The organism is Denitratimonas tolerans (assembly GCF_037203605.1).
In the GTDB taxonomy this organism is placed as follows: Bacteria; Pseudomonadota; Gammaproteobacteria; order Xanthomonadales; family Xanthomonadaceae; genus Denitratimonas; species Denitratimonas tolerans.
The window spans coordinates 113,080-155,152 of the sequence record NZ_JBBDHC010000008.1; the positions used below are offsets into that span (position 1 = coordinate 113,080).

Genomic DNA, 42,073 nt, shown 5'->3' on the forward strand with positions numbered 1-42,073 from the left:
CATGCTGCCGCCCGCCTCCAACCGCCTGCCGCCACCGCGGATGGGACGCATTTTGGCGGTGCTGCTGGCGTGCCTCCTGGGCCTGAGCACGCATCCGTCACTGGCCCAGTCGGTCCGGATCGGCTATGTGGACATGCAGCGGCTGCTCGTCAGCGCACCGCAGATCATCGCGGCGCGCGGCAAGATGCAGAAGGAGTTCGATGCGCGCGACGCCGAGCTGCGCGTGGACGAAGCCCGGCTCGCCGAGCTGGAGCTGCGCGCCGGCAGCGCAGCCGCGCCGGAAGACCGCGACGGACTGAAGCGTCAGGCCGACGCGCTGCGCCGCTCGATCGAGCGCACCCGCGAGCGCCTGCGCGACGAGCTCAATGCCAGGGTGGACGAAGAAACCGAGCGCGCCTGGCCGCTGATCAACGACGCCATCGCCGAGCACGGGCGCGCGCAGGGCTACGACCTGATCGTGACCAGCCCGGTGGCCTACGTCAGCGGGCGCATCGACGTGACCGATGACGTCTTGGCCCTGCTGCGGCGCCAGCAGCAGGACGGAACCCGCTGACTTGGACACGCCGACCTTCACCCTGGGCGAGCTGGCGCAGCGCTTCGGGCTGGAGCTGCGCGGCGATGCGTCGCGCGCGATCACCGGCGTCGCCACCCTGGCGTCCGCCAATGCGAACCAGCTCGGATTCCTGGCCAATCCGCGCTACCGCCGCGAGCTGGCCGCCACGCGAGCTGGCGCGCTGGTGCTGCGCGCGGACGCGGCCGCCGGCTGGGCGGGCGATGCGCTGGTGGTGCGCGATCCCTACGCCAGCTTCGCCCGCATCGCGGCGCTGTTCGAGCCACGCGAACCATTCGCGCCCGGGGTCCACCCGAGCGCCGTCATAGCGCCCGATGCGGTAATCGATCCGGACGCACACGTTGGCGCACACGCAAGCGTCGGCGCGCGCAGCCGCGTGCTGCGCGGTGCCCGCATCGGGCCGGGCTGCGCGATCGGCGCGGATTGCGTGGTCGGTGAAGAGTGTGAACTGGTGGCGCGCGTCACCCTGGTCACGCGCGTGCGCCTCGGCGCACGGGTCCGCATCCACCCCGGCGCGGTGCTGGGGGCCGACGGCTTCGGACTGGCGATGCACGAGGGCCGCTGGATCAAGGTGCCGCAGCTGGGCGGTGTGCGCATCGGCGACGACTGCGAGATCGGTGCCAACACCACCATCGACCGCGGCGCGCTCGAGGACACCGTGCTGGAGGAAGACGTGCGTCTGGACAACCAGATCCAGATCGCCCACAACGTCATCATCGGTGCACACACTGCGATGGCGGGCTGCGTCGCGGTGGCGGGCTCATCCCGCATCGGCCGCTACTGCCTGATCGGCGGTGCCGCCGGCATCGCCGGCCATATCGAGATCGCCGACCGGGTGACCGTGCAGGCGATGAGCTTCGTCACCCGCTCCATCACCGCGCCAGGCGTGTACGGATCCGCCGTCCCCGCGCGCGACGCGCGGGCCTGGACCCGCACCCTGGCGCGGCTGAACCGGCTGGACAGGACGCCCGCGGGCTGATCCCGGAACTTGCCAGGGTTTCAGCCGCGAAACCGCCATGCGATCATGCCGCGCCGCTCGCCTCAGGCGCGCCTGATGTCGCACAGGAGTATTCAGCCGATGACAAAATCTTCCGCCGCCGTGGCGCTTCCCGTTGATGTGACCCGCATCCAGGCCCTGCTGCCGCACCGCTTCCCGTTCCTGCTGGTGGATCGCGTGGTGGCGCTGGTTCCGCATCAGCGCCTGACCGCGATCAAGAACGTCTCGATCAACGAGCCCTTCTTCCAGGGCCACTTTCCCGGCCATCCGGTGATGCCCGGGGTCCTGATCGTGGAAGCCATGGCGCAGGCCTGCGGCCTGCTCACGCGGCTCTCGGAAGATCCCGACAGCGGCAAGGAGCCGGCACCCTCGTACCTGGTCAAGGTCGACAAGGCGCGCTTCACGCGCATGGTCGGCCCCGGCGACCAGCTGGTGCTGGATGTGGAACAGAAGCGCATGCTGCGCCGTATGGGCCTGTACGAATGCCGCGCGCTGGTGGACGGCACCGAAGTAGCCTGCGCGGAAATCCTCTGCGCCGAACGGGACAAGTGAGCATGGCCGATGCGCGCATCCATCCGACGGCGCTGGTCGATTCCGCAGCCACGCTGGGCGCGGGCGTCGAGATCGGCCCGTTCTGCGTGATCGGGGCGGAAGTGAGCATCGGCGAAGGAACCCGGATCGGGCCGCACTGCACCGTACAGGGGCCCACCCGCATCGGCCGCACCAATGTCTTCCACGGCCACGCCGCGATCGGCGGCGAGCCGCAGGACAAGAAGTACCGCGGCGAGCGGGTCGAACTGGAGATCGGCGACGGCAACGTGGTGCGCGAGTTCGTCACCATCAACCGCGGCACCGGCGAGGGCGGCGGCATCACCCGCATCGGGAACCGCAACTGGATACTGGCCTACTGCCACATCGCGCACGACTGCCGCATCGGCAGCGACTGCGTGTTCTCCAACAACGCCACGCTCGCCGGCCATGTGACCATCGGCGACTTCGTGATCCTCTCCGGCTTCACCGGGGTACACCAGTTCTGTCGCATCGGCGCCCACGCCTTCATCGGCATGGGCGCCTTCGTCAACGGCGACGTGCCGCCCTTCCTGATGGTGGCGCAGGAGAAGTACGCCCGTCCGCGCGGCATCAATGCAGAAGGCCTCAAGCGCCGCGGCTTCGACGCCGAGCGCATCGCCGCGATCAAGCGCGCCTACCGCGCGCTCTACCTGGGCGAAGCGAAACTGGACGAGGCCAAGGGCGCGCTTGCGGAAATGGCCGGTTCGAGCGAAGACGTGCGCGCCATGCTGAGCTTCGTCGAGGGCGCGGAGCGTCCGCTGTTGCGTTGATGGGCGGGAATCGGGAATCGGGAATCGGGAATCGCGCGAACCGGCTTCGGATCGCGCTGTGCGCGGGTGAAGCTTCGGGTGACCTGCTGGGCGCGGGGCTGATCGCGCGACTGCGCGAGCGTTTTCCCGATGCGCAGTTTGCCGGCATCGGCGGGCCGAAGATGCGCGCCACAGGCTTCAAGGCCTGGCACGACTGCTCGGAACTGGCGGTCATGGGGCTGGCCGAGGTGCTGGCGCACCTGCCGCGCCTGCTGCGCCTGCGCCGGAATTTCCGCCGCCGCCTGCTGGCGTGGAAGCCCGATGTCTTCATCGGCATCGATGCGCCCGACTTCAACCTCGGCGTCGAGCGCTGGATGAAGGATCGTGGTTTTCGCACGGTTCACTACGTCAGCCCGTCGGTCTGGGCCTGGCGCGCGGGACGCGCGGCGAAGATCGGGCGCAGCGCGGATCGGGTGCTGTGCCTGTTCCCGATGGAACCGCCGATCTACGCGCGCCACGGCGTCGATGCGCGCTTCGTCGGCCACCCGATGGCCGATGCGATGGCGCTGGAGCCGGACCGCGCCGGCGCGCGCGCCGGGCTCGGCCTGGCGGCGGATGCGCCGGTACTCGCCGCGCTGCCCGGCAGCCGCAGGAGCGAGATCGAGCGCCTCCTGCCGGTCTTCCTCGATGCCCTGTCGCGCATTGCCGGGAGCGTGCCCGGCCTGGTCACGGTGATTCCCGCCGCCAACGCCGCCTGCCGCACACAGATCGAGGCGATGCTGGCGCAGCGGACGGCGCTGCCGACGGTGCACCTCGTCGACGGGCGCGCCGGCGAGATCATGGTCGCCTCCGACGTGGTGCTGCTGGCTTCCGGCACGGCCACGCTCGAAGCCCTGCTCGCCAAGCGTCCGATGGTGGTGGCCTATCGCATCGCCGGGCTGACCTACGCCATCGTCAAGGGCCTGGGCCTGCTCAAGACCGATCGCTACAGCCTGCCCAACGCGCTCGCCGGCGAGACCGTGGTGCCTGAACTGATGCAGGCCGACTGCACCCCGGAAAAAATCGCCGCCGCGGTGACCGACTGGTTCGCCCAGCCTCAGCGCATCGCCGCGCTGGAGCCACGATTTGCGCACATCCACGCCGAACTGCGCCGCGATGCCTCGGACGCGGCCGCGGCGGCGGTTGCGGATCTGCCCGGTCTTTCTCCCTCTCCCCTCGGGAAAGGGCCGGGGTGAGGGTCGAATGATGCCACGATCCTCCAGCGCCTCCCCATCCGATGAACCGCATGTCGCCGGCGTGGACGAGGCCGGCCGCGGCCCGCTTGCAGGCCCGCTGGTGGTGGCCGCGGTGATCCTGAATCCCGCGCGGGAAATCCCCGGCCTGGGCGACTCCAAGGCGCTGAGCGCAAAGCGCCGCGACGCCCTGTTCGACCTGATCCAGGAACGCGCGCTGGCCTTCTGCGTCCAGGTCATCGACGTCGAACGCATCGATGCGATCAACATCTTCCAGGCCACGATGGCCGGCATGCGCGAAAGCCTGTGCGGCCTGCCGATTCCGGCGGCCTTGGCGCGCATCGACGGCAACCGCCTGCCGCCCGACCTGCCCTGTCCCGCCGAGGCCTGGGTCGGCGGCGACGCGCGCGATGCCGCCATCGGTGCCGCATCGATCCTGGCCAAGGTCACCCGCGACCGCCTGCTTCTGGCACTGGACGCGCGCTTCCCGCAGTACGGCTTCGCCCGCCACAAGGGCTACGGCACCGCCGAGCACCTCGCCGCCCTGCGCGAACACGGCCCCTGCCCCGCCCACCGCCGCAGCTTCGCCCCGGTGCGGCTGTGCGCCGAGCGCGACCTGTTCGGTTGACATTTGACGTGGAGGGGGGAGTAATGATCCCTGCCACAGGGGTCAACGCGAACAATCGGCGAATGCCCGATTACCGCCTGAGGAGTTCTTTGATGAAACGATTTCATGTCGCTGCACTTGCCTTGCTCCTGGCGCTGCCGATCATCGCCCACGCCCAGATCCAGGTGCCGCCCGCCGATGAGCTTGGAGCCATCGCCTGGAACAGCATGGCGGCGCGCTCGGGCGAGCAGGCGCTTCCCGCCCTCCGCCGATCCTCGACGGAGCGGACGATCCACGCCCCGGCACCCGGCGGCACGCTTTCAATAACCTTCGATGCCCACGCAGGTGATGCCGTCTGGACTCTGCGCTCCTATTCGTGGCACCGAGACGCCTCTCTGAATGAAGAAATGGCGGCAACCGAACCGGGAAACACCACGTCCGACTCCGGTGAGCCTGAAAACCCGGATCCGCACCCGCCCACGCACCAGGCCACACAGGGCGACAAGATCACGAACGTGTTCCAGCTCGGGCAATGGCGTTACACCATCAAGTACAGCTACAGCGTGAGGGATGGCGTTCTGGGCTGGCATGTCGACAGCATCGAGTCGATTTACTCCCCCACACCCCCGCCGGGACCCATCTACCATCAGGAAAAATGAGTTCGCGGCACATCGTTGCACCATCACAGCGACGGGCAGCCAGGGGCTGCCCGTCGTGTTTGAGCGTGATGGATCCCGACCTGTCCGCCTCGACCGGCTGGCACGCTGTCCGGGCGCGCTGCAACGGCACAACCGCCCGGTGATTGCGGCACTGCACAATCGTCGCGGCGACTGATAGGATCGGGCCTCCTCTCCCGCACGGCCACGGCCCATGTGCTCGATCCTCGGCATCCTCGACCTCAAGTCCGATCCCGTCGCCCTGCGCGCGCAGGCGCTGGAGCAGTCGCGCACGATGCGCCACCGCGGACCGGACTGGTCGGGCATCTATGACGATGCGCGCGCCATCCTGGTGCACGAGCGCCTGGCCATCGTCGGGGTGGATTCAGGGGCGCAGCCGCTGCGCAGCCCGGACGGCTCGCTGGTGCTGGCGGTGAACGGGGAGATCTACAACCACCGCGCGCTGCGCCAGCAGCACGAGGCCGGCTACGCTTTCCAGACCCATTCGGACTGCGAAGTGATCCTGCCGCTGTATCTGGCCGGCAGCGATGCCGATTCGGTGTCGAACTGGCTGAACCGGCTGGAAGGCATGTTCGCCTTCGTGCTCTGGGATGCCGGGCGCGGCACCTGGCTGGTGGCGCGCGATCCCATCGGCATCATTCCGCTCTATTACGGGCACGATGTCCACGGCAACCTGCACGTGGCCTCCGAGCTCAAGGCGCTGGCCGGGATCTGCCGCGAGGCCAGGGAGTTTCCGCCCGGCCACTTCTGGCGCAGCGGTGACGCCGAACCGGTGCGCTACTACGCGCCGCGCTGGCGCGACTACGCCGCCGTGGCCGGTGCCGAATCCGACCGCGGCAAGCTGCGCCACGCGCTCGAATCGGCGGTGCGCAGCCACATGATGAGCGATGTGCCCTACGGCGTGCTGCTGTCCGGCGGCCTGGACTCCTCCCTGGTCGCCGCGATCGCCAAGAAGTACGCCGCCCGGCGCGTGGACGAGGACGGCCGCACCGAGGCATGGTGGCCGCAGCTGCACACTTTCGCCATCGGTCTGCGTGAATCGCCCGACCTGCGCCATGCGCGCGACGTGGCCGCGCACATCGGCACCGTGCACCACGAACTGCACTTCACCGTGCAGGAGGGCATCGACGCGCTCTCGGACGTGGTCTACCACCTGGAAACCTACGACGTCACCACGATCCGGGCCTCCACGCCGATGTACCTGATGGCGCGCCGCATCCGCGCCATGGGCATCAAGATGGTGCTTTCGGGCGAAGGTTCGGACGAAATCTTCGGCGGCTACCTCTACTTCCACAAGGCACCCAATGCCCGGGCCCTGCACGAGGAAACCGTGCGCAAGCTCGATGCCCTGCACCTCTTCGACTGCCTGCGCGCCAACAAGGCGATGGCGGCCTGGGGCGTGGAAGCGCGCGTGCCCTTCCTCGACCGCGGCTTCATCGACGTGGCGATGAGCCTGGATCCGGAGGTGAAGCTCTCGGGCAAGGCGCGCGGCCGCATGGAAAAGCAGTTCCTGCGCGAAGCCTTCGCCGGCTACCTGCCGGACAGCGTGCTGTGGCGGCAGAAGGAACAGTTCTCCGACGGCGTGGGCTATTCCTGGATCGACTCGCTCAAGGCCCATGCCGAGCAGCAGGTGGGCGAGGCGGACCTGGCGAACGCGCGCTTCCGCTTCCCCTGCAACACACCGCTCACCAGGGAAGCCTATTTTTACCGCACCCTGTTCGAGAAGCACTTCCCCCAGCCCTGGGCGGCGGAAACCGTGCCGGGCGGGCCGTCGGTGGCCTGTTCCACGGCGGCGGCGCTGGAGTGGGACGCCTCGCTGAAGAACGTGATCGACCCTTCCGGGCGCGCGGTGCAGTCGGTACACAACGAAGCCTATTGAGGCCGCACGCCGATACGCCGGCGCTGCCGGCGTATCGGATTCCGCGCATCGGGGCGGCGCGACGTCCCGTGCCGGCGATCAGCGCAGGAACAGGTAGTAGGCCGCGGCAGCCGCGGCGGCAAGCGCCACCAGCGCGACCGCGATCCAGCCTGCGCCGGAGCCGCCCTTCGCCTCCTCGGGCTCATGGCCCTTGGCCAGGGTGGAAGTCGCAGGAATCTCGGCACCCGGTGCCACCAGCAGGAAGCGGATGTTGTCCAGCCGCAGCTCCTCGCCCGGCTTCAAGAGGCCCTGCTGCACGCGCTGGCCGTTGATGAAGGTGCCGTTGGACGAACCCAGGTCTTCCACCATCAGGCCCGCCGGCGTCGGCTTCACCTGCGCGTGCCGACGCGAAATTTCCTCGCTCGCGATGGCGATGTCGCAGTCGGACTGGCGTCCGATGGTCTGCAGGGTCAATACCGGGTACACCTTCCCGAATGCGGCCCCGGACACGCCGCGCAGGACGAAACGCGGCACCGCCATGCGCACGCGCGTGGCTCCCGTCTCATCCACCGCTGCCGGCCGCGACGGGGCAGGCGCAGCGCCCGCCTTCTCGATCGCGACAAGACGCGCCTGGACCGTGCCGAAGCCGATCAGGTCACCGGCCTTCAGCGCCGCAGTGGCACCGGCCGCCAGGGTCTGGCCATTGAGTGCGACGATCCCGTCCAGGGCGTGCACGTGGAGCACGTCGCCGTCGCGCGTCAGCTCGGCGTGCCGGACGACGATATCGGGGGCGGCAAGGACCACCGACGCCTCGGGATCACTTCCCACCAGTTGGGAACCCTGCCCGACCAGAACCTGCGGATGCTCGCCACCCGGAAAGAAAAGTTTCATTCGCCCCTCACCTTGATCACGGAATTTCACGCACCACGCGAAAGCCGATGGTATTGAATCCGGTGTCCGCCGGAAAGGCGCGCGTCGTTCCATCCGACACCGACGACGCCCAGCTGCCGCCTGACACCAGGCGCTCGCGGCAGGCACCGCCCACGCAGTCGGAAGTCCATTCGCGCACGTTGCCGCGGGTATCGCGCAAGCCGTTGGCCGCCGGCGCGAAAGCCATCACCGGCGACGTTTCCGCATGGCCATCGTCACAGCCTAGCGCATCCCTGCCGCCGTGGATCGCGCGATAGGCGGCATCGCGCCCGTTGGCGGTGCAATCATCGGCGCTGCCCACGCCCACCGCCGCCAGCTCCGCGCTGGACGGCACGCGGTAGGCCCGCGCGCTCATCTGCGACAGCCAGCGCGCATAGTCATCGGCCATCGCCGCGGTGACGCACACCACCGGATGCGAGTCGTCCTGGGTGAAGCCCGGATCGAGGAAGGTGCGCTTGCGTGAGCCGCGGAACAGCGATTCGCGGTCGCGGCAGTTAGCCGGAAGGCTGCCAAAGCGGCCTTGGCCCACGCGCTCCCAGTAGTGACGGAACTCGCCCAGGGTGACCGGGCTGCGGCCGTAGGCCAGGGATCCGACCACAAGCATCTCCGGCCCGGCCCGCCCGTCCACGGTGTCGCGGAAGGCAAAGCCGTCACGACCGATCCGGCGCGCACGCGCCAGCCCTTGCTGCAGGGCCGACGAGTCGGGCGCAAGCGCCAGGCCGCGCTCGAAAACCAGCACGGCGCGCTCGCGGTCCCAGGCGGCAATCGCGACCTCGCCCTCCTTGAGGGTGCGATCCAGCCACGCCTCGCGCCGTTCCGCCACGCCTGTCGCCACGTCCTCCACCCCGAACTCCACCGCCAACTCGCCGGCACGCTGCAGGTAGCCCAGCCAGAGCGAGGGATCCTCATCACCGGCCTGCTCGTCGGCCAGCGCCAGGTAGCGCTGCGCGATGCGTTCGATGCCGGCGCGCGCCTCGCGGTTGCCCGGCTCCTGCGCCTGCACCTGGCGATAGCGTTGCAGCGCATTGTTGCCCGGCGGCGAGGTGTAGCGGCGCGCGGCGAAGTCGCGGCGCGCCTGCAGCAGCAGGGCACGTATCGGGTCTTCCACGCCCTGCGAGGACGCCAACACCGCAAGCTCGGCGGCTTCCTCGGCGCTCAGGCCGTCATCGCCGGCGTCCAGCCCGGCCTCCTGCACCAGCGCCGGTTCCGGTCCGGGCATCGCCGTCTCCGGCGCGACGGTGCTCCACGGCCGCCAGGCGAAGAGCGCCAGGATGCCGACCAGCCCGACAAGCGCGACGAACGGCCCGACCCAGCGCGGCCGGCCGGGCGCGCTCGCCTCGGCGTGCGCATCGGCCTGCAGCAGACCCGGTTGCCGCCACGAGGGTTCCGCGATCACGGCGTCGTCGGAAAAATCCGCCGGCACCGGATGCTCACCGCTCGCCTGCGCCCGCCGCGCCCCGCTGGTGGCGCGAAGCGAGGGCGCAATCCGGCGCAGCATGTCGATGAACTGGGTGCAGTCCTGGAAGCGCTCATCGGGGTTCTTCGCCAGGCAGTGGTCGACCAGCGGCTGCCAGACCAGATACCGGGCCGGCAGCGGAGGCACCTGCTCGTGCACGTGCGCGTAGGCCACCGCGAAGGCGTCGCTGCCTTCGAACGGCGGCTTGCCGGTCAACGCCTCGTAGCACACCACGCCCAGGCTGTAGATGTCCGAACGCGGATCGACCTCGGCACCGCGCGCCTGTTCCGGACTCATGTAGTGGCTGGTTCCCACCGACAGGCCCGAAGCGGTGATGCGCGATGACACCGACATGGCCCGCGCGATGCCGAAATCGGTGAGCCGCGGGTTGTCCTCGGCGTCGAACAGGATGTTGGCCGGCGTCACGTCGCGGTGCACGTAGCCGCGCGCGTGGGCATAGCCCAGCGCATCGGCCACCGCCGCGAGCACCCGCACCAGTTCGGCCTGGTCGATGCCGCGCTCCAGGCGCGCGGCGAAATCGCCGTTCTCCAACAGCTGCATCGAAAAATAGTGGCTGCCTTCCGGCGTCACACCGACTTCGTAGACCGGCACCACGTGCGGATGCTCCAGCGAGGCCAGCATGCGGGCCTCCTGCAGGAAGCGCTGCGCATTCACCGGCTCGGCCGCCAGCGCGGGATTGAGCACCTTCAGCGCGACCTCGCGGTCGAGCATCACCTGGCGCGCCCGGTAGACCGTCGCCATGCCGCCGCGCCCGATCTCGCAGATGACGCTGTAACCCGGAAAATCCAACGCCCTGCGCTCCCTGTCCTGGCACGCGGCCCACCGTCTGGCGGTGTGGCCCATGAACCCCACGAGTCGCGATTGTAGCGGGATGCGATGGATTCCCGACACGCGCCGCGCCGCGCACGGCAGCACCAGCGGGAACGCGACCGTCTCGCCGGACTTCGGCCCGCGTCTGTGCTAAAAAGGCGAACTGAAATGTCGCTGCCGAAAGACATCATGCCGCTGCGCGCCGTCCCTTGCCTGTTCCCCGCCGATGACGCGGACGACTTCCAGTTCTGCAGCACCTGCGCGTTTTCCAGCGCCTGCCGCGACCAGGGCTACGACAAGGCCGCGCTGCACGAGCTGGAGTGCCTGGTGGAACACATCGGCCCGTTCGAGGCCGGCGAATACCTGTTTCGCGAGGGTGAAACCTTCAATGCCATCGCTGCGGTGCGCACCGGCACGGTCAAGGCCTTCACCGTGGACGCCGCCGGGCGCGAACAGGTCCTTGGATTCTTCCTGCCGGGCGAGGTGATCGGCTTCAACGCCATCCACGATGCGCGCTTCCCCTGCAACGTGGTGGCGCTCGACACCGTGATGCTCTGCCGCTTCTCCTTTCCCTCGATATCCGCGCTCGCGGCGCGTACCAGCGCCCTGCAGGCGCAGCTCTTCCGCCTGCTCAGTCAGGACATCAAGAAGGCGGCACTGCTGGCGGGAGATTTCAGCGCCGACGAGCGCATGGCAGCGTTCCTGCTGGGCTTCTCGCACCACTACTCGGCGCGCGGCTATTCGGCCCACCGCTTCACCCTGGCGATGTCGCGCACCGATATCGCCAACTATCTGCGCCTGGCGGCGGAAACGGTGTCGCGGGTGATGCGCCGCTTCCAGGAGGATGGCCTGGTCAAGGTCAACCGGCGCGAGGTCGAACTGCTCGACCTGCCGCGCCTCGAGGCGCTGGCACAGCCGGTGCTGCGCGGCTGATCAGCCGAACCAGCCGAGCATGAATCCCAGCGGATGGTGCGCGCGCGCCACGCTGTACATGAATCCGAACGCCGCCAGCGCCGCAAGGTAGAAAGCGAACTTCGCGCGCCGTCCCCTGGCGCGGCGCAGCGCCAGCGTGCCCAGCACGACATAGACCAGCAGCATCGCCAGCTTCACCGCCAGCCAGGGCGTGGTGAAGGGGTTGAGGTGCAGCACCGCCAGCAGCATCAGCGCCGAAGTCAGCAGCGCGGTGTCGACGGTGTAGCTCAGGTAGCGCACCGGGGCCGACATGGCCCAGCGCTGGCCCAGCTGCACGAGCACGCCGCGCAGCGCGAACAGCCCGCCGCTGGCCAGCACGAAGCCGACGTGGGCCGCCTTGATCTGTGGGTAGTACTCGATCATTGCGTGGAAAGATCCGCGTCCGACGGGAAGCCGATCATTTTAACCGGGCCGGCCGTCGGCGCGCGGCCGCAGGTAGATCCAGCCATAGCGCAGCACCCAGGGCGCGAAGGCCACCAGCCAGCCGACCGCGGCCACGCGGAACCCGTCCCAGGGCGTGGGCAGGAGCTCCGCGAGCACCCGCGTCAGGGCCACGAGCTGGATGCAGACGAAGGCGAACATCGCCACCGGCACCAGCACCAGCGGGCGGCCCGAATGGCCCTGAGAAACGCGCGTGACCATCGCCACCAGCAGGCTGCCGAACACCCCGATGGTGAGCGCGTGCAGCGGGGCCTTGCCGAGGATCAGGGCACCGTCGAACTGCAGCCACAGGCTCTGCGCCAGATACAGCGCAAGCGCCACCGGCAGCCAGGCGTAGCCCAGGAACAGCACCCGCAGGATGCCCGGTGCCCTGCCACGCGGCCACCACTTCCACAGGCACAGCAGCGCCAGCGCCAGTAGCGGCGCGTCCACCAGCCACAACCACTGCGGCAGGCTGAAAATCTCCAGCAGCGCATGGCCGAGCCACAGCGGCCACTGCGCCGCCAGCAGCCACATCGGCCGCCAGGCGCGGTAGCCGGGCACCACGTTGCCGGCGAAAAACGGGAACATGCGGTGCGCGACCGTCGCATAGATCGGCAGGAGCAGGCCGAACGCGCCCAGCCTTATGGCCGCCTGACCGATCTGCCAGTTGAAGGTGTGCAGGTAAACGGCAAATCCCCACAGCGCGACAAAGCCCAGCAGCAGCGCGCTGTAGCAGCTCACCGCATGCCAGGTCTTGAAGCGGTTGGCCACCAGCACCCGGCCCAGCACGACCAGTCCGTAGCCCCAGCCCAGGATCGTGGCCACGACGCCCAGGTGCAGGGCGTGGGAGCTGCCGGAAAAAGCCGCGACCAGACACAGGATCTGCCCGAGCAGCATGCCCAGGCCCACCGGAACATAGTGCCGACGGGTCGGTTCGGCCTGCCCCATCCAGCGCGGGAACACCGTGATGAGGAAGCCGAACATGAAGCTCGGCAGCATCTGGTACTGCAGGATGAACCCGTGCAGCCAGCCGCCGATCACCTGATCCACCGGCGTCGGCACGGTGTGGAACAGCCACCAGGTCCACCAGATCATCGCGGCCAGCACATTGAGGGCACCGGCGAGGAACAGCAGGCGATGGGGCGCGGCGGTCAGCACGGCCGGCAGGGAGAAGGATTGCGAATGCGTGTCATTGTTCATTCGCGAATTCTGGTCCCTCGCCCGTGCGCCCGCAATGACCTGGATCAGCGACGGCTCGGTCGTCCCGCTGCCACGGCGCGCCTGCCATCGGACCTGCTGCCCGGCGGAGCCATTCCGGCCGTTCTCAGGCCAGCAGTTCGGCCAGACCGTCCAGCGCGGCCGCCACGGTCTGGCGTCGTACCGCCTCCCGGTCGCCATCGAAATGGAAGCGCCGGGCGCGCGGATAGCCACCGCGCCGCTTCCAGGCGATCCAGACCGTGCCGACCGGTTTCCCGGGCGTGCCGCCGCCCGGCCCGGCAATGCCGGTCACCGCCACCGCGAGCGTCGCACCGGAATGGATCAGCGCGCCGGACACCATTTCCAGCGCGGTTTCCTCGCTCACCGCGCCGTGGCGCATCAGCGTCTCCGGCCGCACCCCCAAAAGCCCCTGCTTGGCCTCGTAGCTGTAGGCCACCATGCCCGCCTCGAACCACTCGGAGCTGCCGGCCACGTCGGTCAGGATCTTGGCGATCCAGCCACCGCTGCAGCTTTCCGCCGTCACCATGGACTGGCGCGCCACCAGCGCCGCTGCGCCCAGCGCGCGCGCCTGCGCCAGCAGATCGGCATCGGAAGGAATCGTCGTGCTCATCGGCGCAGGGTAGTGACGGCCGCCGGGAAACGCCACGGCGCGCTCACGCGCTCCCGCCGACATCCAGACACAGGTATTTGATCTGGGTGTAATCATCGAGGCCGTACTTCGAGCCCTCGCGCCCCATGCCCGACTGCTTGATGCCGCCGAACGGTGCCACGGCGGTGGAAATCAGGCCGGTGTTGACGCCGACGATGCCGCATTCCAGCGCCTCCGCCACGCGGAAGGCCCGCGCCAGGTCGCGGGTGTAGAAGTAGCCTGCCAGACCGGCCTGATCGTCGTTGGCCAACGCGATGGCCTCGCGCTCGTCGCGGAACCGGAACAGCGGTGCCACCGGTCCGAAGGTTTCCTCGTGCGCGATGCGCATGGCCGGCGTCACGTCGAGCAGGACGGTCGGCTGGTAGAAGGTTCCGCCCAGGGCGTGGCGCGCGCCGCCGAGCGCCAGGCGCGCGCCGCGCGCGAGCGCATCGGCGACGTGCGCCTCCACCTTGGCGAGCGCGGCAGCGCTGATCAGCGGTCCCTGATCCGTCGGCCCGGCCAGCCCGTCGCCCACGCGCAGCGCGCGCACGGCGTCGACCAGCTTCAGGGCGAAGGACTCGTACACCGACTCGTGCACGAAAATCCGGTTGGCGCAGACGCAGGTCTGGCCCGAGTTGCGGTACTTGCTGGCGATCGCCCCTGCCACGGCGGCATCCAGATCGGCGTCCTCGAACACGATGAAGGGCGCGTTGCCGCCCAGCTCCAGCGAAACCCGCTTGAGGCCGTCCGCGCACTGCGCCATCAGCCGCCGGCCGACCGCGGTCGATCCGGTGAAGCTCAGCTTGCGCACCGCCGGATGGGTCGTCAGCTCGATGCCGATGGCGGCGGCATCGCGGCCGGTGACGATGTTGAGAACGCCCGGCGGCAGGCCGGCGCGCTCGGCCAGCACGCCGAGGGCGAGCGCCGAGAACGGCGTCTCCAGCGCCGGCTTGCAGACCACCGTGCAGCCGGCGGCCAGCGCCGGACCGAGCTTGCGCGCAAGCATCGCGGAAGGAAAGTTCCACGGCGTGATCGCCGCCACCACGCCAACGGGCTGACGCAGCACCAGCAGGCGCTTGCCCGCCGCGTGGCCGGGAATGACATCCCCGTAGAGACGGCGCGCCTCCTCGCCGAACCACTCGATGAAGCTCGCCGCATAGGCCACCTCGCCGCGCGCCTCCGCCAGCGGCTTGCCCTGCTCGGCGGTCATCAGCACGGCAAGGTCGTCCTGATGCGCCATCATCAGATCGAACAATCGCCGCAGCACCTGCGCGCGCTCGCCGGCGGTGCGCGCCGCCCAGGCCGGAAACGCGGCCTGCGCGGCCTCGATCGCGCGGCGCGTTTCGGCCGCGCCCATGTCCGGCACCGTCGCCAGCAGCGCCCCCGTGGCCGGATTGCGCACTTCGCAGGCCTGGTCGCCGTCGGCCTGAATCCAGCGTCCGCCGACCAGTGCGCGCTGGCGCAGCAGGTCGGGATCGCGCAGCGGCAGGGATGACGCGGGCACGACGTTCATGGATTGCTCCTGGCCGACAGCGCGGCAAACTTTGCCATCTCCCTACGGTAGCACCGTCGCCGCGCGGCGGATGGACAGCGCCCTCCCCCCGTGTCAGGGTCACGCCCACCGCCTGCGCCAGATGCCATGCCCGAAGGCCCCGAAATCCGCCGCGCCGCCGATCGCCTGGCCGCCGCCGTCGCGGGCCAGGAACTGCGCCGCGCGGAGTTCGCCTTCCCGCAGCTCAAGCGCTTCGAGCGCGAGCTGCCGGGTGGTCGCATCGCCTCCATCACGCCGCGCGGCAAAGCCCTGCTGACCGCGTTCGATTCGGGCTGGACGCTCTACACCCACAACCAGCTCTACGGCGTATGGAAGGTGGCGGCACCCGGCGAGCGCCCCGATACCGCGCGCAGCCTGCGGGTGGCGCTGGAAACCGCGCGCGCCGCGATCCTGCTCTACTCGGCCTCGGACATCGAAATGTGGCGCAGCGACGAGGTCGAAGCGCACCCTTTTTTGCAGAGCCTGGGGCCGGACGTGCTCGATCCCGCGCTCACCGTCGCCGAAGTGGCGACGCGCCTGGACTCCCCCGCGTTCCGCCGCCGCGCCTTGGGCGGGCTGCTGCTCGACCAGAGCTTCCTTGCCGGGCTGGGCAACTACCTGCGCGCCGAGGTGCTGTGGGAAGCGGGCCTGCATCCCGCCGTGCGCCCCGGCGATCTGCTCCCCGCGCGGCGTGAGCGGCTGGCGCAGGCGCTGCTCTCGATTCCGCGCCTGAGCTATTCCACCCGCGGCATCGAGCTCGCGCCCGGGATGCGGCCAGACCTCGTCGCGCACGAGGGCGAACGCTTCCGCTTCCATGCATTCAAGCGCGAGGGCCAGCCCTGCGCGCGCTGCGGCATGCCGATCCGGCGCGGCAGCGCCCATTCCCGCCCGATGTTCCTGTGCCCGAACTGCCAGCCCGCGCCGGCAAGCGGCGGAGGCGCATGACCGGGCGCACCGGCAACAGCCTCAGCCAACCGGATCCACCACCAACCTGACGGCGGAGGACAATGCATTGCGAACAGCTTTGGTGGTAGCGTGCATGAGGGCACTTTCCGCGCTCCCGTCTACTGATGGCGAACATCTCCAGTCCGGCCCATCGAAGCCTGGCGGGACGCAAGAAGTGCATTCGACCCTTCAACCCGACGCAGCTTCACGGCGCGGCGTGATTGATCATGCTGGCGGCAGCCAAACCATATCCATGATCGCAAAACATCCCCTCATCAGAACCGTCATCACTCACCGAAGGCAGAAACGATGAATCCATGTTTTCAGAACAGCATGCGGACCCGGTTTGCACGAAAATACCGGCTGGCAGCGCTCGCATTGATTCTGGCGTTCTCGGGAAACCCCCTTGCAAATGCACGGCAGTACGCCAGCGCCATAATCTCGGAATCGCATGCAACATCCTCATCGCACAGCATCGATTCCGACCCATCGACGTTTTCAGAGCTGGAGGCCGGAACGGGCATCATCATCGGCATCGGGAGCTACTCCGCTCATATCGAAATGAAATTCCCGGAGCCAGTTCCGGCAAACCAGACATCCTATGTCCGCATTGAAGCGCAAGACAATATCCTGCCGAGCCTGATGGGCGGGGAACTCGGCAATATTCTGGCAGGCATCAACGGGGTATCACTGACTGGAAACCAGGAATTTTCGGTGGAGGCGAAAAACGGGGCCGCCGTGGTGCTTTCGGGCAATTCCACCAACCCGATATCATTTTCAGGCGAGCGACTCAAGGTGGTCGTCGACGCCAACAACCACACGTATTTGGCCATTACACCAAACCAGTCCTACCAGAGCATCAGGATTTCGAATTTCGTGGGGAATCTGGTTGGCCTGGGAGTCACAAAGCGCTTGAAGGTGTGGGACCCCTATTATGTGGAACAAGGAAGCAGTGCCACTCCGCAATTCACTTCGTATGACTCTTCCGGAATCACCCTTGAACTGCTGGAAATGGGCGGCGGGGCGCACAATCTGGAAAGAGCGATCGATGGCAACCAGGATTCATACTCCACCCTGTCTCTGGGCGTCGTCGACACGGCTTCCAGCATCACGCAACGCGCTTATCTTGAAGGACTTTCCCAACCCGATGATGTGTTTGCCGTTCGCCTCTGGATCGATCCCGAGGTCATGCAGGTAACATTGGGGCAAGGCATTCGCATCCGCACCCAGAATGGCGCGAATGCCGTGACGAATGAGGTTTTACAGAGCCTCCTGACGCCGGCGGATATCGCAGCCATAATGAATGGCCAGCCGTTTACCGTGTATATCACGCCAAGTGCTCCTGTGGACAGGTTTGTCGTGACATTGAATGGCTTGCTCGGCGTGACGGCAAGCCAGGGCCTGGACATCCATGAGGTGTTTTCAATCCGGATTTTTGGCGATGATTACGAAGATGCCGGCAAGTCGACGCCCGGATATCCATGATGCGCCCAGGCCGTCCGGCATCATCACTGCCGGCGCGCAACCGACGGGCAGCGTGGAGCCTGGGCCGAATCCAGTGGATCCGATCAGCCATGCCGCGAATAATGTCCCGATCCGCCCGATGAAAACGCCGAAAAATCGAGGACTTGCAATCAGACTCGCAAGAATCCGGTCAAACATCAACCAGCGGCGCGAGCCCGGCCTTCAAGGGCGACGTGCGATCATGATCGGATGTTTCCGCAGCCTGCCGTTGATCCTGGAGGAACCTTCGATTTCCATGATTCAATTTCATCGTCTACGCCAGGGAACCACGAAAAACCGACGTCATTCCGGCCCTCGCCGGAATGACGCGAATCGGGAAGTTTTTCGAAGCTCCCGGTAGTCCGACCGTCCACCCGCCAGAGGAAGCCCGCCATGAGCAAGCCCAGCGACAGCGACAAAAAGTGCCCCGTCACCTACCTGACGACCCAGTTCGGTGCCCCCGTGCCGGACAACCAGAACAGCCTCACCGCCGGCCCGCGCGGGCCGCTGCTGGCGCAGGATGTCTGGCTGCACGAAAAGCTCGCCAATTTCGTGCGCGAAGTGATCCCGGAGCGGCGCATGCACGCCAAGGGCTCGGGCGCCTTCGGCACCTTCACCGTCACCCGCGACATCACCCGCTACACCCGCGCCGCGATCTTCTCGAAAGTCGGCAAGAAGACCGAGATGTTCGCCCGCTTCACCACCGTGGCCGGCGAGCGCGGCGCGGCCGATGCCGAGCGCGACATCCGCGGCTTCGCGCTGAAGTTCTACACCGAGGAAGGCAACTGGGACCTGGTCGGCAACAACACGCCGGTATTCTTCATCCGCGATCCGCGCAAGTTCCCCGACCTCAACAAGGCGGTCAAGCGCGACCCGCGCACCAACCTGCGCAGCGCCACCAACAACTGGGACTGGTGGACGCTGCTGCCCGAGGCGCTGCACCAGATCACCATCGTGATGAGCGACCGCGGCATTCCGGCCAGCTATCGCCACATGCACGGCTTCGGCTCGCACACCTACAGCTTCTGGAACGAAGCCGGCGAGCGCTACTGGGTGAAGTTCCACTTCCGCACCCGGCAGGGCATCAAGAACCTGACCGACGCCGAAGCGGGCGAAATCATCGGCAACGACCGCGAAAGCCACCAGCGCGACCTGTTCGACGCGATCGAGCGCGGCGACTTCCCGAAGTGGACACTGTACGTGCAGGTCATGCCGGAAGCCGAGGCCGAGCGGGTGCCCTATCACCCCTTCGACCTGACCAAGGTCTGGCCGCACGGCGACTATCCGCTGATCGAGGTGGGCGAGTTCGAGCTCAACCGCAATCCGGAAAACTTCTTCGCCGACGTGGAGCAGAGCGCGTTCGCGCCGAGCAATCTGGTGCCGGGCATCGGCGTCTCGCCCGACAAGATGCTGCAGGCGCGCCTGTTCAACTACGCCGACGCGCAGCGCTACCGTCTGGGCGTGAACTACCACCAGATTCCGGTCAACGCCGCGCGCTGCCCGGTCCACAGCAACCACCGCGACGGTGCCGGGCGCATGGACGGCAACTACGGTGGCCTGCCCCACTACGAGCCCAACAGCTTTCGGCAGTGGCAGGAGCAGCCGCAGTTCCGCGAACCACCGCTGCAGATCACCGGCGACGCCGACTGGTGGAATTTCCGCGACAACGACGACAACTACTACAAGCAGCCCGGCGACCTGTTCCGGCTGATGAGCCCGGCGCAGCAGCAGGTGTTGTTCGACAACACCGCGCGCAACATGGGCGACGCGCCGGACTTCATCAAGCGCCGCCACATCGAGAACTGCGCCAAGGCCGATCCGGCCTACGGCGCGGGCGTCGAAGCCGCGCTGCGCAAGCTCGGCGCATTCTCCGGGTAGGAAACCCCGGAACGCGTCGATCTTTGCCCGCCACTCCCGCTTTCGCGGGAGTGGCGGCCTTGTCCGGAGATTCCCGAAGCGCTGCGCCGCTCCGGCACGCCGCTACAATCCGGGTTGATCCGCCAACCCGGAACGCCGCATCGTGCCGCTGAGCCTCAACGAAATCCGCGCCCGCGCCCTGGCCTTTTCCGGCGAATGGGCGGAAGTCACCTCCGAGCGCGCCGAGGCGCAGAGCTTCTGGAACGAGTTTTTCAACGTGTTCGGCGTCAACCGCCGCCGCGTGGCCGTGTTCGAGCAGAAGGCGGCGCGCTTCACCGGCAGCACCCACGGCCGCATCGACGTGTTCTGGCCCGGCGTGATGCTGGCCGAACACAAGAGCGAAGGCCGCGACCTCGACGCCGCCTACGCGCAGGCCACCGATTATTTCGCCGGCCTGAAAGACGCCGAGCTGCCGCGCTTCGTGCTGGTGTCCGACTTCCGGCGCTTCCGCCTGCACGATCTGGAAACCGGCGAGCGCAGCGACTTCACCCTGCCCGAGCTGCACAGGCAGATCGGCCGCTTCGGCTTCATCAGCGGCTACCAGACCCGCAGCTATCAGGAAGAAGATCCCGTCAACGTGCAGGCTGCCGAGCGCATGGGCCGCCTGCACGATGCGCTGAAGGACGCCGGCTACCACGGCCACGCGCTGGAACTGCTGCTGGTGCGGCTGCTGTTCTGCCTGTTCGCCGACGACACCGGCATCTTCCCGCGCCAGAGCTTCCACGACCTCATCGTCCAGCGCACCAGCGAAGACGGTGCCGACCTCGGCATGTGGATCGGGCGCATCTTCCAGGTGCTCGATACCGCGCCGGAGCGCCGCCAGACCACGCTGGACGAACAGCTGGCCGAACTGCCCTGGGTCAACGGCAAGCTGTTCGAGGAAATCCTGCCGCTGGCGGATTTCAACGCGCAGATGCGCGCCCTGCTGCTGGATGCCAGCACGCTCGACTGGAGCCGGATCAGCCCGGCCATCTTCGGCTCGATGTTCCAGTCGGTGATGGACGACAAGGCCCGCCGCAACCTCGGCGCGCACTACACCAGCGAGAAGAACATCCTCAAACTGATCGGCCCGCTGTTCCTCGACGGCCTCAAGGCCGAGCTGGACCGCGCCGGCAACGACGAGAAGAAGCTGGCGCAGCTGCACCGCAGGCTGGCCGCGCTGACCTTCCTCGATCCCGCCTGCGGCTGCGGCAACTTCCTGGTGATCGCCTACCGCGAACTGCGCGCGCTGGAGCTGGAAATCCTGCGCCGCCAGTTCGCCACCCAGCGCTCCGTGCTGGCGCACGTGCAGGACCACGTGCTGGTGGACGTGGACCAGTTCCACGGCATCGAGATCGAGGAGTTCCCGGCCCAGATCGCGCAGGTGGCGATGTGGCTGATGGACCACCAGATGAACCTGCGCGTCTCCGAGCAATTCGGCGAGAACGTGGTGCGGCTGCCGCTGAAGAAGTCCGCCACCATCGTCCACGGCAACGCGCTGCGAATCGACTGGAACGACGTGGTGTCGGCGGAGAAGCTGAGCTTTATTCTGGGGAATCCGCCATTCATCGGCTCGAAGTTGATGACGCCGGAGCAGCGCGAGGATCTGCTGGCCGTTGCCGGTGGACTCAAGGGCGCGGGCGTGCTGGATTTTGTCAGCGCCTGGTATCTCAAGGCGGTCGACTACATCCGGCAGACCGAAGCCCTGGCCCGTCATTCCCGCGAAAGCGGGAATCGCTCTTCGCCTGCTGGGCCCGACACCGGAATCCGCTGCGCCTTCGTCTCCACCAACTCCATCACCCAGGGCGAGCAGGTGGGCATCCTCTGGGGCGAAATGTTGGCGCGCGGCATGCGCATCTTTTTTGCCCATCGCACCTTCCGCTGGAACAACGAGGCGCGCGGCGTGGCCGCGGTGCATTGCGTGATCGTGGGCTTTGCCGGCAGCGAGATTTCGCCGAAGCGGTTGTTCGACTATCAGGAGATTGCCGGCGAGCCACATGAAGTGCCGGCGGGCAACATCAATCCGTATCTGGTGGATGCGGCGGATGTTCTGTTGCCCAATCGCAGCAAACCGCTCTGCAACGTGCCGTCGATCGGCATTGGCAACAAGCCGATCGACGGCGGCAACTACCTGTTCACCACCGAGGAGCGTGATGCGTTCATCGCCAGTGAGCCAGCATCAGCGGCATGGTTTCGGCGCTGGCTGGGATCGGATGAGTTCATCAACGGTTGGGAACGCTGGTGCCTGTGGCTCGGGGATTGCCCACCAGCCGAGCTGCGGCAAATGCCGGAGGCGTTAAAGCGTATCGAGGCAGTGCGGGAACTGCGAAAGGCCAGCAAGAGCCCACCAACGCAAAAGTTGGCGGACACGCCGACGCGATTCCACGTGGAGAATATTCCGGACGACAACTACCTGGTGATTCCGGAAGTGTCGTCCGAGCGGCGCGCATTCATTCCAATCGGCTTCATGACGCCGGACACGTTGTGCAGCAATCTTGTGAAAATCGTTCCGAACGCGACGCTGTTCCACTTCGGCATCGTCACGTCCACCATGCACATGGCGTGGGTACGCACCGTCTGCGGTCGCCTCAAAAGCGACTACCGCTACTCCGCCGGCATCGTCTACAACAACTTCCCCTGGCCCGAACTGCCGGCCGCAACCGACCAGAGCGATGGGACAGACATTCGTCTGTCAGGAGCGGCCCGCCTGCGCGGGAATGACGGGCAAGGGGCGCGCGGGCATGACGAGCAAGGGCAAAAGCACCGCGCCGCCATCGAGGCCGCCGCGCAGGCCGTGCTCGACGCCCGCGCCCAGTTTCCCGATGCCACCCTCGCCGACCTCTACGACCCGCTGACCATGCCGCCGGCGCTGGTGAAAGCCCACGCCGCGCTCGACAAGGCCGTGGACGCCGCCTACCTCGCCGCCGAAAAAGCCGCCGGCCGCAAACCGCCCAGGCTCACCACCGACGCCGAACGCGTCGCCTTCCTGTTCGAGCGCTACCAGCAGCTCACCTCCCTGCTGCCCGAGCCTTCCGCCAAGCCCGCGCGCGCCCGCAAGCCCCCGCGCGCCCCTGCACCCGCGTAGCGCCCCCGTCGGGCGTGCTCACCGCGTCGAGCAGGCCCGAGGCAAGCGTATTGCGTGGTCTGGATGCCGCCGTTGCGGAAGCTGCGCACCCGGCGAACCCGGCCGCAGGCATCGTAGTCGTACTCCACCGCCTCGCCGTTCACGCCCACGATCCGACCCGGCTGGCCGCGGCCGTTGTGCTGGCTGTAGGTCACCGCGTGGCCGAGTTCGGCGGAGTGATTGTGCTCTCGAAGCTTTTGGCAGAATCTACCGCGGCCCACAAAAAAGCATCCCATCCGGGTGTTTATTGAAAATCATGGCTCATTACCACACGCTTCGATTTTGCCTGGATAATTTGATTTGCACCATAGTTTCCACTTCTCATAATTCTGTTTGCGCTCTTCAGGCGTGGCACCATTGTAAACGAACAAAAAGCTTTCCCCAGTTATTTGATTTAGAATTGCGGCTATTGCGTCGTGTACCGTCTCGGGGCTGTAATGACGCGACGCCTCAAAGGAATCTGACGCTTTATTTGCGAGAGTAATCTTAGGCGCGGCCAAGGGGCGATTATCAGAAAGATGGCCAATGAGAGAGGGCACTGCTTGTTGCCCAAGCTTGCCAAGCTCGGCCAATGCCTTTTCCTGAGTTTTCGCTGACTTGGTTGTTTCATCAACAAGCCTGGAAATATGATTTTCCAACTCGCCATTAACGCCGCTTATCGCGCAACCCATCAGGACGCCTGAAAGCAGGAGCGTGGCCAAAAACCTGATAATAATGCTCATTTAATATCACCATTATTTTAGTCGCAACCGAAAGCATCAAGTATTCCCTGTCGGTCTGCCGGAGTTACTACCCCCATGTGTTCAGCCATGATCGTGCCTTCCCAGCCAGGCTGAGGCGTAGTAACCCCCGGGGTAGTTTCCGCGTAACGATCATCCAACTTCATAAGATGCCCTGCCTCATGCGCAGCCACCCATGGATGCTCTCCGCCGTACCACGTACCACCATTTCCTCGTACAAAGGACCGGCCTCTTCCAGATGGAACATTGATTGACGACGCGCGCCAACCACCAATGCTGGTCGTAACCTCAAAGCCAGGCGCAGACCATCTGTCTTCAATAGACGATCTCATAGCGGCTATCGTCGCGGAGGTCGCACCACTGCCTTTAAATTTAAGATTGATGTCGATCTTGGCCCGCCCATTACCCATGCATTCGCACTTTGTGCGCAACCCCAACGGATCCACAAACATCACCGGATTCCCACCCACATACGCATAGGTGTTGATCCCGCCATTGAGCCCGATGGGGTCGGATTGCAAGTACCTCCCCGTGGCCGGATCGTAGTCGCGGTGGATGTTGTAGGCAAAACCCGTCTCGGTATCGCGGTACTGGCCGGGGAAGCCGAGGGGGTAGCCGCCGATCTGATCGAGGGTCACGCTGTGGTTGAAGGCGGCCAGTCTTGCGCGCCAGACGATGGCGTTCGTCGAGTCGGTGATGCGCTCGGGGCGGCCCAGATGGTCGGCGTGCAGGTGGTACAGGGTATTGCTGTTGCCCGAGCCGTTGTTGCGCACGAAGGCGATGGGCCGGCCGTTGAGGTACAGGTGCTGGGTGCGCTGGTTTGTTGCGAGGTTGCGCTCGTAGAGCAGTTGGCCGTTCATGCCGTACACGAAGCGGGCGGTGGCGCCGTTGACGGTCTTTTCCACGCGCAGGCCGGTGGCGGCGATGGTGTAGCCGGCGTTGAGGCCCGGGCCGGTGATGGCGCTCAGGCGGTTGAAGGGGTCGTAGGTGAACTGCCAGGTCGATGCCGACGGGGTGATGTTCTCGAAGCCGTCGGCAAAGAGGCTTTGGGTGCCGTGGGGTTCGGCGGCGGGAGTTTCGTAGAAACGACGGGCGAAGGCAGGTTCGATGTAGCTCCCGCCCATCCCGTACTCGCCCTCACCCAGCTCCGGCTCCGGCTCGACGTTGAGGCTCAGCGGGCCGGTGAGGCTCTGTACCTGACCGGTAGGCTTGTAGGCGTAGCTGCGGTTCAGGCCGCCGCTGATGGCGCTGAGGCGGTTGCTGGTGGGGGCGATGGTGTAGCTGCTGGCGATGCCGCTGTGGGTGTGCCCCTCGCGGTTGCCGCTGGCGTCGTAGGCGAACACTTGGCAATCAAGGCCCGTTACATACCCCAAAATGCGTCCCAAAGTCGCTGCCACCATAATTTGAGAACATGCCCAATGTTAGTAGGGCGCTTAAACAATGAAAATAGCAGCCACAGTGTGCTTGCCGCAATAATAATAAACGCCACGAATGTAATCCATGCAGGACTAACGCTCCTGGAGATCCACCACGCAAGAATTACAACGGAAACAATAAGAAAATAGCGGAATAGAGTTAATCCGTTCACAATCCCATCGTCCCAAGTTCCATAAAAAAATCCCAAGGAGCTTCAAAAGCATTCATTATTCGCTCGCCGGCAATATTTAACCAGTATGGCTCATTTGGATCGTCAGACTCTGTCCCCCAAGGTAACAGACCTGAGCCCGTCTTTATGGTATCCGCTATAGAATAGTCACTACTATCTTCACAACCAGCCTCATTCCATTGTTGATTGGCTCGAGCAAGCGCCTTTTCAGCACTCATTACATTCCACGCCCCCAGCGCCACAAGTCCCGCACCCGGCGTTGAACCGACCCCAGTTCCCTGAATTCCGGCTCCTGCCATGATGCGAAGCGTGCCAGATGCGTAGAGCCGCCCCGCATTCATAGTGTTACCAATACTTACAAATGTCTTAGGCCAGTTTCTCAACCCCAACGGATCCACAAACATCACCGGATTCCCACTCACATACGCATAGGTGTTTATCCCGCCATTGAGTCCAATCGGGTCGGATTGCAAGTACCGCCCCGTGGCCGGATCGTAGTCGCGGTGGATGTTGTAGGCAAAACCCGTCTCGGTATCGCGGTACTGGCCGGGGAAGCCGAGGGGGTAGCCGCCGATCTGATCGAGGGTCACGCTGTGGTTGAAGGCGGCCAGTCTTGCGCGCCAGACGATGGCGTTCGTCGAGTCGGTGATGCGCTCGGGGCGGCCCAGATGGTCGGCGTGCAGGTGGTACAGGGTATTGCTGTTGCCCGAGCCGTTGTTGCGCACGAAGGCGATGGGCCGGCCGTTGAGGTACAGGTGCTGGGTGCGCTGGTTTGTTGCGAGGTTGCGCTCGTAGAGCAGTTGGCCGTTCATGCCGTACACGAAGCGCGTGGTGGCACCGTTGACGGTCTTTTCCACGCGCAGGCCGGTGGCGGCGATCTTGTAGCCGGCGCTGAGGCCGGGGCCGGTGATGGCGCTCAGGCGGTTGAAGGGGTCGTAGGTGAACTGCCAGGTCGATGCCGGCGGAGTCGTGCTCTCGAAGCCGTCGGCAAAGAGGCTTTGGGTGCCGTGGGGTTCGGCGGCGGGAGTTTCGTAGGAACGACGGGCGAAGGCGGATTCGATGTAGCTCCCACCCATTCCGTACTCACCTTCACCCAGCGCCGGCTCCGGTTCGGCATTCAGGCTCAGCGGGCCGGTGAGGCTCTGTACCTGGCCGGTAGGCTTGTAGGCGTAGCTGCGGCTCAGGCCGCCCGCGATGGTGTCGATGCGGTTGCTGGTGGGGGCGATGGTGTAGCTGCTGGCGATGCCGCTGTGGGTGTGCCCCTCGCGGTTGCCGCCGGCATCGTAGGCGAACGCCTGGTTGCCCATGCCCGCGAGGACCGACTCCAGACGATCGAGGTCATCGTAGCCATAGGTCTGCGTAGAACTGGGAATGGTGCCGTGGACCAGATCGGTGAGGCGGTCGTTGGTGTCATAGCCGTAGTTGAGGTTGTAGCCACCGCTGGTAGTGATGCGCGTCAGCCGACCGTCGAGGTCGAAGCGCTCGTCGCGGGTGGGTCCGTTGCCGTGGCGGAGGCGGTACTGGCTGCCCTGGTTGCCGGCCAGGGCGGTGAGCGCGATGCTGTCGGCCACGGTGTGTGCGATGCCGTCGAAGGTGGCGGTCATCGCGGTAACGCGGTCGAGGGTGTAGGCGTAGTCGGCAAAGACGCTGCCGGGGTATTCGATCCGGTGCAGCCGGCCCAGGTTGTCGTACTCGAAGCGGTGCAGGTAGCCGGTCTGGCCGCCAATCGTGGGCCGCTGCAGGGTGAGCGCGCCGTAGGCGTCATAGCCCAACTCCAGGCTCTGGTGCGGATCGTCGATGCGGCAGATGCGGCCCTTCCTGCCGGCACCGCAGTTGCTGCCCACGTCCCAGGTGGTGGTATGGGTCAGGCCGCCCGCCGTCACCGTGGTGGGCCGGCCCAGGGTGTCATAACCGTAGCCGAGGCTGACGCCATCGGCGCGGGTGGCACCGGTGCGCTGGCCGTAGGGGTTCCACTGCTGGGTGGTGGTGCCGGTGTCGGGGTTGCTGTAGCTCCACAGCTGGCCGAAGCCGTCGTACTGCCACTGGGTGACGAGGCCGCGCGGATCGGTGACCTGCGTGATGCGGTGGTTCTTGTCGTACTCGAACGAGGTGAGGCCCAGTTCGGCATCGGTCCGGGCGGTGAGGCGGTTCAGGGCGTCGTACTGGAACTGCGTCACCTGGCCCAGCGTGCGGGTGAGGGTTTGAAGGTTGCCGTTGAGGTCGTAGGTGTAGCCGGTTTCCTGTCCGTTATTGCCGCGCCGGGCGCGCACGCGGTCGAGTTCGTCGTAATCGGTGTAGCTGCGCGCGATCAGGGCGCCGTTCAGACGCACCTCCTCGCGAACAGGATTGCTGGCCGCATCGTGGAACCATTCGCGCACCTGCGGGCCGGCGGGCGTGTTGCGGGTGACGGTCTGGAGGCGACGGGCGCTGTCGTAGGCGTAGCTCTCGGTCACCCCGTCGGGCGAGGTCACCGCGTCGAGCAGGCCCGAGGCGGCGTAGGCGTACTGCGTGGTCTGGACGCCGCCGTTGCGGAAGCTGCGCACCTGACGAACCCGGCCGCGGGCGTCGTAGTCGTACTCGATCTTCTCGCCGTTCACCCCCACGACCCGCCCCGGCTGGCCGCGGCCGTTGTGCTGGCTGTAGGTCACCGAGTGGCCGAGGCTGTTCTTCACCTCGGTCAGGTCGCCCTGCGCGCTGTAGGTGGAGGTGATTTGATCGCCGGTGCCGGGCAGCGGACCGTCTTCGGTGAGGGTTTTGACCAGCCCGTTGGGGTGGAAGGTGTAGGCGTAGCCGGTGCTGCGGGTCTGGTTGGGCGTGCCGTGGGGCGAGAGGTTGTGGTGGGTGACGCTTTTCAGGCGGTGATCGGGATGATAGGCAAAACTCTGCCGATGGTCGCCCTGCAATTCCACCCAGTTCGGGCGGTTGTTGGCCGTATCCCAGTCGTAGGTGGTGGTGCGGGCGACGGGCGTGCCTTCGGCTTCGACGATACCCAGCAGGTGGCCCTGGTCGTCGTGGGTGAAGCGGGTGAGGTGACCTCTGGCGTCGGTGATCGTTTCGGGATAACCGCGGGTGTCGTAGCCCTGTTCGGCAACGCTGGCGACGCAGTGGGTGGAGGCCAGGCCCTCCACTTCGCCGATGCGGCCTTCTTCGATGGTGTAGATGGTTTCCTTGCCCAGCGCGTTGGTCTGGGTGACGTACTCCATCGCGATGGGCTGGCTGAGGATGGCGAAAGCCGCGTCCGCGATCTGCCGACGGGCGGCCAGCTCGGCGGCATCCTCGCCCGGGCCGGGTGCATGATGCGGAATGGTGCAGATGCGCGTGATCGGATCGCAGTCGCCGCCGGGCGGCGGCGGCAGCGGCGGTGGATTGGCCGGCGGCGTCATCGTGCCCTGATACGCGAACGTGTGCTGATCCAGAGGCACCGCCGCGCTGCCGTGTCGGCTGAGGGTGGCGCGCCCGAGGCCGTCGTAATCGAAGGTGGAATAACGCACGCCGCCGTAGGAAACGCCCGTCAGCGCGCCGGGAAGAGTGGCCTTCTCGTAGTGATACTTGACCAAAGTCGCCGGTGATGCAGGGGAGCCTGCGGACGCGGGCAGCGTGACCGAGGCCAGCCGATGCAGGCCGCTGCCGAAGGCGTTGAGGTCGTAGCCGTAGTCGAACGCGGCCCCGTCGGGATCGGTGACGCGGGTCAGGCGGTTGCCGGTCCAGGTGAACTGCACCGAGCGGCCCGAGGTGTGGGTGACCGATTGCAGGTAGTTGCCGCTGTAGGAAAATGTCCAGCCGATGCCTTGGCGGTTGCGGACCGTTTGCGCGTAACCGAAACGATCATAGCGTTCGATGGTTTGCGCCTCGGTATGGTGCTCATACTCGGTTCCCACCTGGATGACGTAAGCCACTGGCCCGGCCTTGTCCTCCTCGAAACGGGCGGCTGCGGCGCGCCATGAATACTTGATGCGCCGCCCGTCTGGGCGCTGAAGCCAAAGCGTACTGGCGTCCTGGCGAACGAGCGAGTAGTCGAAGTTGCTGATCCAGTGCCGCCCGAACAGGCCCGAGTAGACCCAGTAATGGTTGTAGGTGCGGCGCAGGTACAGGCCCATTTCCCCGGCGCTGGAAAAATCCAGCGCCGACTCGATCTTGTTGCCCGTGGTGATCACCACCGGATTGCCGGCTCGCTCACCGCAGTCTTTCTCGGCCGCATCGCGTACCTCGGTCGCATTGCCGGCGTTGCCACGACCGCCGCCGCCTCCGCCGATCCCCGCGAAGTTTCCTTGGTCGTCTACGGACGTGCTGCGTCCGTCGTCCTCGAACCAGCAGGTTCGCGGCTCGCGCGTGGTCCCATGCTCCGTCTGGACCGTGGGCGCGACGCACACCAGTTGCGGTAGCGCCAGAACGGGTGTGGCAAGAGGCAAGGCCATCAGGAACCAGAGCGCCGCCGCGCACTGCGCACCGCGCGCCGCGCCGATGCGCTGGAAAAGACGGTGGAAATGATTGGATGCAGACACGCGCGTTACCCCCCTCGACTCGGAATGTCGGCAATCAGAATTTGTCGTTACCCGAAATGGCAGTGATCGTCAAGCAATGGATTGAAAGCATGCCCTTTTGATTAGCTGTCAGTACTAGAGCGGCATCGTCTAAAACAACTTCCCCTAGCCCGATCTGACGGAAGCAAAGACGCTGGATGGGACAGACGTTCGTCTGTCAAAAGCGGCTAGCCTTCACGGGACCTGATTAGCCCTGACTCTCAGCTCGTCATTCCTGCGAAGGCAGGAATCCAGTGTCTTTGCTTCCAGATGCCCCCACAACAAAAGCCAAGTCACCGGGTTTCCGCCAAAAGCATGCGGGAATGGCGAGCCAAAGCCACTCTTCGCCGAAGCATCGGCTGAGGATCAGGGCTAATCAGGTCACGGGAATGACAAGCAAGGGCACGCGGGCATGACGAGCAAGGGCAAAAGCTTCGCGCCGCCATCGAGGCCGCCGCGCAGGCCGTGCTCGACGCCCGCGCCCAGTTTCCCGATGCCACCCTCGCCGACCTCTACGACCCGCTGACCATGCCGCCGGCGCTGGTGAAAGCCCACGCCGCGCTCGACAAGGCCGTGGACGCCGCCTACCTCGCCGCCGAAAAAGCCGCCGGCCGCAAACCGCCCAGGCTCACCACCGACGCCGAACGCGTCGCCTTCCTGTTCGAGCGCTACCAGCAGCTCACCTCCCTGCTGCCCGAGCCTTCCGCCAAGCCCGCGCGTGCCCGCAAGCCCCCGCGCCCGCGTAGCGCGTGATCGGCTGCCAAAACGATTTTTCCACGCGACCTGCGCCACAATACGCGTTCTGTCGCGACCCGCTCCCGCCGCTCGATGCACTTCAATCCATCGCGTTCCTCCTTCGCCTGGCCGATTCCGCTGCTGCTCGCGCTGGTCGTGCTTTCGCTCCTGGCCGGGATCGGCATGCGCGAACCGATGCCGGCAGACGAGCCACGCTTCGTGCTGGTCGCGCAAACGATGGTGGAGACCGGGGACTGGCTGTTCCCGCGACGCGGCAGCGAGCTGTATGCCGAAAAACCGGCCACGTTCATGTGGATGCAGGCCGCCAGCCAGCAGCTGGTGGGCAACTGGCGGATCGCCTTCCTGCTGCCCTCGCTGCTGGCCGCGCTCGCCACGCTGTGGCTGAGCGGGGATCTGGCGCGGCGGCTGTGGGGACGCCGCGCCGTGCCGTACGCGGTGTTCGGCCTGTTCGTCTGCCTGCAGTTCGCCCTGCAGGCCAAGCGCGCGCAGATCGACATGGCGCTGGTCGGCCTGACCACGCTGTCGCTGTGGGCGCTGCTGCGCTACCTGCTGGAAAAACCGGATCCGCGGCTGCTGGCGCTGGGCGCATTCGCCGCCGGCCTGGGCACGGTGACCAAGGGTGTGGGTTTCCTGCCGCTTTTGGTGTTCCTGCCCTGGCTGTGGGTGCGGGCGAAGTCGGCGCACGCGCTGCCGCCCCATCGCGGCTGGCACGCGCTGGCGGGCGTGGCGGGCTTCCTGCTCGGTGCCGGCGTCTGGCTGGTTCCGATGCTGACGGCGGTGCTGGCGTCCGATGATCCGGCGCTGCACGCCTATGCCCGCGAGATGCTGCTGCGCCAGACCGCGACCCGCTATGCCAACGCCTGGCACCACGTGCAGCCGGCCTGGTACTACCTGCAGTCGATGCTGACCCTGTGGCTGCCGGGCATCCTGCTCGCGCCCTGGCTGCTGCCGGCCTGGTGGCGACGCCTGCGCCGGGTCGATCCGCGCTACGCGCTGCTGCTGGGCTGGGCGGCGCTGGTGCTGATTTTCTTCAGTTCCACGCCGGGCAAGCGCGAGGTGTACATCTTCCCGATCCTGCCGGCGCTGTGCATCGCCGCCGCGCCGCTGCTGCCGGCGCTGCTGCGCCGGCGCGGGGTGCGGGCGGTGCTGTGGGGATGGATCGGCACGCTCGCCCTGGCCGGACTGGCGCTGGGCGCGTGGCTGCTGCTGGCGACTCCCGAGCGCCTGCGCCCGCTGGTCGAGGGGCGCGGCATGGATGCGGCCGTCGCGGTGGCGATGGGACGCTGGCTGCTGGCCTTCGGGCTGGCCGCGCTGGCCGCGATCGTGCTGGCGCTGTGGCGGCGACGCGGGCAGCCGGCCACGGCGGTGATCGTGATTACCGCGCTGCTGTGGATCGTTTACGGCGTCGGCCTGATACCGGCGATCAGCCCGGAGAGTTCGGCGCAGGCGCTGATGCAGCGGGTCGGCGAGCGCATCGGTCCGGAGGCCGAACTGGCGATGCTGGGCTGGCGCGAGCAGCACAGGCTGCAGGCCGACCGCCCGGTCGTGGATTTCGGCTTCAAGCGGCCCTGGGACGAACAGTGGCCGCTGGCGCGCGACTGGCTGCAGGCCGATCCGTCCCGGCGCTGGCTGTTCCTGCGCCTGGAGGCGGTCGGCCCGTGCATGGATGCAACCCAGGTCATCGACATCGGCGCATCCAACCGCCGCGCCTGGGCGCTGCTGCCGGGCCACGCCTGGATCGCGGGCTGCGACATGCCGGCGGGCTGGGCGGCGGAGATCGAGCACGAATGAGCAGCGGCAGCGCATGAACAGGCTTCTGGACGGCATGGCCGGCTGCATCGGACCGCGCACCGCGCGCGAGCCGCGGCATCACGGCAACCCTCGACACTTCACGGGAACCACCGCATGAAACGCATCACCGTCGCCGGCGCAGGCTATGTCGGTCTTTCCAACGCGGTGATGCTGGCGCGACAGCATGCGGTGACGATCCTGGACATCGATGCGGCCAGGATCGAGGCGATCAGGCAGCGCACCTCGCCCATTTCCGACCCGGACATCGAGCGCCAGCTGCGCGACGAAAGCCTGCACCTTGCCACCAGCACCGATCCCGGACAGGCGCTGGCCGGTGCCGACTTCGTCTTCATCGCCACGCCCACCAACTACGATCCGCACAGCAACCAGTTCGACACCGAGTCGGTCCAATCCGTCGTGCGCGCGGCGATGACGCTGTGTCCCGAGGCCCTGATCGTGATCAAGTCCACCGTCCCGGTCGGCTTCACCGAGGCGCTCAAGACCGAGCTGGGATTTGCCAACCTCGTGTTTTCACCCGAGTTCCTGCGCGAAGGTTCGGCCCTGCACGACAGCCTGCACCCCTCGCGCATCGTGGTGGGCGAACGGTCGCCGCGCGGGCGCGAACTGGCCGATCTGCTGCTGGCCGCCAGCCTGCGCCCGGATGCGCCGGTGCTGCTGACCGGCAACACCGAGGCCGAGGCGATCAAGCTGTTCGCCAACACCTATCTGGCCATGCGCGTGGCCTTCTTCAACGAACTGGACACCTACGCGGCGGTGAACAAGCTGGATGCCCGCCAGATCATCGAAGGCGTCTGTCTCGACCCGCGCATCGGCGACCATTACAACAACCCGTCCTTCGGCTACGGCGGCTACTGCCTGCCCAAGGACACCCGCCAGCTGCTGGCCAACTACGACCGCGTGCCGCAAACCCTGATCCGCGCCATCGTCGATGCCAACACCACGCGCAAGGACTTCATCGCCGACGACATCCTGCGGCTGAACCCGCGCGTGGTCGGCATCCATCGGCTGGTGATGAAGTCCGGCAGCGACAACTTCCGCTCCAGCAGCGTGCAGGGCGTGATGAAGCGGCTCAAGGCCAAGGGCGTGGAGGTGATCGTGTACGAACCCCTGCTGCACGCCAGCACCTTCTTCAACTCCGAAGTGATCGACGATCTGGATGCGTTCAAGCGCCTTGCCGACGTGATCGTCACCAATCGCCAGACCGCGGATCTCGCCGATGTGGCGGGAAAAATCTACAGCCGCGACCTGTTCGGCGCCGATCGCTGAAATGTCGTCCACGCTTCCGCTTTGCGCCCCTGCCTTCAGAGACACGCCATGACCGCACTGTCCATCGTCATTCCCGTATTCAACGAGCGCGACAACATCGCGCCGCTGGTGCACGAGGTGGTCCGGCACCTGCGCGGCCGCGTCCAGTTCGAGATCGTCTGCGTGGACGACCGCTCCGACGACGACACCCGCGAGGTGCTCGCGGCGCTGCGCGCCGAGGTACCGGAGCTGCGCGCCTTTGCCCACGCCGCGCGCTGCGGCCAGAGCGCTGCGATCCGCAGCGGCGTCAGGCACGCGCTGGCCCCCTGGATCGCCACGCTCGATGGCGACGGGCAGAACGATCCGGCCGACATCCCGAAGCTGCTGGACGCGCGCGACGCGGCCGAGGCCGAGGTCAAGCTGTTCGCCGGCTGGCGCGTGTCGCGGCAGGATTCGGGCAGCAAGCGCTGGGCCTCGCGCTGGGCCAACCGCATCCGCCAGTGGCTGCTGCGCGACAACACCCCGGACACCGGCTGCGGCATCAAGCTGTTCGAGCGCGCCGCCTTCCTCGACCTGCCCTACTTCGACCACATGCACCGCTACCTGCCGGCGCTGATGCAGCGCGCCGGCTGGAAAACCGTCAGCGTGCCGGTATCGCACCGCGCGCGCGGCGCGGGCCAGTCCAAATACACCAACGTCGGTCGCGCCCTGGTCGGCGTGCGCGACCTGCTCGGTGTGTCCTGGTTGATCCAGCGCAGCCACGTCGTCGTCACCGACGAAATTCCCGCGCCACGGCCGGTGGAGCAAGGGCGATGAATGAGGAAATCCTGTGGCTGGGCTGGACCGGGCTGCACATGACCCCGTGGAAGCTGATCGGCCTGGGCGGCGCGATGATGTTCGGCCTGCGCTGGCTGGTGCAGGTGGTCGCCTCGCACCGCGCGAAACGCCCGGTGATTCCTCGCCTGTTCTGGTACATGAGCCTGGCCGGCAGCCTGATGGCGCTGAGCTATTTCCTGTTTTCCGCCAAGCAGGATGCCGTGGGTGTGCTGCAGAACCTGCTGCCCGCCTTCACCGCCGCCTACAGCCTGATGCTCGACATCCGCAGCGGCGGCAAGCCGCCTGCGGCAAAGTCCGGCTGAGCCACTGCGCCCGCGGTGCCACGGCGCGCACGGGCCGCGCGCACGGCGGTTTGCTTCGCCCTCAGGAATCCGTTGCGCGAAGCGGGTGCCGCACCTGGCCTTCGCCTTCGACCACGAAGCGCTCGATGGTGAGCGACTCGGCACCCATCGGGCCGTAGGCGTGCAGGCGCGTGGTGGAGATGCCGATTTCCGCGCCCAGGCCCAGCTCGCCGCCGTCGGAAAAGCGCGAGGAGGCGTTCACCATCACCACCGCCGAGCGCAGCGCCGCCACGAAGCGCCGCGCGGCGGCCTCATCGCGGGTGGCGATGACCTCGGTGTGGTCCGAGCCGAAGCGGCGGATGTGGGCGATGGCCTGTTCGAGATCGTCCACCACGCGCACCGCCAGAACGAGATCCAGGAACTCGGCGGCGTAGTCATCCTCGCTGGCCTCGGCCATGTCCGGCACGCGCGCACGCGACGCCGCGTCGCCGCGCAGTTCGACCCCGCGCGCGCGCAGCGCGGCGGCGGCGCGCGGCAGGAAGGCGTCGGCGACGTCGCGGTGCACCAGCAGGGTTTCCAGCGCGTTGCAGACGCCGGGACGACTGGTCTTGCCGTCGATGAGCAGGTCCAACGCCAGATCCAGGTCTGCGGCGGCGTCCACGTACAGGTGGCAGACGCCCTTGTAGTGCTTGATCACCGGCACGCGCGCGTGCTCGGCGACGAAGCGGATCAGTCCTTCGCCGCCGCGCGGGATGGCCAGATCCACGAGATCGGTGAGCTGCAGCAGTCTGACCATGGTGTCGCGCGAAAGATCGGTGATCAGGGTCAGCACCGCTTCGGGCAGGCCGGCGGCGGCGATGGCCTCCTTGAGCGCGGCGGCGATCGCGGTGTTGGAGTGGATCGCCTCCGAGCCGCCGCGCAGGATCACGCCGTTGCCGGCGTAGAGGCACAGCGCGGCGGCATCGGCGGTGACGTTGGGGCGCGCCTCGTAGATCATCGCGACGACGCCCAGCGGCACGCGCACGCGCCGCACCCGGATGCCGTTGGGGCGGACTTCCTCGCGCGTGACCTGCCCCACCGGATCGGGCAGCGTGGCGACGTGGCGCACCGCATCGGCGATCGCGGCCAGGCGCGGTGCATCCAGGCGCAGGCGATCGAGCATCGCGCCGGTGGTGCCGCGCGCCTGCGCCGCCTCCATGTCGCGCGCGTTGGCCGCGAGGATGGCTTCGGCATGGGCATCGAGCCGTGCGGCCATGGCGTCGAGCAGGGCGCGCCGGGCATCGGTGGGCATTTCCGCCAGCGGCTGCGCGCCGTCGCGGCAGGCCAGCGCCTGGGAGGAGATGTCAGCGGTCATCGGGTGGCCCGTTGAAGATGGAGACCGGAACCTACCCGCGGCGAGGGCGGATTTCCAGCATCATGCACGACGCGCGCGGCGGCAGCGGTTTCCCAGCGCCGCCGAAATCGCCGAAAATCGGGTTTTGCACGCATCCGCCGCGCGCCGCGGCCGACAGAGGACATCGATGAAAGATCGCACGCTTGCGCTGGCCGGCATGATGCAGGGCCTGCGCCTGGTCCAGTCCATCGCCCGCAGCGGGCAGGCGGACGAGGCCGACCTCGCCGCATCGCTGGCCTCGGTGTTCCGCATCGACGCCGACTCGGTGGAGGCGGTCTACGGTTCGGCGCATCTCATGAAGACCGGACTGGAAATCCTGGTCGGGCAATTCCAGGGCGGCGGGCAGCGCGACGGCAGCCTCGGCAAGATGGCCATGACGGTGCTGAGCGTGGAGCGCCAGCTCAACGCCCGCGCCGACCTGCTCGACGCGCTGCAGGAGGGCATCATCGAGGCGGGACGGCAGCGCGAGCACTTCGGCGTCACCCATCCCACCGTCGTCGCGCGTCTGGGCGAGGTCTATGCCAACACCGTCAGCCGCCTGTCCACCCGGGTGCTGGTGCAGGGCGATCCGACGCAGCTCCAGCAGGAGGCCGTCGTGGCGCAGGTGCGCGCCTGCCTGCTGGCCGCAGTGCGTTCGGCCGTGCTCTGGCGCCAGATGCGCGGCAGCTACTGGGATTTCCTGCTGCGCCGGCGCGCCATGGTGGATGCGGCGCGACGCTGGCTGGCCACCTGATCGCCGCCCCGGCGACCGCCGCGGCACGCGCCTATACTCACCGCACCGCCCTTGCGATCCCGCCCATGATCGACGCTGCGCCCGATGATGCCCACGCGCTGACCGTCCTGTTGCACCGCTGGCAGGATGGCGACGTGGTGGCACGGGAAGAATTGATGGCGCTGGTATACCGCCGCGTGCGGGCCATCGCCGGCCAGTCGCTGGCGCAGCACGCGCAAGCGACGATGACGCCGACCGAGCTGGCGCACGAAGCCCTGATCCGGCTGCTCGCCGCCGACGCGGGCTGGGCGGACCGGCGGCATTTCTTCCACGTCGTGGCACAGGCGACGCGCCAGGTCATCGTCGACCACGCGCGCCGCCGCCTGAGCGAAAAGCGCGGCCAGGGCCAGGCCATCCTGCCGCTGAGCCAGGCACCCGAGCTTCCTGGCGGCGGTGCCGACGACGACGTGGTGCGCGTGGACGAGGCCATCGTGGCGCTGGCGAAGGAAGACCCGCGCCAGGCGCAGGTCGTTGAACTGAGCTACTTCGGCGGCTTCTCGCGCGAGGAAATCGGTGCCGCGCTGGAGTTGTCGGTGGCCACGGTCGACCGCGACCTGCGCTTCGCGCGCGCCTGGCTCAAGGACGCGCTTTCGCCATGACGGGCGCGGCGGCGCACGCACAACTGGCCGAGCTGTTCCACGCCCTGCTCGACCTGCCGCCGGAGCAGCGCGAAGCGCGGCTGGCGGAACTCGACATCACCCTGGCCGAGCGCCTGCGCCGTCTGCTCGACGCGGACGACCAGACCCGCGACCCGATGGCCGCGGCCGTCAATCTGGGCGGCAGCATGCTGGTCGAACCGGTAGCCGACGGGATGCGGCTGGGGCCGTGGCGCGTGCTGCGCGAGCTCGGGGCCGGCGGCATGGGTACGGTGCTGCTGGCCGAACGCGCCGACGGACAGTTCGAGCAACAGGTCGCGATCAAGCTCATTCGCGGCTTCCCCACGACGGAAGGCCAGCGCCGCCTGCGCCAGGAGCGCCAGATCCTCGCCCAGCTCGATCATCCCAACATCGCGCGCCTGATCGACGGCGGGCAGACCCCGGACGGCCAGCCGTATGTCGTGATGGAGTATGTCCAGGGCGTGGGCCTGCTCGATTACCTCGCCCAGGCCGCGCCGGGCATCGAAGCGCGCCTGGCCTTGTTCGACCGCATCGCCGACGCGGTGCAGCACGCCCACGGGCGGCTGGTGATCCACCGCGACCTCAAGCCCGCCAACGTGCTGGTGCAGGACAACGGCGACCCCAAGCTGCTGGATTTCGGCGTGGCCAAACTGGTCGACGTGGGTGCCGACTCCGGCGAGCAGGAGTCCTCCACCCGCGTCTTCAGCCGCGGCTACGCCAGCCCCGAGCAGCGCGCGGGCAACGCCATTTCCACCGCCACCGACGTCTATGCGCTGGGCGTGGTGCTGCGGGAAATGCTGACCGGCGAGCGCGAACCCGGCGCGCACGTGGCGCTGCCCGACGGTTTCGCGCCACTTGCGCTTCCTGCCGACCTGCGCGGCATCCTCGGGCGCGCCACGGAAGCCTCACCCGACGACCGCTATCCCACGGTGGAAGCGATGCGCGCCGATATTGCGCGCTGGAGCGAGGGCCGGCCCGTGCTGGCGGCCTCGGACAGCTGGCTCTACCGCACGCGCAAGTTCATCGGCCGCCATCGCGCCGGCGTGGCGCTGGTGCTGCTGGCGCTGATGGCCTCCTCGGGATTCGTCTGGCGGCTGGCGGTGGAGCGCAGCCGCGCGATCGAGGCGGAAGCCACCGCGACCCGCGCGCTCGAAGCGGCCGAGCGCGACAACCAGGCCGCGCGCGCCTCGCTCGAGTTCCTCGTCCGCACCCTGGCGGCCGCCGCGCCGGAAGTGGCGATGAGCACCCAGATCAGCGTGCGCGACCTGCTCGATCAGGCGCGCGCCGGCATGACGGAGGACGCCGCCTTGCCTCTGAACGCACGCCAGACCGTGCAGCGCCTGCTCGGCAACCTGTACATGTCGCTGGGCGAACCAGTGATCGCGGCGGAGCTTTTCAGCGACGGCGTGGCCGGGGTGGAGCCGAAGACCACGGCAGAAGCCTTGGCCTTCGCACGCGACCTCGACAGCCTGTCGAGCCTGCAAGGCACGCTGGGACAAGGCGATGCGTCGTTGCGCCATGCGCAGGACGGTGCCGCCCTGCGCGAGCGCTTTGCTCCGGGCGACGCTGCCGAGCGCATTCGCAGCCAGGCCCAGCTCGCCTATGCCCACTACCGCCGCAACGAGCTGGACCAGGCCCACCGACTGTGGGATGCGATCCTCGCCAATCCGCCGCCGGACGCACCGATCGACACGCTGCTGGATGTCTACCACGTCTCGGCCACCAGCTGGCTGGCGCAGAACGAATACGAGCGCGGTCTGGCGACCAGCCGCGCGGGTCTGGCCTACGCCAGCTCGAAGGGCATTGCCACCCAATCCATCCTGATCGTGAGCCTGGTGCGCGCCCACGCCGAGCTGTTGACCAACGCCGGACGCGCCGCGGAGGCGACGGATCTGCTGCAGGACATCATCGCCGTGCAGGAAAACACCGCCGGACTGCGCGGCATCCGCGCGGGAAATCTCTTCAACGCGCTGGGCAACGCGCTCAGCGCCCAGGGTCGCTACCGCGAGGCCGTCGAGGCCCTGCATCGCGCCGACGCGCTTACCCGGGACTCCGCGCAGAGTGACCCGGACAGGGCCATTTCGCTGGGCAACCTCGGCAGCGTGATGGAAAACGCCGGCGACTATGCCGGTGCGTTGCGCAACTTCGACGCCGCCTTCGCGCTGGTGGAAAACTCCACCGCCCCGCGGGACGCGGTCATGCAGATCCGCCGCAACCGCGCCCGCTGCCTCGGGCTGTCCGGACGCCACGCCGAGGCGCTCGCGCAGCTCGAAGCGCTGCAGGACCAATCCCGCCGCGACGAGGGCGAGGACTCGGCGAACTACGCCCTGACCACCTGGCAGCTGGCGGTCCTTGCGCGCCAAATGCATGACCCGGCGCGCGGTGAAGGCTGGCTTGAAGAGGCGGCACGCGTTTTCACCGCCATCGTGGGGCCTGACCACATCCTGCACGCCCACGTCCTCCGCGTCCGCGCCGCGTTCGCGCAGATGCGCGGTGACCTCACCGCCGCCGCACGCGACATCGACGAGGCGATCACCCGCCTCGAAGCACTGGGCGGCATCGAGGTGGATGTTGCCATTGCGCGCGCCGAGCGCGCAGGCATCAATGCCGAACGCGGCCGCCGCGCTGCGGCACGGCGCGAACTGGCGCAGGCGCTGCCGATTCTGCGCACGGCCATGCTTCCCGCCGAGGTCAACCGCGCCCGGGCCGAAGCCGTTGCCAGCCACCTGGGGCTTCCCGCCTCGGGACAATGACTACTCGCCAAACGCTTCCGCACCGACGGCGCGTGTCGTGACCGGCGCTGCCGGCTGCATCACAATGACGCCGTCGCACCGCTCCGCCCCCTTGCCGCACACCTTGCCATGATCGACCACGAATCCACCCTGCGCGCCAACCTCGACGCCGTCCGCGCGCGCATTGCCGCTGCCTGCCGCGCCGCCGCGCGCAATCCGTCCGAAGTGCGCCTGCTGCCGGTCAGCAAGACCGTGGACCAGGCGCGCCTGCGCGCGGCCTACGCGCTGGGACTGCGCGAGCTGGGCGAAAACAAGGTCCAGGAAGCGCAGGCCAAGTCCGAGGCCATGGCGGATCTGGCCGACCTGCGCTGGGTGCTGATCGGCCACCTGCAGACCAACAAGGCCAAAAACGCCGCGCGCTTTGCCAGCGAGTTCCAGGCGCTCGACAGCCTGCGCGCCGCCGAGGCGCTGGACCGACACCTGCAGAAGGAAGGCCGCGCCATGGACGTGCTGGTGCAGGTCAACACTTCGGGCGAAGACACCAAGTTCGGCCTGCCGCCCGACGAGGTGGCCGCTTTCGTGAAAAAGCTTCCCGCCTTCCCGTCGCTGCGCGTGCGCGGCCTGATGACGCTGGCACTGTTTTCCGACGACGCGGCGCGGGTGCGGCACTGCTTCGTCACCCTGCGCACGCTGCGCGACCGCCTGCGCCAGGACGCGCCGGACGGCATCGCGATGGATGAGCTTTCCATGGGCATGTCCGGCGATTTCGAACTGGCGATCGCGGAAGGCGCGACCACGGTGCGCGTGGGCACCGCCATCTTCGGGCATCGCGCGACGCCCGACAGCGACTACTGGCCGGGCTTTGCCGGAAAACCGGAATGAGCGCCGAGGAATCCTTCCGGCCATCCGCCGGCGCGCGCCTGATCGATGCGATTTCGGTGCAGTCGCAGGTCGCCTACGGCAACGTCGGCAACACCATCGCGGTACAGGTGCTGCAGGCATGCGGGCTGCAGGTGGCCGCGGTGCCCACGGTGATCCTCGGCAACACGCCGCACTATCCGACGATGCACGGCGGCGCGCTGCCGCAGGACTGGTTCGAGGGCATCCTCGACGATCTCGCGGCGCGCGAGGCGGCGACCCGTGCCGATCTGGTGCTGGCCGGCTACCTCGGTTCGCCGGCACAGGGGCTGGCGCTGGCGCGCTGGCTGGACCGGGTGCGCGTGGCGAATCCCGCGCTCGGCTTCCAGATCGACCCGGTGATCGGCGACCGCGATACCGGCGTCTACACCGATCCGGCGCTCATCCCGGTCTGGCGCGACGCGCTCGCGCCGCGCGCCGAAGGGCTGACGCCCAACCACTTCGAGCTGGAGCAGCTGGTCGGGCACACGCTGCCGACGCTCGACGCCTGCGCGCAAGCGGCCGCCAGTCTGCTGAACGAGGTCACCCGCTGGGTGGTGGTCACCAGCGCCGCGCCGGACGACTGCCCCGGCGGCCGCCTGCAGGTACTGCTGCTCACCCGCGAAGGCAGCGAGCGCATCGAGCACCCGCACGTGCCGCATCCGGTCAAGGGCACGGGCGACCTGTTCGGTGCTCTCATCGCCGGCCGCAGGGCGCGCGGCGTCACGCTGACCGAGGCGGTGCGCCGCGCCTGCGACGACACCGTGGCGGTGCTGCGCCACGGGCAGGAAAAGGGCTGGCAGGAATTGGCCCTGCCGCAGGCCATCGCCCGCCGACTCGCTGATTGAACAACATCCCGTCGGCAGCGCAGCATCCCATCGGGGACGTAGGTCGGCCCTACGCGGCCGACGTTGGCGGGCATCGAACATCCCGTCGGGGGCGTAGCCCCGACCTACGACGACATCGCGTTGCGGCGTGCGAAAACGCGCCACCAAGCCTCGCGTCGGCAGCGCGGCATCCCGTCAGCATCCCGTCGGGGACGTAGGTCGGCCCTACGCGGCCGACGTTGCCGGGCATCGAACATCCCGTCGGGGGCGTAGCCCCGACCTACGACGACATCGCGTTGCGGCGTGCGAAAACGCGCCAC

Annotated in this window: 32 protein-coding genes and 1 pseudogene; 23 read left to right on the plus strand and 10 right to left on the minus strand. The window is 67.5% G+C overall.

What is annotated here, in order from left to right; all coding sequences use genetic code 11:
- Position 1 precedes the first annotated feature (1 nt).
- The 8 genes from WB794_RS07475 (at position 2) to asnB (ending at position 7,282) form a co-directional block, all read left to right on the plus strand.
- The gene (locus tag WB794_RS07475) at positions 2-553 is read left to right on the plus strand and encodes an OmpH/Skp family outer membrane protein (RefSeq protein ID WP_337335222.1); all 552 of its coding nucleotides are present in this window, start codon (positions 2-4) and stop codon (positions 551-553) included.
- Between the two features lies 1 nt (position 554).
- Positions 555-1,550 (plus strand): UDP-3-O-(3-hydroxymyristoyl)glucosamine N-acyltransferase, encoded by a 996-nt coding sequence (gene lpxD / locus WB794_RS07480; RefSeq protein ID WP_337335223.1) that lies wholly within the window; start codon positions 555-557, stop codon positions 1,548-1,550.
- Positions 1,551-1,649: 99 nt separating this feature from the next.
- Entirely contained in the window at positions 1,650-2,120 is a 471-nt protein-coding gene (fabZ, locus tag WB794_RS07485; RefSeq protein WP_337335224.1) for a 3-hydroxyacyl-ACP dehydratase FabZ, read from the plus strand.
- Positions 2,121-2,122: 2 nt separating this feature from the next.
- Entirely contained in the window at positions 2,123-2,908 is a 786-nt protein-coding gene (lpxA, locus tag WB794_RS07490) for an acyl-ACP--UDP-N-acetylglucosamine O-acyltransferase (protein ID WP_337335225.1), read from the plus strand.
- Positions 2,908-4,122 (plus strand): lipid-A-disaccharide synthase, encoded by a 1,215-nt coding sequence (gene lpxB, locus WB794_RS07495; RefSeq protein ID WP_337335226.1) that lies wholly within the window; start codon positions 2,908-2,910, stop codon positions 4,120-4,122. Before lpxA ends, lpxB begins: the two co-directional genes overlap by 1 nt.
- 7 nt (positions 4,123-4,129) lie before the next feature.
- Complete coding sequence (locus tag WB794_RS07500) at positions 4,130-4,747, plus strand: ribonuclease HII (RefSeq protein ID WP_337335227.1); 618 nt, start codon at positions 4,130-4,132, stop codon at positions 4,745-4,747.
- A gap of 92 nt (positions 4,748-4,839) precedes the next feature.
- Complete coding sequence (locus WB794_RS07505) at positions 4,840-5,385, plus strand: hypothetical protein (RefSeq protein ID WP_337335228.1); 546 nt, start codon at positions 4,840-4,842, stop codon at positions 5,383-5,385.
- 211 nt (positions 5,386-5,596) lie between these two features.
- Positions 5,597-7,282, plus strand: coding sequence for an asparagine synthase B (asnB, locus tag WB794_RS07510; protein ID WP_337335229.1), 1,686 nt, complete (start codon positions 5,597-5,599; stop codon positions 7,280-7,282).
- A gap of 78 nt (positions 7,283-7,360) precedes the next feature.
- On the opposite strand, the gene WB794_RS07515 is transcribed toward asnB, so the two are convergent.
- A complete protein-coding gene (locus tag WB794_RS07515; RefSeq protein WP_337335230.1) occupies positions 7,361-8,152 on the minus strand; it encodes an FHA domain-containing protein in 792 nt (263 codons plus the stop codon).
- A gap of 16 nt (positions 8,153-8,168) precedes the next feature.
- Positions 8,169-10,457, minus strand: coding sequence for a bifunctional serine/threonine-protein kinase/formylglycine-generating enzyme family protein (locus WB794_RS07520; protein WP_337335231.1), 2,289 nt, complete (start codon positions 10,455-10,457; stop codon positions 8,169-8,171).
- Positions 10,458-10,646: 189 nt separating this feature from the next.
- On the opposite strand from WB794_RS07520, the gene WB794_RS07525 reads away from it, so the two are divergent.
- The gene (locus WB794_RS07525) at positions 10,647-11,411 is read left to right on the plus strand and encodes a helix-turn-helix domain-containing protein (protein ID WP_337335232.1); all 765 of its coding nucleotides are present in this window, start codon (positions 10,647-10,649) and stop codon (positions 11,409-11,411) included.
- On the opposite strand, the gene WB794_RS07530 is transcribed toward WB794_RS07525, so the two are convergent.
- The 4 genes from WB794_RS07530 to WB794_RS07545 form a co-directional block, all read right to left on the minus strand.
- Positions 11,412-11,813 carry a SirB2 family protein gene (locus WB794_RS07530; RefSeq protein WP_337335233.1) on the minus strand — a complete coding sequence of 134 codons (402 nt, stop codon included), beginning with the start codon at positions 11,811-11,813 and terminating at the stop codon, positions 11,412-11,414.
- 39 nt (positions 11,814-11,852) lie between these two features.
- Positions 11,853-13,073, minus strand: coding sequence for an NnrS family protein (locus tag WB794_RS07535; RefSeq protein WP_337335234.1), 1,221 nt, complete (start codon positions 13,071-13,073; stop codon positions 11,853-11,855).
- A gap of 124 nt (positions 13,074-13,197) precedes the next feature.
- Positions 13,198-13,701: a CinA family protein gene (locus WB794_RS07540; RefSeq protein WP_337335235.1), complete on the minus strand. Its 504-nt coding sequence runs from the start codon at positions 13,699-13,701 to the stop codon at positions 13,198-13,200.
- A gap of 43 nt (positions 13,702-13,744) precedes the next feature.
- On the minus strand, positions 13,745-15,232 hold the full coding sequence (locus tag WB794_RS07545; protein WP_337335236.1) for an NAD-dependent succinate-semialdehyde dehydrogenase: 1,488 nt from the start codon (positions 15,230-15,232) through the stop codon (positions 13,745-13,747).
- Positions 15,233-15,358: 126 nt separating this feature from the next.
- Between WB794_RS07545 and nei the strand changes: the two genes are divergently transcribed.
- From nei to WB794_RS07565, 4 genes are all read left to right on the plus strand, one after another.
- Positions 15,359-16,195 (plus strand): endonuclease VIII, encoded by an 837-nt coding sequence (gene nei, locus WB794_RS07550; protein WP_337335237.1) that lies wholly within the window; start codon positions 15,359-15,361, stop codon positions 16,193-16,195.
- Between the two features lie 309 nt (positions 16,196-16,504).
- Positions 16,505-17,680, plus strand: coding sequence for a hypothetical protein (locus WB794_RS07555; protein ID WP_337335238.1), 1,176 nt, complete (start codon positions 16,505-16,507; stop codon positions 17,678-17,680).
- A gap of 411 nt (positions 17,681-18,091) precedes the next feature.
- Positions 18,092-19,576: a catalase gene (locus tag WB794_RS07560; protein ID WP_337335239.1), complete on the plus strand. Its 1,485-nt coding sequence runs from the start codon at positions 18,092-18,094 to the stop codon at positions 19,574-19,576.
- 142 nt (positions 19,577-19,718) lie between these two features.
- Positions 19,719-22,679 carry a DNA methyltransferase gene (locus WB794_RS07565; RefSeq protein WP_337335240.1) on the plus strand — a complete coding sequence of 987 codons (2,961 nt, stop codon included), beginning with the start codon at positions 19,719-19,721 and terminating at the stop codon, positions 22,677-22,679.
- A 293-nt stretch (positions 22,680-22,972) separates the two neighbouring features.
- On the opposite strand, the gene WB794_RS07570 is transcribed toward WB794_RS07565, so the two are convergent.
- The 3 genes from WB794_RS07570 to WB794_RS07580 all read right to left on the minus strand — a co-directional run bounded on the left by WB794_RS07570 (position 22,973) and on the right by WB794_RS07580 (position 29,566).
- Entirely contained in the window at positions 22,973-23,440 is a 468-nt protein-coding gene (locus tag WB794_RS07570) for a hypothetical protein (protein WP_337335241.1), read from the minus strand.
- A 17-nt stretch (positions 23,441-23,457) separates the two neighbouring features.
- Positions 23,458-24,801: an RHS repeat-associated core domain-containing protein gene (locus tag WB794_RS07575; protein WP_337335242.1), complete on the minus strand. Its 1,344-nt coding sequence runs from the start codon at positions 24,799-24,801 to the stop codon at positions 23,458-23,460.
- 241 nt (positions 24,802-25,042) lie between these two features.
- Positions 25,043-29,566, minus strand: a complete 4,524-nt coding sequence (locus WB794_RS07580; RefSeq protein WP_337335243.1) for an RHS repeat-associated core domain-containing protein — start codon at positions 29,564-29,566, stop codon at positions 25,043-25,045.
- 459 nt (positions 29,567-30,025) lie between these two features.
- On the opposite strand from WB794_RS07580, the pseudogene WB794_RS07585 reads away from it, so the two are divergent.
- The 5 genes and pseudogenes from WB794_RS07585 to WB794_RS07605 all read left to right on the plus strand — a co-directional run.
- A pseudogene (locus tag WB794_RS07585) lies at positions 30,026-30,337 on the plus strand (type IIL restriction-modification enzyme MmeI); the annotation flags it as partial.
- 75 nt (positions 30,338-30,412) lie between these two features.
- Positions 30,413-32,131, plus strand: coding sequence for an ArnT family glycosyltransferase (locus WB794_RS07590; protein WP_337335244.1), 1,719 nt, complete (start codon positions 30,413-30,415; stop codon positions 32,129-32,131).
- 114 nt (positions 32,132-32,245) lie between these two features.
- Positions 32,246-33,418, plus strand: a complete 1,173-nt coding sequence (locus WB794_RS07595; protein ID WP_337335245.1) for a nucleotide sugar dehydrogenase — start codon at positions 32,246-32,248, stop codon at positions 33,416-33,418.
- Between the two features lie 48 nt (positions 33,419-33,466).
- Positions 33,467-34,213, plus strand: coding sequence for a glycosyltransferase family 2 protein (locus tag WB794_RS07600; protein ID WP_337335246.1), 747 nt, complete (start codon positions 33,467-33,469; stop codon positions 34,211-34,213).
- A complete protein-coding gene (locus tag WB794_RS07605) occupies positions 34,210-34,536 on the plus strand; it encodes a lipid-A-disaccharide synthase N-terminal domain-containing protein (protein ID WP_337335247.1) in 327 nt (108 codons plus the stop codon). Before WB794_RS07600 ends, WB794_RS07605 begins: the two co-directional genes overlap by 4 nt.
- A 61-nt stretch (positions 34,537-34,597) precedes the next feature.
- Here the strand turns inward: WB794_RS07605 and WB794_RS07610 are convergent, their stop codons facing one another.
- Entirely contained in the window at positions 34,598-35,869 is a 1,272-nt protein-coding gene (locus WB794_RS07610) for a glutamate-5-semialdehyde dehydrogenase (protein WP_337335248.1), read from the minus strand.
- Between the two features lie 166 nt (positions 35,870-36,035).
- Between WB794_RS07610 and hflD the strand changes: the two genes are divergently transcribed.
- The 5 genes from hflD (at position 36,036) to pdxY (ending at position 41,774) form a co-directional block, all read left to right on the plus strand.
- Positions 36,036-36,641 carry a high frequency lysogenization protein HflD gene (hflD, locus tag WB794_RS07615; protein WP_337335249.1) on the plus strand — a complete coding sequence of 202 codons (606 nt, stop codon included), beginning with the start codon at positions 36,036-36,038 and terminating at the stop codon, positions 36,639-36,641.
- A gap of 65 nt (positions 36,642-36,706) precedes the next feature.
- The gene (locus tag WB794_RS07620; protein WP_337335250.1) at positions 36,707-37,279 is read left to right on the plus strand and encodes an ECF-type sigma factor; all 573 of its coding nucleotides are present in this window, start codon (positions 36,707-36,709) and stop codon (positions 37,277-37,279) included.
- The gene (locus WB794_RS07625) at positions 37,276-40,050 is read left to right on the plus strand and encodes a protein kinase domain-containing protein (RefSeq protein WP_337335251.1); all 2,775 of its coding nucleotides are present in this window, start codon (positions 37,276-37,278) and stop codon (positions 40,048-40,050) included. The genes WB794_RS07620 and WB794_RS07625 overlap by 4 nt, the downstream gene beginning before the upstream one ends.
- Positions 40,051-40,158: 108 nt before the next feature.
- Positions 40,159-40,911, plus strand: a complete 753-nt coding sequence (locus tag WB794_RS07630; RefSeq protein WP_337335252.1) for a YggS family pyridoxal phosphate-dependent enzyme — start codon at positions 40,159-40,161, stop codon at positions 40,909-40,911.
- Entirely contained in the window at positions 40,908-41,774 is an 867-nt protein-coding gene (pdxY, locus tag WB794_RS07635) for a pyridoxal kinase (RefSeq protein ID WP_337335253.1), read from the plus strand. The genes WB794_RS07630 and pdxY overlap by 4 nt, the downstream gene beginning before the upstream one ends.
- Positions 41,775-42,073 lie beyond the last annotated feature (299 nt).

Bases quoted from the DNA above. Each gene is read 5' to 3' on its own strand.
- WB794_RS07475 (WP_337335222.1), top strand. From the start codon at position 2: ATGCTGCCGCCCGCCTCCAACCGCCTGCCGCCACCGCGGATGGGACGC.
- fabZ (WP_337335224.1), top strand. From the start codon at position 1,650: ATGACAAAATCTTCCGCCGCCGTGGCGCTTCCCGTTGATGTGACCCGC.
- lpxA (WP_337335225.1), top strand. From the start codon at position 2,123: ATGGCCGATGCGCGCATCCATCCGACGGCGCTGGTCGATTCCGCAGCC.
- lpxB (WP_337335226.1), top strand. From the start codon at position 2,908: ATGGGCGGGAATCGGGAATCGGGAATCGGGAATCGCGCGAACCGGCTT.
- WB794_RS07500 (WP_337335227.1), top strand. From the start codon at position 4,130: ATGATGCCACGATCCTCCAGCGCCTCCCCATCCGATGAACCGCATGTC.
- WB794_RS07505 (WP_337335228.1), top strand. From the start codon at position 4,840: ATGAAACGATTTCATGTCGCTGCACTTGCCTTGCTCCTGGCGCTGCCG.
- asnB (WP_337335229.1), top strand. From the start codon at position 5,597: ATGTGCTCGATCCTCGGCATCCTCGACCTCAAGTCCGATCCCGTCGCC.
- WB794_RS07515 (WP_337335230.1), bottom strand. From the start codon at position 8,152: ATGAAACTTTTCTTTCCGGGTGGCGAGCATCCGCAGGTTCTGGTCGGG.
- WB794_RS07525 (WP_337335232.1), top strand. From the start codon at position 10,647: ATGTCGCTGCCGAAAGACATCATGCCGCTGCGCGCCGTCCCTTGCCTG.
- WB794_RS07530 (WP_337335233.1), bottom strand. From the start codon at position 11,813: ATGATCGAGTACTACCCACAGATCAAGGCGGCCCACGTCGGCTTCGTG.
- WB794_RS07535 (WP_337335234.1), bottom strand. From the start codon at position 13,073: ATGAACAATGACACGCATTCGCAATCCTTCTCCCTGCCGGCCGTGCTG.
- WB794_RS07540 (WP_337335235.1), bottom strand. From the start codon at position 13,701: ATGAGCACGACGATTCCTTCCGATGCCGATCTGCTGGCGCAGGCGCGC.
- WB794_RS07545 (WP_337335236.1), bottom strand. From the start codon at position 15,232: ATGAACGTCGTGCCCGCGTCATCCCTGCCGCTGCGCGATCCCGACCTG.
- nei (WP_337335237.1), top strand. From the start codon at position 15,359: ATGCCCGAAGGCCCCGAAATCCGCCGCGCCGCCGATCGCCTGGCCGCC.
- WB794_RS07555 (WP_337335238.1), top strand. From the start codon at position 16,505: ATGAATCCATGTTTTCAGAACAGCATGCGGACCCGGTTTGCACGAAAA.
- WB794_RS07560 (WP_337335239.1), top strand. From the start codon at position 18,092: ATGAGCAAGCCCAGCGACAGCGACAAAAAGTGCCCCGTCACCTACCTG.
- WB794_RS07570 (WP_337335241.1), bottom strand. From the start codon at position 23,440: ATGAGCATTATTATCAGGTTTTTGGCCACGCTCCTGCTTTCAGGCGTC.
- WB794_RS07590 (WP_337335244.1), top strand. From the start codon at position 30,413: ATGCACTTCAATCCATCGCGTTCCTCCTTCGCCTGGCCGATTCCGCTG.
- WB794_RS07595 (WP_337335245.1), top strand. From the start codon at position 32,246: ATGAAACGCATCACCGTCGCCGGCGCAGGCTATGTCGGTCTTTCCAAC.
- WB794_RS07600 (WP_337335246.1), top strand. From the start codon at position 33,467: ATGACCGCACTGTCCATCGTCATTCCCGTATTCAACGAGCGCGACAAC.
- WB794_RS07605 (WP_337335247.1), top strand. From the start codon at position 34,210: ATGAATGAGGAAATCCTGTGGCTGGGCTGGACCGGGCTGCACATGACC.
- WB794_RS07610 (WP_337335248.1), bottom strand. From the start codon at position 35,869: ATGACCGCTGACATCTCCTCCCAGGCGCTGGCCTGCCGCGACGGCGCG.
- hflD (WP_337335249.1), top strand. From the start codon at position 36,036: ATGAAAGATCGCACGCTTGCGCTGGCCGGCATGATGCAGGGCCTGCGC.
- WB794_RS07620 (WP_337335250.1), top strand. From the start codon at position 36,707: ATGATCGACGCTGCGCCCGATGATGCCCACGCGCTGACCGTCCTGTTG.
- WB794_RS07625 (WP_337335251.1), top strand. From the start codon at position 37,276: ATGACGGGCGCGGCGGCGCACGCACAACTGGCCGAGCTGTTCCACGCC.
- WB794_RS07630 (WP_337335252.1), top strand. From the start codon at position 40,159: ATGATCGACCACGAATCCACCCTGCGCGCCAACCTCGACGCCGTCCGC.
- pdxY (WP_337335253.1), top strand. From the start codon at position 40,908: ATGAGCGCCGAGGAATCCTTCCGGCCATCCGCCGGCGCGCGCCTGATC.